Annotated in this window: 57 protein-coding genes and 1 pseudogene (2 of these 58 cut by a window edge); 17 read left to right on the forward strand and 41 right to left on the reverse strand. The window is 72.4% G+C overall.

Going from position 1 to position 55,589, the window contains the following annotated elements:
• From ABD811_RS19620 to ABD811_RS19665, 10 genes are all read right to left on the reverse strand, one after another.
• Positions 1-100, reverse strand: partial view of an RNA-binding S4 domain-containing protein gene (locus ABD811_RS19620; RefSeq protein ID WP_344949400.1) — the 5' end (the start) only. It extends 323 nt beyond the left edge of the window; the window shows 100 of its 423 coding nt (coding positions 1-100); the start codon lies at positions 98-100; its stop codon lies beyond the left edge, outside the window.
• A 36-nt stretch (positions 101-136) separates the two neighbouring features.
• Positions 137-880, reverse strand: a complete 744-nt coding sequence (locus tag ABD811_RS19625) for a putative hydro-lyase (RefSeq protein ID WP_344949403.1) — start codon at positions 878-880, stop codon at positions 137-139.
• A complete protein-coding gene (locus ABD811_RS19630) occupies positions 877-2,178 on the reverse strand; it encodes an MFS transporter (protein WP_344949405.1) in 1,302 nt (433 codons plus the stop codon). Before ABD811_RS19630 ends, ABD811_RS19625 begins: the two co-directional genes overlap by 4 nt.
• Positions 2,179-2,321: 143 nt before the next feature.
• Complete coding sequence (locus ABD811_RS19635; protein ID WP_344949408.1) at positions 2,322-2,765, reverse strand: VOC family protein; 444 nt, start codon at positions 2,763-2,765, stop codon at positions 2,322-2,324.
• Positions 2,766-2,780: 15 nt separating this feature from the next.
• Positions 2,781-3,665, reverse strand: coding sequence for a 5-oxoprolinase subunit C family protein (locus ABD811_RS19640; RefSeq protein ID WP_344949410.1), 885 nt, complete (start codon positions 3,663-3,665; stop codon positions 2,781-2,783).
• Positions 3,665-4,303, reverse strand: a complete 639-nt coding sequence (locus ABD811_RS19645; RefSeq protein WP_344949413.1) for a 5-oxoprolinase subunit B family protein — start codon at positions 4,301-4,303, stop codon at positions 3,665-3,667. The genes ABD811_RS19640 and ABD811_RS19645 overlap by 1 nt, the downstream gene beginning before the upstream one ends.
• The gene (locus ABD811_RS19650; protein WP_344949416.1) at positions 4,300-5,082 is read right to left on the reverse strand and encodes a LamB/YcsF family protein; all 783 of its coding nucleotides are present in this window, start codon (positions 5,080-5,082) and stop codon (positions 4,300-4,302) included. The genes ABD811_RS19645 and ABD811_RS19650 overlap by 4 nt, the downstream gene beginning before the upstream one ends.
• The gene (locus tag ABD811_RS19655; RefSeq protein WP_344949417.1) at positions 5,079-5,771 is read right to left on the reverse strand and encodes a GntR family transcriptional regulator; all 693 of its coding nucleotides are present in this window, start codon (positions 5,769-5,771) and stop codon (positions 5,079-5,081) included. Before ABD811_RS19655 ends, ABD811_RS19650 begins: the two co-directional genes overlap by 4 nt.
• 84 nt (positions 5,772-5,855) lie before the next feature.
• The gene (locus tag ABD811_RS19660) at positions 5,856-6,824 is read right to left on the reverse strand and encodes a 2-hydroxyacid dehydrogenase (RefSeq protein WP_344949420.1); all 969 of its coding nucleotides are present in this window, start codon (positions 6,822-6,824) and stop codon (positions 5,856-5,858) included.
• A complete protein-coding gene (locus ABD811_RS19665) occupies positions 6,821-9,625 on the reverse strand; it encodes an ATP-binding protein (RefSeq protein ID WP_344949422.1) in 2,805 nt (934 codons plus the stop codon). Before ABD811_RS19665 ends, ABD811_RS19660 begins: the two co-directional genes overlap by 4 nt.
• Positions 9,626-9,797: 172 nt before the next feature.
• On the opposite strand from ABD811_RS19665, the gene ABD811_RS19670 reads away from it, so the two are divergent.
• Both ABD811_RS19670 and ABD811_RS19675 read left to right on the forward strand, forming a co-directional pair.
• A complete protein-coding gene (locus tag ABD811_RS19670) occupies positions 9,798-10,250 on the forward strand; it encodes a pyridoxamine 5'-phosphate oxidase family protein (protein WP_344949424.1) in 453 nt (150 codons plus the stop codon).
• Positions 10,251-10,372: 122 nt separating this feature from the next.
• Positions 10,373-10,825 (forward strand): iron chaperone, encoded by a 453-nt coding sequence (locus tag ABD811_RS19675; RefSeq protein WP_344949426.1) that lies wholly within the window; start codon positions 10,373-10,375, stop codon positions 10,823-10,825.
• Positions 10,826-10,912: 87 nt separating this feature from the next.
• On the opposite strand, the gene ABD811_RS19680 is transcribed toward ABD811_RS19675, so the two are convergent.
• On the reverse strand, positions 10,913-11,401 hold the full coding sequence (locus ABD811_RS19680) for a YcxB family protein (protein WP_344949428.1): 489 nt from the start codon (positions 11,399-11,401) through the stop codon (positions 10,913-10,915).
• A gap of 231 nt (positions 11,402-11,632) precedes the next feature.
• Here ABD811_RS19680 and ABD811_RS19685 point away from each other — a divergent pair, with 231 nt between their 5' ends.
• Positions 11,633-12,001, forward strand: a complete 369-nt coding sequence (locus ABD811_RS19685) for a nuclear transport factor 2 family protein (protein WP_344949430.1) — start codon at positions 11,633-11,635, stop codon at positions 11,999-12,001.
• Between the two features lie 112 nt (positions 12,002-12,113).
• On the forward strand, positions 12,114-12,458 hold the full coding sequence (locus tag ABD811_RS19690) for a DUF1330 domain-containing protein (protein WP_344949432.1): 345 nt from the start codon (positions 12,114-12,116) through the stop codon (positions 12,456-12,458).
• 29 nt (positions 12,459-12,487) lie between these two features.
• On the opposite strand, the gene ABD811_RS19695 is transcribed toward ABD811_RS19690, so the two are convergent.
• The 3 genes from ABD811_RS19695 to ABD811_RS19705 all read right to left on the reverse strand — a co-directional run bounded on the left by ABD811_RS19695 (position 12,488) and on the right by ABD811_RS19705 (position 16,287).
• The gene (locus ABD811_RS19695; protein WP_344949435.1) at positions 12,488-12,787 is read right to left on the reverse strand and encodes a cupin domain-containing protein; all 300 of its coding nucleotides are present in this window, start codon (positions 12,785-12,787) and stop codon (positions 12,488-12,490) included.
• Positions 12,788-12,841: 54 nt separating this feature from the next.
• Complete coding sequence (locus ABD811_RS19700; protein WP_344949437.1) at positions 12,842-15,580, reverse strand: helix-turn-helix transcriptional regulator; 2,739 nt, start codon at positions 15,578-15,580, stop codon at positions 12,842-12,844.
• A 74-nt stretch (positions 15,581-15,654) separates the two neighbouring features.
• Positions 15,655-16,287, reverse strand: a complete 633-nt coding sequence (locus tag ABD811_RS19705) for a LysE family transporter (protein ID WP_344949440.1) — start codon at positions 16,285-16,287, stop codon at positions 15,655-15,657.
• A gap of 1,421 nt (positions 16,288-17,708) precedes the next feature.
• On the opposite strand from ABD811_RS19705, the gene ABD811_RS19710 reads away from it, so the two are divergent.
• Positions 17,709-19,328, forward strand: coding sequence for a glucuronyl esterase domain-containing protein (locus ABD811_RS19710; protein ID WP_344949442.1), 1,620 nt, complete (start codon positions 17,709-17,711; stop codon positions 19,326-19,328).
• A gap of 127 nt (positions 19,329-19,455) precedes the next feature.
• Here the strand turns inward: ABD811_RS19710 and ABD811_RS19715 are convergent, their stop codons facing one another.
• The 4 genes from ABD811_RS19715 to ABD811_RS19730 all read right to left on the reverse strand — a co-directional run bounded on the left by ABD811_RS19715 (position 19,456) and on the right by ABD811_RS19730 (position 22,183).
• Positions 19,456-20,328 (reverse strand): DUF2339 domain-containing protein, encoded by an 873-nt coding sequence (locus tag ABD811_RS19715; protein ID WP_344949444.1) that lies wholly within the window; start codon positions 20,326-20,328, stop codon positions 19,456-19,458.
• The gene (locus tag ABD811_RS19720) at positions 20,325-20,648 is read right to left on the reverse strand and encodes a PadR family transcriptional regulator (protein WP_344949447.1); all 324 of its coding nucleotides are present in this window, start codon (positions 20,646-20,648) and stop codon (positions 20,325-20,327) included. The genes ABD811_RS19715 and ABD811_RS19720 overlap by 4 nt, the downstream gene beginning before the upstream one ends.
• A 122-nt stretch (positions 20,649-20,770) precedes the next feature.
• Positions 20,771-21,724, reverse strand: coding sequence for a hypothetical protein (locus tag ABD811_RS19725; RefSeq protein ID WP_344949449.1), 954 nt, complete (start codon positions 21,722-21,724; stop codon positions 20,771-20,773).
• A gap of 33 nt (positions 21,725-21,757) precedes the next feature.
• Positions 21,758-22,183, reverse strand: coding sequence for an SWIM zinc finger family protein (locus tag ABD811_RS19730; RefSeq protein ID WP_344949452.1), 426 nt, complete (start codon positions 22,181-22,183; stop codon positions 21,758-21,760).
• A 140-nt stretch (positions 22,184-22,323) separates the two neighbouring features.
• On the opposite strand from ABD811_RS19730, the gene ABD811_RS19735 reads away from it, so the two are divergent.
• From ABD811_RS19735 to ABD811_RS19750, 4 genes are all read left to right on the forward strand, one after another.
• Positions 22,324-22,680 carry a hypothetical protein gene (locus ABD811_RS19735; RefSeq protein WP_344949454.1) on the forward strand — a complete coding sequence of 119 codons (357 nt, stop codon included), beginning with the start codon at positions 22,324-22,326 and terminating at the stop codon, positions 22,678-22,680.
• Between the two features lie 343 nt (positions 22,681-23,023).
• Positions 23,024-24,052: an adenosine deaminase gene (gene add / locus ABD811_RS19740; RefSeq protein WP_344949456.1), complete on the forward strand. Its 1,029-nt coding sequence runs from the start codon at positions 23,024-23,026 to the stop codon at positions 24,050-24,052.
• A complete protein-coding gene (locus ABD811_RS19745; protein WP_344949459.1) occupies positions 24,049-25,110 on the forward strand; it encodes a LacI family DNA-binding transcriptional regulator in 1,062 nt (353 codons plus the stop codon). The genes add and ABD811_RS19745 overlap by 4 nt, the downstream gene beginning before the upstream one ends.
• 166 nt (positions 25,111-25,276) lie before the next feature.
• Positions 25,277-26,233 (forward strand): nucleoside hydrolase, encoded by a 957-nt coding sequence (locus tag ABD811_RS19750; RefSeq protein WP_344949462.1) that lies wholly within the window; start codon positions 25,277-25,279, stop codon positions 26,231-26,233.
• Positions 26,234-26,276: 43 nt separating this feature from the next.
• Here the strand turns inward: ABD811_RS19750 and ABD811_RS19755 are convergent, their stop codons facing one another.
• The gene (locus tag ABD811_RS19755; RefSeq protein ID WP_344949464.1) at positions 26,277-26,891 is read right to left on the reverse strand and encodes a TetR/AcrR family transcriptional regulator; all 615 of its coding nucleotides are present in this window, start codon (positions 26,889-26,891) and stop codon (positions 26,277-26,279) included.
• A gap of 76 nt (positions 26,892-26,967) precedes the next feature.
• On the opposite strand from ABD811_RS19755, the gene ABD811_RS19760 reads away from it, so the two are divergent.
• A complete protein-coding gene (locus tag ABD811_RS19760) occupies positions 26,968-27,357 on the forward strand; it encodes a DUF6463 family protein (protein WP_344949467.1) in 390 nt (129 codons plus the stop codon).
• 65 nt (positions 27,358-27,422) lie between these two features.
• Here the strand turns inward: ABD811_RS19760 and ABD811_RS19765 are convergent, their stop codons facing one another.
• The 7 genes from ABD811_RS19765 to ABD811_RS19795 form a co-directional block, all read right to left on the reverse strand.
• Entirely contained in the window at positions 27,423-28,535 is a 1,113-nt protein-coding gene (locus tag ABD811_RS19765) for a sialidase family protein (protein WP_344949470.1), read from the reverse strand.
• Between the two features lie 3 nt (positions 28,536-28,538).
• On the reverse strand, positions 28,539-29,360 hold the full coding sequence (locus ABD811_RS19770) for an ATP-binding cassette domain-containing protein (RefSeq protein WP_344949473.1): 822 nt from the start codon (positions 29,358-29,360) through the stop codon (positions 28,539-28,541).
• Positions 29,357-30,184, reverse strand: coding sequence for an ABC transporter ATP-binding protein (locus ABD811_RS19775; protein WP_344949476.1), 828 nt, complete (start codon positions 30,182-30,184; stop codon positions 29,357-29,359). Before ABD811_RS19775 ends, ABD811_RS19770 begins: the two co-directional genes overlap by 4 nt.
• Complete coding sequence (locus ABD811_RS19780) at positions 30,181-31,113, reverse strand: ABC transporter permease (protein WP_344949479.1); 933 nt, start codon at positions 31,111-31,113, stop codon at positions 30,181-30,183. The genes ABD811_RS19775 and ABD811_RS19780 overlap by 4 nt, the downstream gene beginning before the upstream one ends.
• Before the next feature lie 3 nt (positions 31,114-31,116).
• The gene (locus ABD811_RS19785; protein WP_344949482.1) at positions 31,117-32,046 is read right to left on the reverse strand and encodes an ABC transporter permease; all 930 of its coding nucleotides are present in this window, start codon (positions 32,044-32,046) and stop codon (positions 31,117-31,119) included.
• Positions 32,047-32,049: 3 nt separating this feature from the next.
• Positions 32,050-33,627 carry an ABC transporter substrate-binding protein gene (locus ABD811_RS19790; protein ID WP_344949485.1) on the reverse strand — a complete coding sequence of 526 codons (1,578 nt, stop codon included), beginning with the start codon at positions 33,625-33,627 and terminating at the stop codon, positions 32,050-32,052.
• 517 nt (positions 33,628-34,144) lie between these two features.
• Positions 34,145-35,218, reverse strand: a complete 1,074-nt coding sequence (locus tag ABD811_RS19795) for an alkene reductase (RefSeq protein ID WP_344949488.1) — start codon at positions 35,216-35,218, stop codon at positions 34,145-34,147.
• Positions 35,219-35,331: 113 nt separating this feature from the next.
• Here ABD811_RS19795 and ABD811_RS19800 point away from each other — a divergent pair, with 113 nt between their 5' ends.
• The gene (locus tag ABD811_RS19800) at positions 35,332-35,706 is read left to right on the forward strand and encodes a MerR family transcriptional regulator (RefSeq protein ID WP_344949490.1); all 375 of its coding nucleotides are present in this window, start codon (positions 35,332-35,334) and stop codon (positions 35,704-35,706) included.
• Position 35,707: 1 nt separating this feature from the next.
• On the opposite strand, the gene ABD811_RS19805 is transcribed toward ABD811_RS19800, so the two are convergent.
• Entirely contained in the window at positions 35,708-36,529 is an 822-nt protein-coding gene (locus ABD811_RS19805; protein WP_344949492.1) for a hypothetical protein, read from the reverse strand.
• Positions 36,530-36,600: 71 nt separating this feature from the next.
• A pseudogene (locus tag ABD811_RS19810) lies at positions 36,601-37,251 on the reverse strand (ABC transporter ATP-binding protein); the annotation flags it as partial.
• A gap of 133 nt (positions 37,252-37,384) precedes the next feature.
• Between ABD811_RS19810 and ABD811_RS19815 the strand changes: the two are divergent.
• Together ABD811_RS19815 and ABD811_RS19820 are read left to right on the forward strand one after the other, a co-directional pair.
• Positions 37,385-38,566 carry a sensor histidine kinase gene (locus ABD811_RS19815; RefSeq protein WP_344949497.1) on the forward strand — a complete coding sequence of 394 codons (1,182 nt, stop codon included), beginning with the start codon at positions 37,385-37,387 and terminating at the stop codon, positions 38,564-38,566.
• Entirely contained in the window at positions 38,563-39,228 is a 666-nt protein-coding gene (locus ABD811_RS19820) for a response regulator (protein ID WP_344949499.1), read from the forward strand. The genes ABD811_RS19815 and ABD811_RS19820 overlap by 4 nt, the downstream gene beginning before the upstream one ends.
• Positions 39,229-39,402: 174 nt before the next feature.
• Here ABD811_RS19820 and ABD811_RS19825 read toward each other — a convergent pair whose 3' ends face one another.
• Entirely contained in the window at positions 39,403-40,068 is a 666-nt protein-coding gene (locus ABD811_RS19825; RefSeq protein WP_344949502.1) for a GntR family transcriptional regulator, read from the reverse strand.
• A complete protein-coding gene (locus tag ABD811_RS19830) occupies positions 40,065-41,180 on the reverse strand; it encodes a CaiB/BaiF CoA transferase family protein (RefSeq protein ID WP_344949504.1) in 1,116 nt (371 codons plus the stop codon). The genes ABD811_RS19825 and ABD811_RS19830 overlap by 4 nt, the downstream gene beginning before the upstream one ends.
• 162 nt (positions 41,181-41,342) lie before the next feature.
• Between ABD811_RS19830 and ABD811_RS19835 the strand changes: the two genes are divergently transcribed.
• Complete coding sequence (locus ABD811_RS19835) at positions 41,343-42,518, forward strand: acyl-CoA dehydrogenase family protein (RefSeq protein ID WP_344949506.1); 1,176 nt, start codon at positions 41,343-41,345, stop codon at positions 42,516-42,518.
• A 103-nt stretch (positions 42,519-42,621) separates the two neighbouring features.
• Here the strand turns inward: ABD811_RS19835 and ABD811_RS19840 are convergent, their stop codons facing one another.
• The 4 genes from ABD811_RS19840 to ABD811_RS19855 form a co-directional block, all read right to left on the reverse strand.
• On the reverse strand, positions 42,622-43,197 hold the full coding sequence (locus ABD811_RS19840) for a hypothetical protein (RefSeq protein ID WP_344949509.1): 576 nt from the start codon (positions 43,195-43,197) through the stop codon (positions 42,622-42,624).
• A 242-nt stretch (positions 43,198-43,439) separates the two neighbouring features.
• Positions 43,440-44,690: an alpha/beta hydrolase family protein gene (locus ABD811_RS19845; protein WP_344949512.1), complete on the reverse strand. Its 1,251-nt coding sequence runs from the start codon at positions 44,688-44,690 to the stop codon at positions 43,440-43,442.
• A gap of 222 nt (positions 44,691-44,912) precedes the next feature.
• Complete coding sequence (locus tag ABD811_RS19850; protein WP_344949515.1) at positions 44,913-45,515, reverse strand: hypothetical protein; 603 nt, start codon at positions 45,513-45,515, stop codon at positions 44,913-44,915.
• Positions 45,512-45,802 carry a helix-turn-helix transcriptional regulator gene (locus ABD811_RS19855; protein WP_344949518.1) on the reverse strand — a complete coding sequence of 97 codons (291 nt, stop codon included), beginning with the start codon at positions 45,800-45,802 and terminating at the stop codon, positions 45,512-45,514. Before ABD811_RS19855 ends, ABD811_RS19850 begins: the two co-directional genes overlap by 4 nt.
• Positions 45,803-45,999: 197 nt before the next feature.
• Here ABD811_RS19855 and ABD811_RS19860 point away from each other — a divergent pair, with 197 nt between their 5' ends.
• The 3 genes from ABD811_RS19860 to ABD811_RS19870 all read left to right on the forward strand — a co-directional run bounded on the left by ABD811_RS19860 (position 46,000) and on the right by ABD811_RS19870 (position 48,162).
• Positions 46,000-46,578 (forward strand): G5 domain-containing protein, encoded by a 579-nt coding sequence (locus ABD811_RS19860; protein WP_344949520.1) that lies wholly within the window; start codon positions 46,000-46,002, stop codon positions 46,576-46,578.
• A 363-nt stretch (positions 46,579-46,941) separates the two neighbouring features.
• Positions 46,942-47,397, forward strand: coding sequence for an Lrp/AsnC family transcriptional regulator (locus ABD811_RS19865; protein WP_344949523.1), 456 nt, complete (start codon positions 46,942-46,944; stop codon positions 47,395-47,397).
• A 111-nt stretch (positions 47,398-47,508) separates the two neighbouring features.
• Positions 47,509-48,162 (forward strand): LysE family translocator, encoded by a 654-nt coding sequence (locus ABD811_RS19870; protein WP_344949526.1) that lies wholly within the window; start codon positions 47,509-47,511, stop codon positions 48,160-48,162.
• A gap of 25 nt (positions 48,163-48,187) precedes the next feature.
• Here the strand turns inward: ABD811_RS19870 and ABD811_RS19875 are convergent, their stop codons facing one another.
• The 7 genes from ABD811_RS19875 to ABD811_RS19905 all read right to left on the reverse strand — a co-directional run.
• A complete protein-coding gene (locus ABD811_RS19875; protein WP_344949531.1) occupies positions 48,188-50,449 on the reverse strand; it encodes a terpene synthase family protein in 2,262 nt (753 codons plus the stop codon).
• Between the two features lie 202 nt (positions 50,450-50,651).
• Entirely contained in the window at positions 50,652-50,846 is a 195-nt protein-coding gene (locus tag ABD811_RS19880; RefSeq protein ID WP_344949534.1) for an acyl-CoA carboxylase subunit epsilon, read from the reverse strand.
• A complete protein-coding gene (locus ABD811_RS19885) occupies positions 50,843-52,387 on the reverse strand; it encodes an acyl-CoA carboxylase subunit beta (RefSeq protein WP_344949872.1) in 1,545 nt (514 codons plus the stop codon). The genes ABD811_RS19880 and ABD811_RS19885 overlap by 4 nt, the downstream gene beginning before the upstream one ends.
• Before the next feature lie 146 nt (positions 52,388-52,533).
• Positions 52,534-53,781, reverse strand: coding sequence for a ketosynthase chain-length factor (locus ABD811_RS19890; protein WP_344949537.1), 1,248 nt, complete (start codon positions 53,779-53,781; stop codon positions 52,534-52,536).
• Positions 53,778-55,046 (reverse strand): beta-ketoacyl-[acyl-carrier-protein] synthase family protein, encoded by a 1,269-nt coding sequence (locus ABD811_RS19895; protein ID WP_344949540.1) that lies wholly within the window; start codon positions 55,044-55,046, stop codon positions 53,778-53,780. Before ABD811_RS19895 ends, ABD811_RS19890 begins: the two co-directional genes overlap by 4 nt.
• The gene (locus ABD811_RS19900) at positions 55,043-55,369 is read right to left on the reverse strand and encodes a TcmI family type II polyketide cyclase (protein ID WP_344949543.1); all 327 of its coding nucleotides are present in this window, start codon (positions 55,367-55,369) and stop codon (positions 55,043-55,045) included. Before ABD811_RS19900 ends, ABD811_RS19895 begins: the two co-directional genes overlap by 4 nt.
• Positions 55,370-55,419: 50 nt before the next feature.
• A protein-coding gene (locus tag ABD811_RS19905) for an FAD-dependent monooxygenase (RefSeq protein ID WP_344949546.1) crosses the window boundary here: on the reverse strand, positions 55,420-55,589 show its final stretch. It continues 1,306 nt past the right edge of the window; only the last 170 of its 1,476 coding nucleotides appear in the window; the start codon falls outside the window, past its right edge; its stop codon occupies positions 55,420-55,422.

A 55,589-nucleotide genomic window follows, 5' to 3' on the forward strand; every position in this document is an offset into this window, starting at 1 on the left:
CGTGCCCGGCGCGGCAGGCGGTGGTGGCCATCGAGCGGGTCTTGAGCAGCCGCACCGCCCAGATCCACACGTCGATCCGCACAGAACCGTCGTCCGCCATGGCAACGACACTAACGCACGGTTTGGGCCTCTAGGACTAGGGCGTGTGGTCGAAGACGAACATGTGGCCCGGGTAGTGCGTTATCGCGTACGGGGTGTTGGAGATGGCGAGTTGGGGTGTCACTCCGCAGGCCCAGAACATGGGCGTGCTGTCCGGGGGGATCGCGGGTGGCGGGCCGAAGTCCGGGGCGGACAGCGACTCGATTCCTATGACGGACGGGTCGCCTATGTGGACGGGTGTTCCGTGGCCCGTGGGATAGCGGTACGTTATTTCCACGGCGGTGGCCGCCAAATGGCCGGGGACGGCGCGCATGGAGACGAGCAGGGGGCCGGAGAAGGGGCCCGCGGGGGTCGTCTCGATGTTCGTTATGTAGACGGGCGGGGCCGTGTGGGCGACGGGGATCCCGGCCGCCCGGAGGGGCCCTTCGAAAGTGTGGCTGCAGCCGAGGAGGAAGGCGACGGCGTCGTCCTGCCAGTAGGCGGTGATGTCGGTGGGTTCGGCGACCAGTTCGCCGTTCCGCCAGACGCGGTAACGGGGCAGGGTCGTGCGCAGGTCCGCTTCGGTCGTGCCGAAACGCAGCACCGGGTCGCCGGGGTCGGTGACGGCGATGACCGGGCACGGCTTGGGGTTGCGGGTGCAGTACAGCAGGAATTCGAAGGCCAGCGAACGCGGGACGATCACCAGGTTGGCCTGCTGGTGGCCGTCCAGGACTCCGGCGGTGGGGGCCGTCCACTCGCCGGCGGCGGCCAGGGCGCGCAGGTGCGCGGGTGAGGTGATCATGACAGTTCCTCGCGGCCGGTCTCGCGGACGGTCCGCAGCGTGAGCAGGGCGACGACCACGGCGAACATCAGCACGTAGCCGGGGACGAGCAGGTCGCCGGTGGTGGAGATCAGCCAGGTCACCAGGTAGGGGGTGAGTCCGCCGCCGACGATCGTGCCGATGTTGAAGGCGAACGACAGGCCCGTGTAGCGAACGCGGGTGGGGAACAGCTCGGCGTACGTCGGGTACGTCACGGACTGGACGATCGGCATCGGCAGCGCCAGCACGACCATCGCCGCGACCGCCAGCGGGAAGCTGCCCAGCCCCATGACGAGCATGGCCGGCACCACCAGCACCGCGTAGCCGAGGAACCCGATCGTGATCATCTTCTTGCGGCCGAAGCGGTCGGACAGCGCCCCGGCGACCGGCATCAGGAACGCCACGAACAGGCTGATCCCGCCCATGATCCAGAAGGTGGAGGACGTGGCGTAGCCGAGGTCGGAGGTGAGGTAGATGTTCATGTAGATCAGCCCCACCCAGTAGCCGCAGTTGGAGCCGACGGCCAGCAGCGTGACCTTGAGCACCGAGTCCCGGTGCCGGGTGAACACCTCGGTCAGCGGCGCCTTGGCGGGCGGCTCGGCGGAGGCGGTGAAGGCGTGCGAGTCCTCCAGGCTGCGGCGGGCCAGCAGCGCGACCACGATCAGCGGCAGGGCCAGCAGGAACGGGACGCGCCAGCCGAACGACTCCAGCTGGGCGTCGGTCAGCGCGGTGGCGGTGACGCCCGCGACCAGCGCCGCCGTCCCGCCGCCGACGGCCACGCCGACCGGGGTGAACGCCCCGTACAGGCCGCGTTTTCCGGGCGGGGCGGACTCGGCGAGGTAGGTGGCCGAGCCGGTCACCTCGCCGCCGGCGAAGAAGCCCTGCGCGAGGCGGACGACGAGCAGCGCCAGCGGCGCGGCCAGGCCGATGGTGCTCGCGCTGGGCAGCATGCCGACGGCGGCGGTGGCGGAGCCCATGCCGACGACGGTCAGGATGAGGACGGGCTTGCGGCCGACGCGGTCGCCGAGGCGGCCGAGGACGATGCCGCCGAGCGGCCGCATCAGGAAGGCGCTGCCGAACACCGCGAGGGTGGCCAGCAGGGAGGCGGTGGGGTCGTCGCCGGGGAAGAAGTGCGGCCCGATGACGACGGCCAGGTAGCCGTAGACACCGAACTCGTAGTACTCGATGGCGGTGCCCGCGGCCGCCGCGACGGCGGCCTTGCGGGGGCGCCGGTCGGCGGCCGGCGCTCTGACTCCGGTAACGATTGGTACGCTCGTCACGGGTTCCTCCGGATAAGGCACATGTCCTGTGGCGGGACTGGTCGTGGACGGGCCGCGTGGCGAGCGGACCGTGCGGAAGGGGCCCTTCGAACGGTCATCGGCAGGACTCGTCCTCCTGCCGGTGACCTTTTCCGCCGAATGGCTCAGGTGGCGAACAACTGGTCGAGGTCGGCGAACGCCTTGAACTCAAGGGCGTTGCCCGCGGGGTCGAGGAAGAACATCGTCCACTGCTCGCCCGGCTCGCCCTCGAAACGGACGTACGGCTCGATCACGAACTGCGTGTCGACGGCGCGCAGCCGGTCGGCGAGCCTGTGGAACTCCTCGATCGACAGCACCAGCCCGAAATGCGGGACGGGCACCTGGTGGCCGTCGACGGGATTGGTCCCGGCGATACCGTCGCGCGGCTCGTCCGAGGGCCCGTCGCCGACCTGGTGGGTGACCACCTGGTGGCCCATGAAGTTCCAGTCGATCCACTTGGTGTCGGACCGGCCCTGGCTGAATCCGAGCACCTTTCCGTAGAACTCGCGGGCGGCGTCGATGTCGTCGACGGGAATGGCGAGGTGGAACGGCGGCAGTTGCGTGCTCACGCGGTTTTCTCCTTCTCAGTGGACGGGTGCGAATCGGATCCGGTCGCCGGGGACGGCCTGGCCGAGCAGGTCGACGTCGGCGTCGGTGACCACGCCGATGACGGGGTATCCGCCCGTCACCGGATGGTCGGCGAGGAACACGATGGGTTCCCCGGACGGCGGCACCTGGACGGCGCCGAGCACGGTGCCCTCGCTGGGCAGGTCGACGGTGCCGATGGACAGCGGCGGGCCGGTCAGGCGGACGCCCACGCGGTCGGCCTGGGCGGACACCTGCCAGACGGTGCGGGTCAGGCGGCGGCGGTCGGCGGCGCCGAACAGCCCGTCCCGCGGCCCCCAGCGGAACCGGACGGTCGTCACGCCGCCGGACGGGACGACGCTGAACGCCAGTTCCAGCGGCACGTCCGGGACGGGACGCGCGGGGCCGAGGCGCAGGACTGTACCGGCGCGCACCGGTTCGGGGCCGAGCCCGGTCAGCGAGTCGCGGGACGCCGAGCCCAGCACCCGGTCGACCTCGAAGCCGCCTGACACGGCCACGTAGGTGCGGCATCCGGCGGACGGGCGTCCGAGCGTCAGCACCGACCCGGCCCGCAGGTAGAGGCGGGTCGCGTCCCCGGCGGGCGCGCCGTCCACCCGTACCGCTACGGGCGCCCCGGTGATCGCGACGTGCCGGGGCTGCGACAGCGTCAGGGCCAGCCCGCCGAACGTGGTCTCCAGGGCGGGGGTGTTCTCCGGGTTCCCGGCCAGCCGGTTGGCGAGGGTGAAGCTGCGCCGGTCGGCGGGGCCCGCCGAGGGAACGCCGAGGTGGGCGGTGCCGTGCCGGCCGAGGTCCTGAACAGTGGTGGCCGGGCCCGCCGCGACGACGGTGAGCGTCGCCGGCGCCACGCGCGCACCGCCGTCCATCACGTCACCGCCTGGAAGACGACGCGGTCGCCGATGGACAGGCGGTTGGGCGGGTGGGCGTCCGCGTTCCACAGCCGTTCGGCGGTGACGCCGATCTGGTGCCAGCCGCCCGGCGTCCCGCCCGGGTACACGACGGTCTGGTTGCCCGCGATCGCGACGACCCCGGCGGGGACGCGCGGACGCGGGCTCGGCAGCCGCGGCAGGCGCAGCGGTTCGGGCAGGCCGTCCATGTAGGCGAACCCCGGGGCGAAGCCGAAGAACGCCACCGAGTGCTCGCCGCCGGAGTGCAGGCGCGCCACGTCCTCCGGTTCGATCCCGGCGCGTTCGGCGACCGCCTCCAGGTCGGCGCCGCCGTAGCGGACGGGGATGACGATCGTCCGCGGCGCCTCGCCCGCGGCCTCCGCCCCGGCGTGCACGCCGGTCTGGTCGAGCACGCCGCGCAGCCGGACGGCGAGCCGTTCCATCTGCGCCGCGTCGTCCGCCACCACCAGCACGGTCGTCGCGGCGGGCACCACCTCGCGCAGCCCGCTCGCCCAGGGGCGCCGCCAGATGGAGGCGGCGACGTCGGCGGGTCGGCGTCCGGCGCACTCGATGAGCCAGCCCCGGTCGCCCGTTCGCAGCAGCCTCCCGTCGATCACGAAACCGCCCCGGGGACGGCGGTCGCGATCCCGGCGGCGGTCAGGGCCTCGCGGGTGGCGGCGGCAAGCGCGACGGCGCCGGGCGTGTCGCTGTGGACGCACAGTGCCGTGATGCGGCCCGGGTCGGGGGCGATGCGCACGACGCCTCCCGACACCGACACCACCGTGCCCGTCTCGGCCATCCACACGGCGCGTTCGGCCGCCACCGCCGGGTCGGTGATCAGGGCGCCGGGGGACGAACGCGGCACGAGCAGGCCCTCGTCGGTGTAGCCGCGGTCGATGAACGCCTCGGCCATCGGGCGCAGCCCGGCGGCCTCGGCCCGCTCCCACAGGACGGTGCGGGGCTGGCACAGCAGCGGAAGGTCCGGGTCGTACAGGGTGACGGCCTCGACGATCGCGGCCGCGTGCCCCTCGTGGCGGGCGGCGGTGTTGTAGAGCGCGCCGTGCGCCTTGACGTAGCCGATCCGGCCACCGGCGACGCGGGCGAAGACCTCCAGCGCGCCCAGCTGGTAGAGCAGGTCGTTCACCAGCGACGGCGTCGGCACGTCGATGAAGCGGCGCCCGAAACCGGCCAGGTCCCGGTAGGAGACCTGCGCGCCGATCGCCACGCCGCGGGCGACGCAGTCCGCGCAGGTGCGGCGCAGGATGTCGGGGTCGCCGGCGTGGAAGCCGCAGGCGACGTTGGCGGCCGTGACCTGGTCGAGGAGCTCCCCCTCGTCGGACGGCCCCCACACGCCGAAGCCCTCGCCGACGTCGGTGTTGATCGCGACCGACGTCATCGCGCGGGCTCCGCCCAGTACGACTGGAACGACGGGCTGCTGTTCTCCCAGGCCGCGTGCAGCCCCCGCTGCCCGCCGTCGATGTGCAGGACGATCTGGCGGGCCAGTTCCTCGACGTCGCCGTCGGCCAGGGCCTGCACCATGGCGCGGTGCTCGCACTGCACGCGCTCGTAGGCGCCGGTGCCGTGCACGTAGTAGCGCGAGTACGGCTCCAGCCGGTGGTACAGCCGCGAGATGGTCTCGTAGCGCAGCGGCAGCCGCGACAGCCGGTACATGTCCAGGTGGAACGCCAGGTTGGTGCGCGACCAGGCGACCGCGCCGGTCTCGGCGACGCGGTCCATGTCGTCGGCCATGGCGGCGAAGCGGGCGATGTCGCGGCGGGAGACGCGTTCGGTGACGTGCTCGGCGAAGCTGGGCTCGATCAGCCGGCGCAGGTCGTAGATCTCGTCGATCTCGGCCAGGTCCAGCACGGTGACGAAGGTGCCGCGGCCGGGCTCCGAGCGCAGCAGGCCCTCGCCGACCAGCGTGCGGATGGCCTCCCGCAGCGGGATCCGGCTGACCCCGAACCGGTCGGCGAGTTCCTCCTGGACCAGGCGGTGCCCCGGCGGGTAGACGCCGTCGACGACGGCCTGACGCAGTTCGGCGGTGATCGCGTCGGCGCCGCGCGGGCCGCGGGTGGATCCGGTCATGGCCAACTGTATACAGCAGATACAGTGCATACAGAAGAAGCCGGACAAGGTTTTTACAACGGGGAAACACCCGCCGCCCGGACGTCAGTTCACCGGGGTGGGGGGCTCCTTCCCGGCCAGCACGGCGGCCGCGTTCGCCACCGACAGGCGGCACATGCGTTCCCGGGTCGTCACGCCCGCGCTGCCCAGATGGGGAGTGAGCACGGTGTTGGGCAGCTCGGTCAGCCGGGGGTCGACGTTGGGCTCGTCCTCGAAGACGTCGAGCCCGGCCGCGGCGATCGTCCCCGAGCGCAGCGCCTCGACCAGCGCGTCCTCGTCCACGATCCCGCCGCGCGCGGTGTTGACGAGGATCGCCGACGGCTTCATCCGGCGCAGCGCGTCCGCGTCGATCAGGTGCCGGGTCCGCTCGGTCAGCGGGCAGTGCAGGGTGACGACGTCGCTGCGTTCGAGCAGTTCCGGCAGTTCGAGGAACTCCACGTCGTCGTCGGGCGGCGCCGACCGCGAGGGCGTCGCCACGATCTTCATGTCGAACGCGCGGGCGCGTCTGGCCACGGCGCGCCCGATCCGGCCGTAGCCGACGATGCCGAGGGTGGCGCCCGCGCTGAGGTCCAGGCCGAGCAGCATGCGCGGCCCCCACACCCACGGCGTGCGGTCGCGCAGCAGCCGGTCGCCGTCGAGCACGCGCCGGGCCGTGGCCAGGATGAGCCCCATGGTCAGGTCGGCGGTCGCGCCGTCCAGCACGCCCGGCGTGTTGGTGACCCGGACGCCGCGTTCGGTGGCGGCGGCCACGTCGATGTTGTCGTAGCCGACCGCCGTGTTCGCCACGACCTTGAGCCGCGGACCGGCCGCGTCCAGGAACTCGGCGTCGATCCGCTCGGTCAGCGTGCACACGACGGCGACGGCGCCCGCCGCGTCCCGCAGCAGCGTGTCCCGGTCCGGCGGGTCCTCCTCCCCCGCGACGACGGGGTGCCCGATCTGGCGCACCTCGCGCATCGCCGTGTCCGTCAGCAGCCGGGGGACGTAGACGTGCGGCTCCATACTCACCTTTCTCACGGGCGCGGCTGTCGGACGGCCATGGGCGCGAGGCCGAGATCGGCGAGCGCGGCGGCGCCAGCGGCGGCGTGCTCGCCCCCGGCGAGCAGCAGCGTGCGCGCCGACTGGTAGCGGCAGCCGGCCGCGTCGAACTCCTTGGCGGCGGCGAGCAGGCGCGGCAGGTCGCCGTCGAGCAGCGCCTCCGCCCGGTCCACCTGGGCGGAGGCGACCGGGTTGCCGGCGAGCACGGCACGGGCGGCGTCGATCCGGCCGCGGGCGTCCGGGTGCCCGGTGAGCACCGCCGCCTCCGCGCGGAGCGCCACGTACCAGTGCAGCCAGATCCAGCACACCCACTTCCACACCTGATCCGGCTCCGGCGCGACCCGTTCCAGCGCCGCCTTCGCGTCCCCGTGGTGGAGCAGGACCATGGTGTCGAAGACCGCGCCGTAGCCCAGGCGGTGGTCGGCTGCCGGGCCGGCCTCGTCGACGATCGCCAGCCAGTCGGCCCGTGCGTCGTGGTCGCCGCGCAGGCCGTGGAGCATCGCGACCGACGCGGCGGCGGGGCCGAGGGAGCGCGACCGCAGGCGGCCGCTCTGCTCCCACGCGTCGAGGAATCTCATGCTGACGGTGCGCATCTCGTCGACGTCGCCGGTGAACGCGTCCGCGACCAGGAGCCAGGACGTGGCGTGGTGGCCCGCCTCGGCCAGCAGCGGATGGTCGGCGAGCCGCCTGCCCCATCGGCGGGCCTGCTGCAGTTCACCGACACCGACGGCGGTTCCGGCGGCCATGGCGAGGGCGTCCATCAGCTCGTGCGTGCCGGCGGGCGTGGACGGTGCGGAGGCCAGGATGTCGATGCGGCGCCGGGCGGCGGCCGCGGCGGCGAAGGGATCACCGGCCCAGCTCTGGGCTCCGGACAGCGCGTCCAGCGCGGCGGACTCCGCCACCGGGTCGCCCGCGCGCCGGGCCAGCCCGACCGCGTGCTCGGCGCGCGCGACCGTCTCCTGCGCGGTGTTGTCCGGGTCTCCCTGGACCGCGCCGAACGCGTCGGCCTCCACCGCCGCCTCGGCCAGCGCGACGGCCGCCTCGGCGGCCGGGTCGTCGCCGCACAGCTCCCGCGCCTCCGCGAGCATGGCGGTCACCTCGTCCACGCGGGGAGTCCGCGCGAACGAGCTGGAGAAACGGTAGGCGACGGTCGCGGCGGCCGCCAGGTCGCGGCCGGCGCCGGCGAGGTCGCCGGCCCGGCGGGCGGCCTCGGCGGCGGCACGGTGCAGGCGATACGAGTCGCCGTCGAGGCTGCGGCACCCGGCCACCGCGGCGGCGTGCCGCAGCGCCTCGGCGCCGGCGGCCGCGTCGGCGAGCCGGGCCGCCTGCTCGAACCGCTGTTGGGCCTCGCCGAGCAGGTTGCGGGCGAAGGCCAGCTCGGCCATGGACAGGGCGAGCCGGTGGGCGTCCGCGCGCTGCTCCGGCTGGTCGGCGGCCCAGGTGAGGGCGGCCCGCATGTCCTCCGCCACGGCGTCGAACCGGACGCGCCAGTCCGCGCCCCCGGCCCCCATGAGCGCGGCGGCACTGGCCAGGCACCAGCCCAGATGCCGCGATCGGACGTCCGTCAGCTCGCCGACGGCGGTGAGCCGCTCCGTCCCGTACTGGCGGACGGTCTCCAGCGCCTGGTAGCGGGTGCCGGTCTCGGACGGTGTCACCGCGAGCAGGCTCTGCTCGGCGAGCCTGCCGAGCCCGTCGACGACCGCGGCCGGATCCAGCGGGGCGAACCCGGCGACATCGGCGGCCGCGTCGGGGGTGAACGGCGCGACGAACACCGACACCCGGCGCAGCAGCGCCTGGTCCTGCGGCTCCAGCAGGTCATGGCTCCAGTCCAGCACCGTCCGCACCGACCGGTGCCGGTCGTCGGCGCGGGGGCCGCCGGTGAGGATCCGCAGCTGGTCGGCGAGGCCGGTCATGAGGCCGTCCAGTCCGAGCGTGGCCCACCGCGCCGCCGCCAGCTCGATCGCCAGCGCCATGCCGCCGAGCCGTTCGCAGATGGCCACGACGCCCTCGCCCACCGCTGGCCCCGGCGGTGAGCCGACCGCCGTCGCCCGGTCCATGAACAGGGCCACCGCCTCGGACTCGTCGCCGCCGTCCCGCGACAGCGGCGGGAGCGGGAAGGCCCGCTCGAACGGCACCATCAGCCGGGCGCGGCTCGTCACGAGCACCCGCAATCGCGGACAGGCCGCGAGCAGCCGTTCCAGGAACGGCGCCACCCCGTCGCGCACATGCTCGCAGTTGTCCAGCACCAGGAGCGCCCGGCGATCCGCCAGCGCGGCCAGCACCGCGTCGTCGATGTCGCGCCCGGGCTGCTCTCCCACGCCCACGGCCGCCGCGACCGCCGCCCCCACCCGGGCCGGCTCGGTGACCGGCACCAGGTCGACGAACCACACCCCGTCGGCGAAGTCGCCGGCCACGTCCGCCGCCACCGCCAACGCCAGGCGCGTCTTGCCCACCCCGCCCGGTCCGACGACGGTCACCTGCCGGTGGGCCTTCACCGCGTCGGCCAGTTCGCCGCGTTCCCGCACCCGGCCGATGAACGCCGTCAGCGGTGCCGGCAGGGCGGGCGCCGGACGCGACCGCCCGGCTCGCGAGAACTCGGCCGCGTGCCGGGCGAGCGCCCGCCGATCCGGCAGCTGGAGCTTGCGCAGCAGCGAGGAGACGTGCGACTCGACGGTGCGTACTGAGATGACCAACCGCGCGGAGATCTCCGCGTTGCTGAGGTGCTCCCCGAGCAGCGCGAGCACTTCGCCTTCCCGAGCCGAGATCACTGGGCTGGACACCGACTCATTATCCGTGGTGCTTTCCGTGGTCGGCACGGAGGCGGCCCGCACCCCGGGCGGGAGAGGCTGTGACCACGGCGATCGGGCCCGGCGGGACGGACCGGGGCGATCGCGACCCGACGACCCCAGGAGTGACCATGACGACCGCCGCCCTCGGAATCCGCCAGGCCCGATGAGCGCCGACCCCCGCCCCCGCCCCCAGCGCCGTCGCGACACCGAGCACCGGCTCACCCACGACACGGACCTCTGGGTGGCCAGCGCCTCACCGGACGGTGCGCCGTACCTGGTGCCGCTGTCCTTCGACTGGGACGGCGAGGCCCTGCTGATGGCCACGCCGGCCGACAGCCCGACCGGCAGGAACCTCGCCGCGTCCCGGGCCGTCCGGCTGGGGCTGGGCCACACCCGCGACGTGTCGATGATCGACGGCCGGGTCGAGGTTCTCGAGATCGGCGCGCTGCCGCAGGAACGGGGCGACCGGTTCGCCGCGCGCACCGGCTTCGATCCGCGTGGGCGGGCCACGCCGTACCGGTGGTTCCGCGTCTCGCCGCGCCGCGTCCAGGCGTGGCGCGAGGAGAACGAACTGTCCGGCCGCGAGCTGATGCGCGGCGGCCACTGGCTGGGCTGACGCCCCCGCCGGGCGCGCCGCCCGGCATGACCGAAACCCCCACGGGCCGGTGTGACCAGCCCGAACGCAGGACCGTAAGGTCCCTTATCAACGCCCAAAAACACCCAAGAGGGAGACAGTCCATGAGCAGCACCGACAGCGGCACGTACGAGGGTTTCACCGCCGAGGAGCGGGCCGCGATGAAGGAGCACGCCCAGGAGCAGAAGAAGGCGGCGCGCCGCGCCTCGCGCGAGGAGAAGGCGGCGGAGGCGCTGCGGGACGTGCTCACGAAGATCTCCGAGATGCAGGACTCGGACCGGATCATGGCCGAGCGCGTCCACGCCGTCATCACGGCCAACGCCCCCGCCCTCGCGCCCAGGCTCTGGTACGGGATGCCCGCCTACGCGCTGGACGGCAAGGTCGTCTGCTTCTTCCAGAGCGCGGCGAAGTTCAAGGCGCGGTACGCCACGCTCGGGTTCAACGACCCGGCGAAGCTGGACGACGGGCCGATGTGGGCGACCGCGTTCGCCCTGACCGAGGTGACCCCCGAGGTGGAGGAGCGGATCGCCGCCCTCATCAAGCGCGCGGTGAGCTGACGCCCGCCCGGTGAACGGGCACTACGCGGGGCGGGGCCACGCGAGGCGGGGCCACGCGAGGCGGGGCCACGCGAACCGGGCCGCTCGTCAGCGCGCTCGGCCGGCGGTGGTCTCCTGGCGTGCGGCGAAGAGGCTTTCGAGCTCGCGTCGTTGGTCGTCGTCGAAGGCCCGCTTGGGGAGGAAGGCCGCGAACTGGCGGTTGATGAAGAGCAGCCAGAACTCCGGCGTGGAGTCGATCCGTCCGAACAGGGACCAGCGCATCGAGGTGGTGGACTGGTCGGTCCGGACCTCGTATCCGTCGCTCGTCACGTGGACCGTCGCGGGCAGGCACAGGTAGGCGACCTGCCGCCGGGCCATCCGGCGGATCGCCCAGCCCAACGCGAAAGGAGCCACGACGGCCCCGGCGAACATGCCGATGCCCAGGCTGACGCCGTCCACCAGCAGGCAGGCGACCCCCGCCAGGACCAGCACCGTCGGCAGCACCAGACGGAAGGCCCTGAGCTGCCGTTTGACTCCGAGACCGAGCGCTCGCGTCACTTCGTCGGGGCTGGGCTGGTAGTCGACAGTGAAGTCCACCGTGCCGCCTTCGTCGTCCTGGGAGGGCCCCGCCGAAAATGCCACCCGGGAGCGGGCCATCGACCCAGCACAACCGGACGATCGTGACACTCGGGGCGTGACCGCGATCGTACACGCGCGGCCGCGTACCTAAAGCGTCGGCGGAAGTACCTAAGCACGTCAGATTCCCCGCCCTCCCCGGCTCCCTAGTTTTGGTGTCACAAGAGAGCACGAGCACTGAGGAGAGAGCACATGAGCGACGTGAACGAGCTGGTCCAGCGCTACCTCGCCGCCTGGAACGAGACCGACGTCGCCGCGCGACGGGCGATTCTGGCGGAGGTCTTCGCCGAGGACGCGGTGTACACCGACCCGCTGGTCTCCGTCCAGGGCAGGGACGGCCTCGACGCCACCATCGCGGCGGTCCAGGCGCAGTTCGGCGGGCTGGTCTTCAGCCTCGGCGGCGCGGTCGACGCGCACCACGACATCGCGCGGTTCACCTGGCACCTGGGCCCCGAGGGCGCCGAACCGGTCGTCATCGGCTTCGACGTCGCGGTGATCGGGGAGGACGGGCGGATCACCCAGGTCCTCGGCTTCCTCGACAAGGTGCCGGCCGGAGCCTGAACCCGTTCGGGGCGGACGGCAGGGACGAACCGCCCGGCCGGTCCGCCCCGGCCCACCGCCCGAGCCCGTGCCCCCGGCCCGTCCCGGTCGGCCACGCGAATCAAGGAGAGCCATGAACGCCTACGTCATAGCGCACCTGCGGGATGCCGCGCCGCACCCGGAGATCGCCGAGTACATCGAGCGCCTCCCCGGCACGTTCGGGCCGTACGGCGGCCGGTACCTCGTGCACGCCAAGCGGCACGAGGTGAAGGAGGGCGACTGGCCCGGGTCGGTCGTGATGATCGGCTTCCCCGGGATCGCGCAGGCGCGGGCCTGGTGGGACTCGCCCGCCTACCGGGAGATCGCGCCGCTGCGCTCGCGGCACATCGAGGGCGACATCATCCTGGTCGAAGGCGTCCCCGAGGACTACGACCCGACGCCCGCCGCGCAGGCGGTGCGCAGGGCGGTCACCGGCTAGACCTCGGTCGACGCCGCCGCCGGCGTCCGTCAAGCGGGGACGTCGTAGTTGAAGCCGAAGGCCCGCGCCCCGGTCTCGGTACGGGGCCGGTGGCTGGTCTTCGGGCCGAAGGCGACGTACGTCCCCGGGCCGTGGGTGCGGTCGCCCTCGATGATCTCGCCGCTCACGACGAAGTACGCCTCGCCGTAGGTCTCGTGGACGTCGAGGTCCGGCCATTCGGCGCCGGGCGCGAGGTCGATCACCCAGGTCCTGATCCCGGGCATCCCCGGGAGCGTCCGTGCGTACACGCCGGGCCCCACCTCGACGGGCGGGACCTCATCGACGTCCACGGGGAGTACCTGGCCGGGCAGTACCTGTGCTGGAGTGGTCAACGGGAGAAAACCTCACAATCCGAGCCGGTCGGCGAAGTCCTTGAGCTCGCCCCGGGAGGCGATGCCGAGCTTGGGGTAGGCCTTGTAGAGGTGGTAGCCGACCGTCCGGTGGCTGAGGAAGAGCTGCGCGGCGATGTCGCGGTTGGACAGCCCCTGCGCGGCGAGCCGGACGATCTGCAGTTCCTGCGGGGTGAGAGCGGCGGCCGCGCCCCCCGCGGGCCTCGGGGCCCGGTCCGGGGCGCCGGTCGCGGTGAGCTCCCCGCGGGCGCGCTCGGCCCACGGCCGCATGCCGAGCCGTTCGAAGACCTCCAGCGCGTCCTGCAGCGACCCGCGCGCCTCGGCCTTCCGCCGGGCCCTGCGCAGCCACTCTCCGTAGAGCAGCGCGGTCCTGGCGTACTCCAGCGCGCGGCCGTCCCGGTCGTGCAGTTCGAGGGCGGCGGTGTAGAACGCCTCGGCCTGGTCGTCCGCGGCCAGCAGCCCGCGGCAGCGCAGCACGAGCGCGTCGGCCCAGGGTTGCCGGACGGACCCGGCCCACCGCTCGAAGCGCGCCAGAGGCTCGGCGGCGCGTTCCGGCGCCCCCACCCGCACGGCCGACTCCACCAGGTCGGGGGTGGAACGGGTGGCGCAGATGTGATGGCGCATCGGTTCGCGGGTCAGGCGCTCGAAGCGGGCGAGCGCCGCCTCGGCGCGGCCGAGGCCGAGGTCCAGCAGCCCGAGCGACCAGTGCGCCCACGGCGCGCCGGGGGACGCGGCCCCGGCGGTGGCGCCCGCCAGCCCCTCCTCGGCGTTGCGGCGGCACGCCGCCTCGTCCCCCTTGGCCGCGTCGAGGTAGGCGAGGACGCTGCCGAACTGGCTGGCCCACTGCCGCTGCCCGGTGTCGCGGGCGAGCCCCAGGGCCTCGGTCGCCGTGGCGAGCGCGTCCAGATGCCGTCCGGTGAACACCTCGGCCTCGGCCACGAAGAACAGCGCCGTCGGCAGCCGTCCGGCGCCGCCCCGGGCGCGGTGCCCGGCGGAGAGCGCGGTCGCCAGCTCATAGGCGTCGGCGTCCTGGCCCAGCGCGAGTGCGCTCCCGCAGAGGATCATCAGCACCTGGTCGGGGGCCCGGCCCCGCCGCCGCACCGCCGCCAGGACGTCGCCCAGCGGCGGTGGCGGCTCGGCCCGGTCCCGGACGAGGCGAGCGAGGTAGGGGCCCACCGGCGCGAGCGGGTCCGCATCGTCCAGCGGGAGCGCGGACAGCCGGTCCAGCGTCGCCGCGAGCTGCCGCTCACCGAGATACCAGGAGGTGTGAACGGCCTGGATCAGCAGCACGGCGGCCTGGCCCGGATCGGTGTCGCGGACGAGGCCGGCGCCGTCGAGCAGCGTCCGGTGGGCGGCGGGGTAGGAGCCCTGCCAGAAGTCCGCGAGCGCCCGCACCTGGGCGATCCGCGCCTGCACCGCCGGGGCGCCCTCCAGCCGTCCGGCCGCGCGGGCCCCCAAGGCTCTCGCACGCTCCAGATCGCCCGCCTCCAGCGCCGCCTCCGCCGCGAGGGCCTCGCGGTGCGCCCTGGCGGCGGGTTCGGCGCTCAGCCGCGCGGCCCGCTCGTACGCCGCCGCGGCCGCGTCGTGACCGCTGCGTTCGCGGGCGCGGGCGGCGGTGCGCTCCAGCGCGGCGGCGGCCTCCTCGTCGACCCCGGTGGCGGCGGCCGCCAGGTGCCAGGCCCGGCGGTCGGCGTGCTCGGGGGCGTCGAGGGCGGCGGCGAGCGCGCGGTGGACGGCGAGGCGTTGCGCGAGCGGCGCCCGCTGGTAGACGGAGGCGCGGACCAGCGGATGGCGGAAGCGGATCGTGGTGTCGTCCGCGTCGCCGCGGACCACCAGGCCGGCCCGCTCGGCGGGGATGAGGTCCTCGACGCCCGCGCCCAGCGCGGCGGCGGCACGCAGGATCACGGCGAGCTCGCCGGTCTCGTCGGCCGCCGCCACCAGGAGCAGGCTCTGGCACGGCTCCGGCAACCGGCTGACCTGCCCGTGGAAGGCCAGTTGCAGGCGGCCGGTGAGGGGGAGCGCCCCCGGAGCGAACGCGCTGCCGCCTTCGGCGGCCAGGGCGACCGGCAACTCCAGCAGGGCCAGCGGGTTGCCGCCGGCCTCGGCGAGCAGGCGATAGCGGACGGCGGGCGCGAGCGGATGCCGGTCGAGCAGGGCCGCAGCCGCCTCCGGAGCCAGCCCGGACAGCCGCAGCTCCGCGAGGCCCGGGGAGGGAAAGGACCCCTCGCCGTCGCGGGCGGCGAAGATGATGACCACCCCCTCGGCGTGCAGCCGCCGGGCGGCGAACAGCAGCGCGTCCCGCGACGCCCGGTCCAGCCACTGCGCGTCGTCGACCAGGCACAGCAGCCCCGTCTCCGCCGCGTGCTCCGCGAGCAGGGACAGCACCGCCAGCCCGACCAGCATCGGCTCGGAGCCGGTCGCGGGCCCGAGCCCGAACGCCGCCTCAAGGGCCTCGCGCTGCGGGACTGGCAGCGCGGCGCGGGATCCGAGCGCCGGACGCAGCAGCAGCTGCAGCCCCGAGAACGGCAGCTCCGCCTCGTACTCGACGCCCGTACCGCGGAGGAGCCGCATGTCCCCGGCCGCGGCGGCGGCGTGGTCGAGCAGCGCCGTCTTGCCGATGCCCGGGTCGCCGCGCAGCACCAGCGACGAACTGGTCCCGGCCCGGGCTCCCGCCAGCAGCTCGGCGATCGCGTCCTGTTCAGCCTTCCGCCCGTGCAGCTCCCCCGCGCCCATGCCCCCCATCCTGACATTCGTCCGGAAACGGACGTAGCGGTTGCCTCGTGGGGGTGTGAACATGGCCCTGCCGCTCAGTCGGCCGTGATGAGCAGATGCAGGGCGAGCGCGCAGATCACGGCGCTGGAGGCCGCGGCCGTGACCAGCCGCCCGCGGCTGCCGGTCAACGCCCGGCCGAGCAGTGCGCCACCGCCGGCCAGAAGCAGTTGCCAGCTGGCGGAGGCGGCGAAGGCGGCAAGAACGAACACCGCCTGCTCCAGATGATCAGGTGCGGCCGTGCCCTGGCCGCCGAGCACCAGCGCCGCGAAGTAGATCACGGTGACGGGATTCAGCATGGTCAGCCCCAGGAGCGCCAGGTAGGCCCGGACGGGACTGATCGGTGTCTCACCGGCCCCGGTCGTCGTCTGGGGCGTGCGGTACCGGCCGATCGCCCGGGCGGCGGCTCGGACCGCCAGTGCGATCAGCACCAGGGCCGAAACCCAGCGCAGGGGCGCCATGATCGGTTGGATCAGGGAGGCGACCGCTGAGCCCGCCACCACGGCGATCAGCGCGTAGAGACCGTCAGCGGTCGCGACGCCGAGTGCGGCGCAGGCACCGGTCCGCAGGGTCGTGCGAGCCGTCAGGGCCACCAGGTATGTCGCGACCGCTCCCACCGGCATGGCGATGCCATAGCCGGCGATGAGCCCCGCGACCAGGGCGGCGATCACGCTCGCGGGAGCGTCGGCCTCCACGGTCGCCCGGACTGCTGCCGGCCCCGCACCGATCGGACGGCGTGGGTCAACGGCAGCGAGGCAATGATTTCGATCACGGGCAGATACTGAGGGCGGCGAGGTCGCCCATGCAACTCGATTTGTAGAGCTGATCGTCACTGCACCGTGGCTGTCGCCCGGGCGCTGCGTGAAGCTCCGCGGCGATCATGCCCATCACGCCTACCCTGAGCACAACCTCGGCGCACGTACGGCTGGCAGCCCCCGGGTGGGGGTGGCCGAGCGGATGGTGTGGCGGCGGCTGGGCATCCGGGCGGCAAGCGCGGGCGGCGTCCGGGACCGGCGCCATACCGGCTGACCGAGGTCGGGAGACCTTTGCCTACTTCCACGGCAACCTGGCGGCGCTGCACCGGGCGCGCCAAGTGGTCATCGACGCGCACGCCGCGCTGGCCGGATGTGACGGCGGCAGCAGCGTCGGCGAGGTGCCTTTTGAAGGGCCACGCCGCATGGATGCGCCTGGACATCGCCATGATCGGCCTCTCCTAGACGCCCCGGGTCGTCCGCACGAGCCCCGATTGCGGGCGCTCGCGGTGCAGCAAGGCACGCGGGCTCTCGATACCGGGGACTCTGACGCCACCGACAGAAAGGCTTGACGAAGCACGGGAACTGACTGCCCGGGCCGCCGAGCATCCCGATGAGGAACCGCTGCGTATTTTATGAACGTACACCGCGCCGCATGCCATCACCCCGGACTGCCTCGCCTGCGGTGTCGCCCTTGAGGCCGTCGACTGCCTCCAACGCGACGCTCTTGTCACCGGCTCCGGCGCCATGGACTCCTCAGCACTAGCACAAGGGGCGGCAAACCTCCCCTGGCCGGCGCGCCAACAATGAATCTTCGCGGGCTACATTCTGCGACGCTCCCCTGGCGGATGAGACAGACCATTTCTTCACCCTTGCACCCCTCGCAGTTCGACAACGACCGAATCGACATGCGTCTTCCTGTTTGCCGTCCACGCCGCCACAGGTCAGGGCGACAAGCGCGCTGCCGAGCGGCCGTCTCTGGTTGCGAAGGACAGCGCCCTCATGGATATCTCCTCCTTCTCTCCTGCGGCGCCGCACGGCTGCCGGGTCCTGCCGCTCGGACACCGCACCGTGAAATCTCGGCATGAATGACTCGATTTCGGGCGCGTTTCGGCTGGTCACCACTCGATTACTACGGGGCGGCCTTTGGCACGGTACAAATCGTCAAGCCAGGGAGGGTGAGTCCGTGCGCTGATGTGGCGGCGCATGCAGGCCGTGAAAATCGCGGACGGCACCCCGAAAAGCATTGACTTATTTCGCCGTACCGCTTGAAACTCGGCGTGTCGACATTCGTGACCGGCGATCGCCGCGCAACGTCCCCACACCGAAGGAGAGCCCCAGTGATCAGCAGCTCGGGCCGCTCCGAGATCCGTGCGGCGATCGTCCTGCTGGCGATCGCGGCGCTCGCGGTCGCCGGAGCGGTAACCGTGATGACGAGAACCACGACCGCCCAGGCCGCCGCAGGCCGTCTCGTGGCGGCGGGGCCCGTCGAAGACGACGGTGCCGACTGTCCGTTGCCCGGCTCGGGCTCTTCGCCCGCCACCTCCAGGCTTCCCGACCCGTTCAGGAAGGCGGACGGGACGCGCATCACGACCAAGTCCGACTGGCGGTGCCGGCGGGCGGAGATCAAGGAGTTGGCGGAGCGGACCGTCTACGGGCAGAAGCCCATCAAGCCCGCGAGTGTCACGGGGACGGTCTCGACCACCGGCATCACGGTGAATGTGACGGACCAGGGCCGCAGCGCCAGTTTCTCGGCCTCGGTCCAGCTGCCGAGTGGTTCCGGGCCGTTCCCGGCCGTCATCGTCCTGGGCGGACTGGGCGCGGACACGTCCACCATCAGGGCGTCCGGTGCCGCGATCATCAACTACGACCCCCTCGCGGTCGGGCGAGAGGGCACGCAGCGGAACAACAAACAGGGCGCGTTCTACAGCGTTTACGGCTCCTCCAGCAGCACGGGGCTGCTGGCCGCCTGGGCCTGGGGGGCGAGCCGCATCATCGACGTGATCGAGCAGTCGGGCGGCAACGTTCTCAAGGCGGACGCGATGGGCGTCACGGGGTGCTCGCGATACGGCAAGGGCGCCTTCGTGACCGGCGCGTTCGACCAGCGCATCGCCCTGACCATGCCGATCGAGTCGGGCAGCGGTGGTCTTCCCATCCTGCGCGGCATTCCCGGGGAGAGCGGCGCCCAGCCGCTCAGCAGCGCCTACGGGGAACAGCCGTGGCTGGGCGACGCGTTCGGCCCCTTCACCGGCAACCCGAACACCCTGCCGGTGGACACGCACGAGACGGTGGCCATGATCGCGCCACGCGGACTGTTCGTCATGGACAACCCCCACATCGACTGGCTGGCCGCCCGGTCCGGCAGCGTGGCGGCGCTGGCCGGAGCCGAGGTCTACAAGGCGCTCGGCGCGGGCGACAACATCACCTACTGGTCCGACGTCCAGGACGGCAGCCACTGCGCCGTCCGGTCCGAATGGCGGACGCCGTTGCAGCAGAACATCCAGAAGTTCCTGCTGAAGTCCGGTAATGCCCCCGGCGCTTTCAGGATCTCCAGCAGGAAGGCCGGCAACCTGGCCGAGTGGCGGGACTGGCAGACCCCGACCCTCTCGGACGGCCCGACCACGCCGCCGACCGATCCCCCCACGGATCCGCCGACCGACCCGCCGACCGGTGGCTGCTCGGCGTCGGTGTCGGTCAACCAGTGGACGGGCGGATTCCTCGCCACGGTACGGGTCACCGCCGGTTCGTCGCCGGTCAACGGCTGGACGGTCACCGTCCCCCTGCCGTCGGGCGCCGGCGTCACCAGCGCCTGGAACGCCAACCGGAGCGGCAACACCGGCACGGTCCAGTTCACCAACGTCAGTTTCAACGGCTCCATCGCCCCGGGCCAGTCGACCGAGTTCGGCTTCCAGGGCACCGGCACCGGCACGGGAATGACCCCCACCTGCTCTGCCAGGTAGTCTCCCGCGCTCGGCGCGTATCCAGGGCCCGGTGTGAGGCGCCAAGCCTCGACACCGGGCCCTCCCCTCCCCGCGCACGGCAGCGGAGGGCGTCCCTGGACGTCCGCGGCCTGAAGCCCGGCGAAGCTCAGCGGCCGGGAGACGAGTCCAGGGTTCTGGTCGCGGATCTCGTCGCCGTCGCCGCCATGACCAGCAGGAGACCGGCGAGGGTCAGCCAGTAACCGGTGTCCTGCGCGCTCGTCGGCGGGTTGGTCAGCGCGGAGGCCACGCCTGGCAGGACGTAGGTCGCCGCCGCCAGCGCCCAACGGGGACTGCGCGCGACGGCCGTGGCCCACACCCCGGCCAGCAGGAGGACGCCCTCCGTACCCGCCCTGACCAGCTGCCAGATCGGGCCGTACTCCCGGACATCGGGCGTGTAGGCAAGAACAAGGGCGGCCGCCGGGATCGCCAGCCACCACCACGGCCGGGTGCGCAGGTTCCGCGACCGGCGAGCCGCGAGGATAACGGCCCCGGCCGCCAGCAGCCCGTACGGCGCCAGCGAGATCCAGTTGTAGTACGCCGGGCCGAAGAACGGCGCCCAGTACGTCGCCTCGAATCCGAAGATCATGGCCCGGCTCGTCGAGAACGCCACGACCAGGGCCAACGGCAGTGTCGCCAGGCTCCATCCGCGCATGAGCGCGATCACGAGCATCGCGGAAACGGCCAGCCACCAGGGGGACGCCTGGTCGGCTATGCCGTACGCCAGATTCGCGAGGGCCAGCGTCAGGAGACCGAGGTGCACGCCGTCGGCCCACCACGGTACGGGGCCCTCGGCGGCCTTACGGGCCCGGGTCGCGAAGCCCGCCGTGACGAGCCCGGTCGTCTCCCGCAGGGACGGGACGCGGCGGGGCGTGTCGTTCATCAGCGTGCCGAGGATCTCGGCGCCGTACTCCTCGCGGTGGGCGGCCGGGAAGACCCGCAGGAAGAGCCGGTACCAGGCTTCGGTGAACGTGCCGCTCATGCCTGTGCCGTCCCCGGCGCCGGTGCCGTCCGTCCGGTGACGACCCGGGCGGCCTGCTCCATGCGCGCCGCCTCACGGGTGAGCGCCAAGCGGCCGTCCTCGGTAAGCCGGTAGTAGCGGCGGGGACGGCCCTGAACGGTCTCCTCGCGATCCACGGCGACCAGCCCGTCGCCCGCGAGCCGGTCGAGCGCGCCGTAGAGGGTGCCGACGGCGAGCCGCACCCGCCCGCCGGACTGCTCCCCGGCCCGCTTGATGATCCCGTACCCGTGCAGCGGACCGTCGAGCAACGCCGCCAACACGAAGTACGTGGGCTCACTCATCACTGTCGATCGTCTGACCATACGCCCGGACGATACCTCGCCCCCCGATACATCGCCCAGCGATACATGAACGAGTGACCTGCATCACCTCCCGAGCGTCGCGCGCGCAGGGTCCGCCGGGGTCATTGCGGTGCGGTCAGGGTGTCCCGGTAGGCGGCGAGCGCCGCGTGCACCCGGGCGCGCTCCTCTTCGGTGAGGTCCATGGGCCGGTGGGCGAACGCCCCGTCGGTGGACGTGTGCATCTCCAGCCCCCTGCGCTGGGCCTGGGCGGAGAGCGCGCCGACCACGTCGAGCAGTGGGAACGCCGACCGGGTTCCCGAGTCCAGTTCCTGGTGGGACGCGAATTGCTCGGCCAGCCTGCACAACCCGTCGGCGAGGTCGGGCGCGGGCATGACGATCGCACCGCCGCCGGCCTCCTGGAGCTGCTTGACATATCGGTCGTGCCAGACCTGCCAGCGCCAGCCCGGCCACTGGGATCTGTCCAGGATCTGGTCCAGGGTGTCGGTCGCCGCCCACACCCCGCCCATGCGCGCGGCCACGTCCAGATGCACGCCGGACGTCGCCGGGCGCGGCCACGAGGTGACCGGCTCCCACGTCCGGAGGCGTTCCTGGAGTGCGGCACCGTGCTCAAGGACCGTCCACGCCGAGCCTTGCACCATGTGGGCGCGCACCCGGCCGTCCCGGGCGATCGTCACCAGGCAGGTGGGCTCGGCCGCCGACGGGTCGGCCTGCCGCAGCGCGATCGGCCCGAGGGGCAGCTCACGTGGCAGTTCCTTCCCGGGAGGCCAGACGTCGGGGTCGAAGTGGAACTGCGGCATGGCCGCCATGAATTCCTCGGGTGTGCGGATGTCGTCCGGCGCCGGCAGGGAGCGCGGCGCCCGCACCTGCCGCCGATCCTCCTCCAGCGCGTCGAGAACGTCGCCGAGCCCGTCGTACGCCCAGTCGATCTGCCAGCCCGGCCAGGTGTGCGCCATGACACCGAGGGCCGCCGCCCGGTACGCGATGTCACCGAGTCCTTTGGAGAGCCACAGCAACCGCCGCCGGTCCCGGTCGATGAGCGCCGCTGCGACGCACATGGCGAGACTCTGGAGAACGGATGGAGCCGGGTTTCAGGAACGCCGCCGCGATCGCGGGCTTGCCCGGTCCTCCAGACGGTGACGCAGCCGGCGGTCGGTCTGGGACGCCTCCAGCAGAAGTTCGACCAGCGCACCGTGGTCTAGCGTCTCCAGGTACGGACGCAGATCCGGGCGGCGCCTGATCTCCTCGCCGTGTTCCCGCGCGTAAAGGTAGGCGAGTGCGACGGCGACGCAGTGCTTGCAAAAGTTGCCGTCCTCGCCGTAGGGGCAATCGCACTCCCCGTCCAACCCGTCCCTGAGAGTCAGCCGTACGCGGTAGAGGTCACCACCCTGGACCTCCGCGTAGATTGCGACATCGTCGGCCTCCAACTCTTCGACCGAGTCGACGTACTGGACGCCCCGGCCATAAGACCTCTCACCCGCCAGCGCGAGCACGTCCTGCTTGGTGAAGTCAGCCACACGGCAGCGATACCAGACATGCCCGCACCAGTCAGCCGAGTCGACGGGCTTGGCGTGCTCGTGGGGCGGTTCGGTGGCCGGCCTCGGCGCGGATGGGACCTGCCTGGACGGCGGCAGGGCGTCCGGTTAGCGTGGCCGGCATGGCAGCCGTGCGCACCATGGCGACATGTCCCGCCTGGGGGTTCCTGGCCGCGACCGTCGACGCGCTGCTCATCGCCGGGTACCTCGCCGTGATCGGCTCGGAGGGGCCCGAGGCGACGCCGGGAATCGTGTGGCTCTTCGCCTCCTTCATGGCACTCCTGGCCGTCCTGTCAGCGGTCGCCGCGTCCACCGCCAGGACGAACCGGCGCCTCTCCGCCACCGCCTTCATCGCTGCGGGCGTCGGACACGCGGCACTCGGCATCGTCGGCCTCGCCTCGATCGGGCTGCCGTTCCTTCTTCTCGCGATCCCCCTGCTCGTCACCGGCATCGCCACGAGGAGAGCCGAGCCGAGCTGACCAACTTTCTCCCGCCGCACGGCGACCGGCTTGCGGAGCGTGTCGGCGGGTGGACGAGCGGCGCGTCGGCGAGCGGCCGACTCTGATCCTGCCGGAGGGGGCGGCGGGGGCGTGTCTCTCACAAAGACTGGGCGCCGGACTGGGGCATCGGGCTCGTCCGGGCCTGCTGCGCGGATAGCGCGCCGCCCGCTCGTCGCGATGATGTGGATGGAGGCTGCCGGTGCAGGACGGTTGACGGGAGTGTGGAAGTTAATCGTATGATGCGGCTTGATCAGGTGCTTTGGCCATGGACATCTTACGTTTGGCGTGAGCATCTCCCGATGCCCGGAAGGAGCCGTAGCCGGTGGAGGGCACGCCCCGTCTGCAACCGAAGGCCGAGTTGCATCTGCATCTGGACTGCTGCGTCAGCTACGCCTGCGTCGCGAAGCTGTGTCCGGGGACGACCCTGGCCGAGTACCTGCGTGACTACGTCGCCCCCGCCAAGTGCGCGGATCTGGTCGACTTCCTCAAGCGGCCCACCAGGGTCGTCCGGCTCATGCAGACACCCTCGGCGCTGCGGCTGGTCACCGATGACCTGTTCGCGCAACTGGCCGCCGACAACGTGGCCTACGCCGAGGTCCGGTTCGCGCCTCTGCTGCACACGGCGGACGGGATGCGGCCCGAACAGGTGGTCGAAGTGGTCGAGGCCGCGGTCGCCGAGGCTAGCGCCGCGACGGGAGTGCGGGCGAGTGTCATCCTGTGCACGCTGCGGCACTTCGACGCCGACGCGAGCATGGCGACCGCCCGGCTCGCCGCCGCGCGGGTCGGGGGCGGCGTGGTCACCGGGTTCGACATCGCCGGTGATGAGGCGGGGTTCGGGCTGGACGCCCACGTCGCGGCCTTCGATTTCGCGCGCGAGCACGGTGTGCGGATCACGGCGCACGCCGGCGAGGCGCGCGGCGCCGACGGCGTCAACGAGATCCTTGACCGCCTGCGCCCGGAGCGGATCGGGCATGGCGTGCGCAGCATCGAGGACGAGCGCACCCTCGAACGCCTCGTCGCCGAAGGCGTCCACCTGGAGGTCTGCCCGACCTCCAACGTACAGACGATGGGAAGCCTCGTGGCCTCCTACGCCGACCATCCGGTCGACAGGCTCAGACGGGCCGGAGTCTCCCTGTCCATCAGCACCGACGCGCGTACCGTCGCCAACGTGACCCTGGACCGGGAGTACGAACGCCTGCGGCACTTCTTCGGCTGGTCCACCGCGGACCTGGCCCGCTGCAACCTCGCCGCCGTCGAGGCCGGCTTCGCCGACGCGGCGGTCCGGCGCGAGCTGATGCCCTTGTTCGCGGCGGCCGTCGGTACCGAGCCCGCCCAGGGTTGCTCGTCATGACCGACGGCGCGGCCGACCGATCGCCCCGCCGCCCGTCCCGCGCGGGCACCGGTCACCGCCGTTCGACCGGGCGCGACGTCGCCGAACTGGCCGGCGTGTCCCAGGCGACGGTGTCCCTGGTCTTCTCGGGCAAGACGTCGGGCCGGGTCTCGGCCGAGGTGGAGGAACGCGTGCGGCACGCCGCCGCGCAACTCGGGTACCGGCCGCACGCCTCCGCCAGCACCCTGCGCGCCGGACGCGCCCGCACGGTCGGGCTGCTGGTACCCGACATCACCAACCCCTTCCTCGGCCATGTGCTGCGCGGCGCGCAGCGGGCCGGACGCGAACACGGGGTGACGGTCGCGCTCATCGAGCCCGGCTCCGAAAGGAACTGGCAGCTCACCGCCATGAACGCGCTCAATGCCGCCGCCATCGACGGGATGATGCTGTTCGCGATCGAACCGCCGCCGTCGGCCGCCCCCACCGACCTCGGGCCGACGGTTCTCGTCGAGGCCGTCGCCGAGGGGTTCCCGAGTGTGCTGCTCGACGTTCGCCAGGGCACCGCGGCGGCGGTCGGGTACCTGCTCGAACTCGGCCACCGCCGGATCGCTCACCTGGGAGCCGATCTCCCGCCGACGACCTTCAAGGCCCGAGCCTCCCAGTGGCGGCGTCTCCTCCGCCGAGCCGGCGTCGACGCCACCGAGGCCCCCGAGGTACTGGCGGCGTTCGACCTGCACGCCGCCCGTGGCGCCGCCCACCAGCTCCTGTCCATGACACCCAGACCGACCGCCCTGTTCTGCGACGACGACCTGCTCGCCGCCGGGGCGCTCATGGCCGCCCACGACCTTCGCATCCCGGTACCCGACCAGCTTTCGATCATGGGTTTCGCCGGCACGCTGCTCTCCGAGGCCGCCACGCCCCAGCTCTCCACCGTCCTCGCGCCCGCCGAAGAACTCGGCGCCCTCGGCCTCCGGACGCTGCTCCAGGCAATGGACGGCCAAGCCACCTCCCCCGAGCCCCTTCCCATGACCCTGGTCCCTCGCGCGTCAACCGCGCCACCCCGGCCACCCGACCGGTGAAGCACCGACCCCGCACGCGGGCCTCGAAGCCCGCGCTTCCAGGGCGGGCCGACTGTCCGCGTCGGTACGACACCCGCCGGAGCCACCCCGGAACGCTGGGCGAAGGCCGGGCCTGCCCTCCGACACTCCGCTACCCGCGTGCCATCACCACGGAAGGAACGCCGCCATGCCCGCCCTGCCTTTGCTCATCGACACCGACACCGGCTCCGACGATGCGGTCGCCCTCCTGCTGGCCGCCGCCAGTGGCCTGGGAGACATCCGCGCGGTGACCACCGTGGCGGGCAACGTGCCGGTGGAGACCGGCACCCGCAACGCGCTGATCTCGTTGCAGACCGCGGGACGCACCGACGTCCCGGTGCATCCCGGCTGTCAGCGTCCCATGACGCGCGTCCTGTCCAGCGCCCAGCACGTGCACGGCCAGGACGGCATGGGCGACATCGACCTGCCCGACCCCGTGGCGGCCCCCCAGGACACGCACGCGGTGGAGGTCCTGCTGTCCCTGCCGCGCCGGTACCCGGGGGAACTGACGCTGGTCACACTCGCCCCGCTGACCAACATCGCCGCCGCGCTGCTGAGCGACCCGCTGCTGCTGACACGGTTCCGGCACGTCTACTGCATGGCCGGCGCCGCCGATCTCGCGGGCAACGTCTCGCCCACCGCCGAGTTCAACGTCTGGGCGGACCCTGAGGCCGCCCGCATCGTCACGCAGGCCGCCACACCGGACAAGGTGACGTGGATCGGCTGGGACGTCTCCCGCAAGGACGCGGTGATGTCTCCGGCGGACCAGCGGCGCCTGGAGCAGATCGGCACGCCGATGGCGGACTTCGCCCATCGCATCAACCGCACCCTCGACGAATGGGCCCGCGACGTCACTGGCCTGGCCGGCTACGACCTGCCCGATCCGGTCGCCATGGCCGTCGCCCTCGACCCGGGCCTGATCACCGAACGGGAGCAGGCGCACGTCGACATCGCCGTGGGCGACCAGACCCGCGGGCAGATGATCATCGACCGGCGGAAGGCGGCTCCGGCCCCCAACCTGACGCTGGTCCGCCGCGTGTACGAGGCCGGGTTCAAGAAACTGCTGTTCGACACCCTCGCCAACCCCGTCCCCTCCCCTGCGTGACGCACTCCGCCGATCCGGCGCCACGGATGACGGTCGTCGTCCATCACTCGGCCGGGGACGGTTTGGGCGGGCGCGCGGTGAGGGTGGTGGTGACCAGGTCGGCGATGGCGGCGGCGAACTCGTCCAGGGTTCGCCGGTCGGTGCGGTGCAGCATGAGGATCCAGCTGAGCATCGAGCCGGTCAGCAGGGCGTGGACGGCCGTCAGGTCGGGGACGGCGGGCAACTCGCCGCGCCGCACCGCCCGTTCGAGCACCTCCGTCACGCAGGCGCGCTCGGTCTCCACGAACGCCTCCTGGATGCGGGCCGCCGACGCCGGATCGGCGGTGATGTCCGCGAGCAGACCCAGCAGGCTGGGCGCGGGGATGGTGGTCAGGCTGGCGGCGATGTCGGCGCACAGCGCGGTGAGGTCGGCGCGCAGCGATCCGGAGTCGGCGGGGGCGGTGATCGTCAGATCGTGCACGGCGGCGGCGAAGACCATCTCCTGCTTGCCGGCGTAGCGGCGGTAGATGGCCGCCTTCCCCACGCCCGCCCGGGCGGCGACCGTGTCCATGGTGATGCCGCCGTAGCCCGCCTCGGCCAGCAACTGCCGGCAGGCCGCCACGATCGCCGCGTCCACCCGTTCGTCCCGTCGCCGCCCCACTTGCCTCCGCGTCGTCATGGGGCCATGATACGAAACCGAGAGTTCCGGAACGGCGAGTTTCGGAACTGATGGTTCCACATACGGGGGGATCGCCGTGATCACATGGGCGGGACGCGTCATCGCGCTCCTGGGCACGCTGCACCTGCTGACCAGCGCCTTCTACAGCCGCGAGCACGTCCCGGGCTGGGCCACGGGAGACCTGTGGTTCCCGGGCAAGGGACCGGAGGACCTCTCCCCCTCGGCCGGGGCCTTCTGGCTCACCGTGGGCAGCTTCGGGCTCCCTCTCCTGCTGCTGGGGCTCCTGATCATCTGGATGGACCGGCACCGCATCGTCCCTCCCGCCTTCCTCGCCTGGACGATCGGCGCCTGGTGCACCCTGGGCGGGCTCCTCCTCATGCCCTCGCCCTTCCTGCTCGCCTGGGTTCCGGCGGCGATGCTCCTGATCGCGGCCCGCCGCCGAGCACGAGCGGAGACCACGCCCTGACCATCGGAGTCGATGCTGGCTGATCGCTGGCCTGCCCGTTCGGGCTGCCCCGGGACGCCGCCCGCTCACCCGCGTGAATCGTCCGGCGGCAACTGGAGGTATTTGATGGCCTTGCGGTGGTGGGTGTAGGCGATGTGGAGCCTGCCGTCGGGGGTCTGCTGGATGGACGGGTAGGACAGTTCGCGGTTCAGGCCGTCGCGGGAGTTGTTGGTCAGGCAGTAGCCGTCGCCCACCTCCAGGTCGTGCCGGTCCGGCCAGGTGCGGCCGCCGTCCGAGGAGAAGGCCAGGGTCATGGGGGCTCGGGGGGCGCCCCAGAAGGCACGGCCGGGGGGCTGCGCGGCCGTGTCGCCGCCGTCGTCGATCTCGTCGTAGAGGGAGTCGCGGCGGTCGGTCGCGTCCGCCGCGCTGCTGTGGTTGTAGACGAGGGCGAGGCGGCCGTCCCGCAGCGGGACGTACTGGATGGACGAGTTGTTGTTCGGCAGTTCCGTGGGGACGGGCGCGCTCCACGTCTCGCCTTCGTCCAGGGAACAGGACGAGTGGATCCAGTCGGCCCGGCGGCTGCGGAAAAGCGCCAGCAGACGGCCGTCCGGCAACCGGTGGACGTTCATGTGGACGAGCCCGGTGCTGGACGGGACGGGCCGCTCGCGCCACGAACCGCCCTCGTCGTCGCTGATCATCACGGCGCTGGTGTCGTGGTCGCCGACCCACCTGGCGCCCGGCGTGCGGGGGCAGCGGAAGATCGGCAGCAGCCAGCGGCCGGACGGCAGCACCTCGACGGGCTGCCGGATGAACACGCCGCCGGCGTCGCTCGACGGGAACAGCGTGCGCGGGGGCGACCAGGTGACGCCGCCGTCCGCGGAGACGCGCAGGCGCACCTCGGCGGTGTCCTGGTTGCCGAAGTGCTGCGCCGTGTAGAGCAGCCACAGGTCGCCGGACGGCGTGGGGAACAGGAGCGGGTTCTGCTCCGAGCGCGCCGGGTCGTCGGAGAGCCGGACGGGCTCGCTCCAGGCGGAGCCGGACAGCCGGGAGAACCAGACGGAGATGTCCGACATGCCCTCCTGGGTGCCGCCGAACCACACGCACCCCACCTCGCCGGACGGCAGGACGGTCAGGTTGGCGGCGTGGTTCTGCACGGCCGGGACGGGCAGGAACGTCTCCCACCGCTCGTCGACAGGCATGGCTCAGCTCCCCAGGGACGAGACGATCGCGCGGGGCTTGCGGCCCTTCATCGTCGCCGGGTCGAGGGCGGCCCGGCGCAGCGCGCGCGTGTACGGGTCGGACGGGGCGGACAGCACGGCGTCGGTCGGGCCCGCCTCCACGATCCTTCCTTCCTTCATCACCACGACCCGCGAGCTGATCTCGCGGACGACGCCGAGGTTGTGGGAGATGACGATGAAGGTCAGGCCGGTCTCCGCCTGCAGGCCGCGCAGCAGGTCCAGCACCTGGGCCTGCACCGAGACGTCCAGCGCGGAGGTGGCCTCGTCGCACACCAGCAGCTCGGGGCCGCCGGCCAGGGCGCGGGCGATGCCGATGCGCTGGCGCTGCCCGCCGGAGAACTCGGCGGGACGCCGGTGCAGCGCGCTGGACGGCAGCCCCACCCGGTCGAGCAGCTCGGCGGCCCGCCGCGACCGTTCGGCCCTGGCGCGCACCCCGGCCAGCCGCAGCGGCTCGGCGACGATCTGCTCGGCGGTCAGGTGCGGGTCGAGCGACCCGTACGGGTCCTGGAAGATCATCTGGACGCGGCGGCGCAGCGGGCGCAGCCGTTTCTCCGGCAGCGCGGCCAGGTCGACGCCGTCCAGCAGGATCCGCCCGGACGTCGGCCTGAGCAGCCGGACGATCGCGCGGGCCGTCGTCGACTTGCCGCAGCCGGACTCGCCCACGATCGCCAGCGACCCGCCGCGCGGCACGTCGAAGCCGATCCCGTCGACCGCGCGGAACGTCCCGCCGCGCACCGGGTACTCGACGACCAGGTCCTGGACGGACAGCAGCGGCTCCCCGCTCATGCGCTCTCCTCGGTGACGGTCTCGTCCCACGGACCCAGCGCGGGCACGGCGGCCAGCAGGTCCCGGGTGTACTGCTCGGACGGCGCGTCCACGATCCGCTCCACCGGCCCGGACTCGACGAACCGGCCGCCGCGCATCACGTGGATGCGGTCGGACACCAGGCGGGCCACGCCCAGGTCGTGCGTGATCATCAGGATGCCGACGCCGGTGCGTTCCTGCAGCTCCAGCAGCAGGTCCAGGATGCCCGCCTGGACGGTGACGTCCAGCGCCGAGGTGGGCTCGTCGGCCACCAGCAGGCCCGGTTCGGCGGCCAGCGCGATCGCGATGAGGACGCGTTGCAGCATGCCGCCCGACATCTGGTGCGGGTAGGCCTTCCACCGCTTCTCGGGGTCGCGGATCCGCACCTGCCGCAGCAGCCCGACGCCGCGTTCGCGCACCTCGGCCTTGGACAGCCCGGGGTGGCGCAGCCGGATCGCCTCGCCGAGCTGGTCGGCGACGGTGTGGACGGGGCTGAGCGCGGTCATCGGGTCCTGCGGGATCAGCGAGACGCTGCGGCCCCGCACCTTCGCCGCCGCCTTCGGGTCGGCCACCACGTCCACGCCGGAGATCCGGGCGCTTCCGGACAGCACGGCCAGGCCGTCGGGCAGCAGCCGCAGGATGCCCATCGCGGTGGTGGACTTGCCCGACCCGGACTCCCCGATGATCGTCACGGTCTCGCCGCGGTCGATGGTGAAGGAGACGCCGTCCACCGCACGCACGACGCCGTGGTCGGTGATCAGCTCGATCCGCAGGTCCTCGACCTCCAGCAGCTTGGCGCGGCTCATCGGGCGGCCTCCGTCCGGGTGCGGCGGCGGGTGCGGTCGCGCAGGCCGTCGCCCACCAGGTTGACGCCGATGACCAGCAGCGCGATCACCAGTCCGGGCAGCGTGACCAGCCACCACGAGGTGGTGATGTAGTCCTGGCCGTCGGAGATGATCCGTCCCCAGGTGGCGAACGGACGCTGCGGCCCGGCGCCCAGGTAGCTGAGCGCGCTCTCCAGCAGCACCGCCTGCGCGAGCAGCAGCAGCACCACGAGCGTGGCCTGCCGGACGATGTTGGGGATGACGTGCCGGAGCAGGATGGCGAACTTGTGCAGGCCGAGCACCTGCGCGGCCGCCACGTACGGTTTCTCCCGTTCGACGAGCACCAGAGAGCGCGTCAGCCGGGCCACCTCGGGCCACTGCGCGACCGCGATCACGCAGGTGATGACGGTGACGGACGGCCCGAACAGCGCGACCACGAGCAGCAGCATCATCAGCAGCGGCAGCGACAGCTGCGCCTCCAGCAGCCGGGAGACGACCGTGTCGACCCAGCGCCCGTAGTATCCGGCCGCGGCGCCCGCGACGACCCCGATGATCCCGGACACCAGCACGGCCAGCAGCCCGATCGACAGCGACACCTGCCCGCCGTGCAGCACCCGCGACAGCAGGTCCCGGCCGAGCTGGTCGGTGCCGAACAGGTGGCCGTCGGTCAGCGGGGCGAGCCGCCGCCGCGACAGGTCCTGCTCGTCCGGGCCGGGCAGCGGCAGGACGCCGGCCAGCGCGATCGGCACCACCACGACCAGCGTGCAGACCGAGCCGATCCACAGCTTGAGCCGCGCGGCGCGGCGCCGCCGGGTCGCGGTGGCCGCCGCCAGCAGCCTGGGCGTGACGGCGCTGGGCCGCGGCTCCGGTCTGGACGCGGCGCCCTGGGCGCCTTCAGCAGCGATGCTCATGGCTCAGGCCGCCTTTCCGAGTCGCACCCGCGGATCGAGCAGCGGGTAGCACAGGTCGATCAGGAGCTGGACGAGGATCGCCAGGCTGGCGGTGACCAGCACGGTCGCCTGGATGAGGGGGTAGTCGCGGGTCTCCAGGGCCCGCACGACCAGCGACCCGACCCCGGGCCAGCCGAACACCACCTCGACGACGACCACGCCGTTCAGCAGCGCGGCGAACCGCGTGCCGAGCGCCGTCAGCACCGGGATGGCCGAGTTTCGCATCGCGTACCGCCAGGTCAGCGCCCGTTCGGACACGCCGCGCGACCGCGCCACGGTGACGTAGGGAGACGCCAGCGCCGCCGCCATCTCGCGCCGCACCAGCCGGGAGATGAGCGCCAGCTGCAGCGTCGCGACCGTCACCGTCGGCAGCACCAGCCCGCCCCAGGTGGTGAAGCCGGACGCGGGCAGCACCGGCACCACCACGGCGAACATCGTCAGCAGCATCACGCCGATCCAGAAGTCCGGCATGGACTGCCCGGCGATCGTCATGATGTTGGCGCCCAGTTCCCGCTTGGTGTCGGCGCGGCGGGCCATCCACACGCCGAGCGGCACCGCCAGCACCGTCGTCACCGCGATCGCCGAGACCGCCAGGGTGATCGTGTACGGGACCCGGTCGAGCACCACGTCCAGCGCCGGCGCCCGGAAGGCGTAGCTGGTGCCGAGGTCCCCGCCGAACAGGTCCCTGATGAAGATCCAGTACTGGGCGGGCAGCGACTCGGTCAGCCCGAGCTGCTCGCGGATCCTGTCGAGGTCGTCCGTGGACGGGTTGGGCCCGGCCATCGCCGCCGCCGGGTCGCCGGGCGCCAGCCGGATCAGCACGAACACCGTGGAGACCGTCAGGAAGATCGTCAGAATGCTCTGCCCGGCGCGGCGCGCCAGATATCGCACCATCGCTCAGCCCTCCAGCCGCACGGAGGCGAGGTCGTAGGAGTTGGTCGGCGCCAGGGCCAGGTCACGCACCCGGACCCGCCGGGCCAGCACCGCGTTCGGCACGAACGCCCACAGGCACGGCCAGGTCGCCCAGATGGCCTTCTGCGCGTCGGCGAGCTTCTGGTCGCGCTGCTCCGGATCGGTCTCGCCGGACGCGTCGGCCAGCTTCGCCGCGATCTCGGGGAAGACGTAGCCCTGGTAGGTGTCGCGGGTGCGCTCCTTGTCGGGCGTCCCGCCGAACATGCCCTGCAGCGACGTCAGCGCGAGCCCGGTCTGGTTGCCGAAGCCGTTGCCGAGCACGTCCCAGTCGCCCCGCCTGCCCTGCCGCCACTGCAGGATGTCGCCGCCGGGCTCGAACTGCCGCAGGCTCGGGCGGACGCCGACGTCGCGCAGCATCTCCACGACCGCCTCCATCACCGAGGTGTCGGCGGCGAACTCCCCCGACTCCCAGATGATCTTGACGGGCAGGTCGCGGACGCCCAGCTCGTCCAGCATCCGCCGGGCCCGCGCCGGGTCATGGACGTACCGGCCGACCCGGACCGCCCCCCGCAGCGCGGGCGGGACGACGCCCTCGGCCTGCTCGGCCGACCCCGTCAGCACATCGTCGACCAGCGCCTTCCCGTCGATGGCGTAGGTGAGGGCCTCGCGCACCCGCGCGTCGGCCAGCGGGTGCCCGCGCGGCTTGCGGAAGTTGTAGAAGAGCTGGTTGATGCGGGTGCCGGTGATCCGCTCGATGCGCACGCCGGGCAGGCCCGCGAGTTGCTCGGCCGAGTCGGGGGTGATCGAGTCGATGACGTCCAGCTCGCCCGACCGGATCGCCACCACCCGGCCGGCCTCCTCGGGCACGAACCGCACCCGCACCCGGTCGATCCGCGGCCGCGGCCCCCAGTACGCGCGGTTGGCGGCCAGCGAGTACTCCCCGGAGCCGCCGTCCGCCTCGGTGACCACGTACGGCCCCGACCCGACCCCGCCGCTCAGCTCCTGCGGACGGTTGGCCGCCGCGGGGCTGATCAGGATGTTGGCCATCAGGTAGTCCAGCGTGGACACGGGCCGCTCGGTGTGCAGCCGGAACGTCCGGTCGTCGATCTTCTCCACCGACGGCACCTCGGGGAAGAGCCCCATGATGTACGAGCCGTTGACCTGCTCGTACATCGTCAGCGCGGTGGCGACGTCCGCGACCGTGACCGGCGTGCCGTCCGAGTAGCGCACGCCCTGCCGCAGCCGCACCGTCCACTCGGTGGGCCCGGTCAGCTCGAACCGGTCGGCCAGCACCAGCCGCGGCTTGAGGTCGGTGCCGATGCTGGTCAGCGCCTGCCGGACGGCCCGCTGCACGGTGACCGCCGCGTCGAACTGGTTGAGCTTGTTGTCCAGGCTGACCAGCGACCGGTTCAGCCCGAGCGAGACGGTGCCGGGCCCGGGCGCCCCGGTCGGCCCCGCGCAGGCGGCCGTGAGCGGACCGAGGGCAAGGCCCGCGCCCGCGCCGGCTCCGAGACGAAGCAGCGCGCGACGGCTGAGCGCCGGGCTGGGAGGAAGTCGGCTCATCGAAGACCTCGCGACGTTGAGGGCAGACCGGTCGACGGGGCCCCGGCTCTGCCACCAGGCGTTTAACGCCCTGGGGAGTGGGATGTGGCTGTGGTGTCGGTCACGATGGCACGATTGCGTGATTCACGCAATACCCCTCGCGCGTTTCGCGCAGCCCGGATCCCGCCCGCTGAACGCGCGTCCTTCCCCCGCAGCTCACCTCGGAGCCCCCACCCCAGGCCCCTCCACCCCGGCCCACCCCACCGGCCGCCCGCTCCTCCCGACGCGCGCAACACGCAACCCCGCCGCCCAAACCACGCACCCGGGAGATCCCGCCGCCCCTCACGCCGACGGCCCGCCGGCCTCGGTGAGCCCGGCTCAACGCACCGTGTCCCGGCGTGCTGATCTTCCGTCGCGTGCGGCGTCGGGCGGGCGGCCCCGCCAGCTTGGTGTGCCGCCCGCCGCCGCACGGCCCGGCCCGTGTCATGCGCTGAGCAGTTGGGCACTCCCCCCGTCGCCAGTGCCGACCTCTGGGTCGTCAGGCGGCGTGCTGGTAGGTGGGGTAGGTGAGGTAGCCGGTGTCGCCGCCCTGGTAGTAGGTGGTTTCGTCGACGGGGGCGAGCGGGAGGCCGATGCGCAGGCGTTCGACCAGGTCGGGGTTGGCGATGAAGGCGCGGCCGAAGCTGATGAGGTCGGCGCCCAGGGCGAGCCAGCGGTCGGCCTCGGCACGGTCCGTCTGCTTCGGGCCCATGGGCAGCGTCGGGTTCATGATGAGGGTGCCCGGCCATGCGCGGCGCAGGGCGATTAGCACCTCCTCGGGCGCGGTGGCCTCCAGGTGCACATAGGCCAGGCCCAGACGGGACAGCTCGGTCAGCAGGGCGGTGTACAGCGCGAGGACGTCGGTCTCCTCCACGCCCCAGAAGGTGCCGCCGGGAGACAGGCGGATGCCGGTACGGGAGGCACCGATGGCCTCCACGGTCGCGGAGGCAGCTTCGACGGCGAACCGGATCCGGTTGGTCAGCGAGCCGCCGTAGCGGTCCGTGCGCAGGTTGGCGTTGGACGAGAGGAACTGCGAGATCAGGTAGCCGTTCGCGCCGTGCAGCTCCACGCCGTCGAAGCCCGCGTCGATGGCGCGGCGCGCGGCGGCGGCGTACGACTCGGCGTGCTCGGGGACTTCGGCGGTGTCCAGCGCGCGGGGCGTCGGGGCGGGCTTGGGGCCGGTCGGGGTGAACACGTCGCCGACGGCGGGGACGGCGGAGGGGCCGACCGGCTGCATGCCGGTGGTGTCGGGATGCGAGACGCGGCCGCCGTGCATGATCTGGGCGAAGATGCGTCCGCCGTTGGTGTGCACGGCGGCGGTGACGGGCCGCCACGCGGCGACCTGCTCGTCGGTGTGCAGTCCCGGCGTGCCCGGGTTGGACTGTCCGATCAGGCTGGGCTGCACGCCTTCGGAAATGATCAGGCCGGCGGTCGCGCGCTGGGCATAGTAGGTCGCCATCGACGGTGTGGCCAGGCCGCCGGCGGCCGCCCGGACCCGTGTCATCGGGGCCATCACCACCCGGTTGGGCAGTGTCAGGTCGCCGAGCCGGTAGCTGTCGAAAAGGGGTGTCATGTCAGGTCCTTCGCGGTCCCGTGGTACCCGGATCTCGGATACGCGGTTACGCTAAAACCTCACATCCATGTCAGAGGCAAGGGTTGTGCCGCGGATCACAGCAGGGGGACGGCATGCGCATCGGAGAGCTTTCGGCACGCACGGGGGTCAGCGTCCGGTCCCTGCGCTACTACGAGGAGCAGGGACTGCTCAGGAGCACACGCAGTGCCAGCGGCCAGCGGCATTACACGGACCAGGACGTCGAGCGGGTCGAGTTCCTCCAGCGCTTGTACGCCGCCGGTCTGTCCAGCCGCGTCATCGCGGATCTGCTGCCATGCGTCGACTCGCCCAGCGCGGAGCACTCCGACGCAGCGCTGGAGCGGATGACGCAGGAACGCGACCGGCTCTCCCGGCACATCGCCGACCTGATCGGCACCCGGGACGCGCTCGACGGGCTGATCGACCTGACGCGGGCGTACCGGGAGAGCATGCGGGCGGCCGCCCGCTGAGTCACAGGTCGCGGCGGTGCACGACGGTCACGGCGACGGCCAGCGCCGCCACGGCCCAGGCCGCCAAGACGATCCACGCCTCGGTCGCCGACACCGGGTACCTGGGCGGGACGAACGGGGGCCTGGCCGGGTTCTGCACGAGGGCCTGCCAGGCGCTGACGGGCATCGCGTTGCCGATCTCCTTGACCCACCGGTACGTCTCGCCCTGGAACAGCCGGGGCAGCAGGGCCAGCACGCCGACGACCGCGACGACGCTGCCGGCGGTGTGCCGGACGAGCGCGCCCAACGCCATGCCCACCAGGCCGCACACCGGCGCGAGCAGCGCGGACGCCGTCACCGCCCGCAGCGCCCCGGGGTCGGTGATCGACAGGCCGATGCGCTGCTGCTGGTAGACGGCCTGGGTGAGGCCGAACGAGCACCCCGCCACGACCGCGCCGAAGGCGAGCAGGACGACGGACACCACGGCGGCCTTGGCGGCGACGACCGCCCGGCGGGCGGGCACGGCGGCGAACGTGGTGCGCGCCAGGCCGGTGGCGTACTCGCCGTAGACGGTCGCCGCGCCGACGACACCGGCGATGATCACGAAGATGTGGAAGGCGTCCACGACGAACGCGGCGTGCAGCGGGTCGATCGCCAGGCGCTGCTCGGGGTTGCCGCTGCGCTCGATGAGGGCGACGTTGGAGCGGGCGGAGTTCACGCAGATCCCGACGACGAGCAGCGCTCCGCCCGCCAGCACGCCGTAGGTCGAGCGCAGCGACCACAGCTTGGTCCACTCGGCGGCGAACAGATCGCGGAACCGGGCCTTCGGCTCGACGTCGCTCATCGCGTGCCTCCCGCGCGGTACTGGGCGCTGTCGGCGGTGACGTCCATGAACGCGTCCTCCAGGGTGGCGGCGCGGGCGGCGAAGTCGGCCAGGGGCTCGTCGGCCAGCAGGCGGCCGCGGCCGATGACGAGCAGGTGGTCGGCGGTGTGCGCCATCTCGTTCATCAGATGGCTGGAGACCAGCACGGTGCGGCCCTCGGCGGCCAGGCGGCGGAACAGGCCGCGCGCCCAGCGCACGCCCTGCGGGTCCAGGCCGTTGAGCGGTTCGTCGAACAGCAGCACCGGCGGGTCGCCGAGCAGCGCGGCGGCGATGCCGAGCCGCTGCTTCATGCCGAGGGAGAACGTGCCGATGCGGCGGCGTGCCGCGTCGGCGAGCCCGACCTCGTCCAGCACCTGCTCGACGCGGCGTCGCGGGATGCGGTTGCCGCGGGCCAGCGCGGACAGGTGCGCGGCGGCGGTGCGGCCGCCGTGCACGTCGGCGGCGTCCAGCAGGGCGCCGACGTCACGCAGGCCGCGCGGCAGGTCGCGGACGGGGCGGCCGTCGACGGTGACGCCGCCGCCGGTGGGCTTCTGCAACCCCAGGATCATGCGCAGGGTGGTGCTCTTGCCCGCGCCGTTCGGCCCGAGGAACCCGGTGACGCGCCCGGGCCGGACGGTGACGGTCAGCGCGTCGACGGCCGTGATCCGCCCGTAGCGCTTGGTCAGTTCGGTGGCTTCGATCACCCCGTCCACGCTGCCGGGCGCGGACGTCGTCCCACATCGGACCGCCGTTCACATTCGCCGGTACGCCGATCGACCACGGGTGTACGACCGTGGGCCAATGTGCGCGCCATGGCGGCGCCTCTACGATCGCGGCATGGACGTGCCGCCGCCTCCGCCGCTCCTCAAGCGCCTGCCGCCGGGGTTCTGGACGGCGCTGGCCTGGTGCGCCGGGCTGGCGTACACGGGCGTGGCGAGCCTGCGGCTGCCGGGCGAGGTCCCGGACCCCTTCCCGCACGGGTTCCTCCACCTGGACGCCGGGCACTGGCGGCTGATGCTCGCGGGCACCGTCGCGACGGCGGCGGGCAGCGTCCTGCTGCGCCGCGCACCGCTGCCGTCGATGCTGTTCCTGCTCGCCGGTTCCGTGTTCGCCGGAATGGCGCTGAACTCCACGGAGATCGCGTTCCCGCAGTTCCTGGCGGTGGACGTCGCCCTGTGCGTCGTCGCGGCCACCCTGCCGGCCCGCGTCTCGCTCGGCGCCGCCGCCATGGCGCTCGCCGCGCCCGCCGGTTACGCGACCGTCCGGGTGCTGCTCGGCTTCCCCATCGGCACCGCGACGCTGCTGGCCGTGGCGCTGACGGCCGTCGTCGCCTGGCTGGTGGGCAACTCCCTGCGGCAGAGCCGCGACCACGCCCGGACGCTGCACGCCCAGGCGGTCACGGCCGAACGGCTGCGCATCGCCCGCGAACTGCACGACATGGTGGCGCACAGCATCGGCATCATCGCCATCCAGGCGGGCGCGGCGAGCATGGTGATCGACACCCGTCCGGCGCAGGCCCGCGACGCCCTGCGCTCCGTCGAGCTCGCCAGCCGCGAGACGCTGTCGGGGCTGCGGCGCATGCTCGGCGCCCTCCGCCAAGCCGAACCGGCCGTCGCCCCCGGCCTCGTCCCCGCGTCGGGACTGGCGGACCTGGACCGGCTGGCCGCGGCGACCGCCGCCGCGGGCGTACGCGTCGACCTGCGCCGGCTCGGCGAACGAACGGACCTGCCGGCCGAGATCGACCTGTCGGCCTTCCGGATCGTCCAGGAGTCGCTCACCAACGTCGTCCGCCACGCCGGCACCGACTCCTGCCAGGTCACCATCGACCACCGCGACGGGGAACTGGCCATCGAGATCGTCGACTCCGGACGCGGCCCGCACCACCGCGCCCCGGGGTACGGCCTCATCGGCATGCGCGAACGGGTCGCCCTGCTCGACGGCGACCTCACCGCCGGGCCGCGTCCCGAGGGCGGGTTCCGCGTGGCCGCCCGCCTGCCCCTGCCGGAACGGGTCCGATGACCGTCCGCGTGCTGCTCGCCGACGACCAGCCCCTCGTCCGCGCCGGCCTCGGCATGGTCATCGCCGACACGCCCGACCTGCGCGTCGCGGGCGAGGCCGCGACCGGCGCCGGGGCCGTGCGGATGGCCGACGACCTGCGGCCGGACGTCGTGGTGATGGACATCCGCATGCCCGGCATGGACGGCATCGAGGCCACCCGCCTCATCACCGCCCGGACCGACCGCACGCGCGTGCTCGTGCTGACGACGTTCGACGACGACGAGTACGTCTACGGCGCCCTGCGCGCGGGCGCCTCCGGGTTCCTGGTCAAGGACATGGCGCTCCCCGACATCCTGGCGGCGATCCGCGTGGTCGCCGCGGGCGAGGCGCTGCTCGCACCCGGCGTCACCCGCCGCCTGATCGCCGAGTTCCTCGCGGCCCGCCCCGCCCCCGGCCCGGCGGCGGGGCGGCGTCCCGCCCCCGGCGTCACCGACCGGGAGCTCCAGGTGCTCACTCTGATCGGACGCGGCCTGACCAACACCGAGATCGCCGCCGACCTCCACATCAGCGTCGCCACCGTCAAGGCGTACGTGACCCGCCTACTGACCAAACTCAACGCCCGCGACCGAGTCCACCTGGTCATCCTCGCCTACGAACTCCACCTGGTAACCCCGGACGCCTGACCCCCGCGTCCCCTGCCTGAGGTGCTCGGGCAATGGACGCCAGCGTCGTCGCGACCTCGCGTTCGACGTGACCCCTGAGCACGTCGAGCGCGGCTCCGCGTACCGGTCCCAGCGCGAAAAGCCGATCGGCTCTGCGAGCGATGGCACGTTGGCCGATCGTGGCGGCCTCGAACGTCAGTGCGGCATGAGGGATTCGAGGGTGGTGACGGCGTGGGCGCGGTGGACGTCGAGGATGTCGATGGCGCGGTCGGGGTCGCGGGCGCGCAGGGCGTCGAGGGCGGCGCGGTGCTCGTCGATGACGCGGCGCCGGTTGTGGTCGTCGCCGTAGTAGATCGAGCGGTACGCGTCGGTGGCGTCCCACAGGGAGGCGATCATGCGGGTGAGGCGGGGCATGCGGGCGCACTCGTAGAGGGTCATGTGGAACGTGCGGTTGGCCGCGGCCATGTCGAGGACGTCGGCGGCGGCACTGGCGCGTTCGACCTCCCGCTGGGCCTTCTCCAGCACGTCGAGGTCGTCGTCGGTGAGGTGGGCGACGGCCTGGCGCACGGCCTCGGCTTCGAGGAGTTCGCGGATGCGGTAGACCTCGCGCAGGTCGTCCAGCGACAGTTCCTCGACGAAGTAGCCGCGGTGGGCGCGGTAGCTGACCAGGCCTTCGCCCTGGAGCGTCTTGAGCGCCTCGCGCAGCGGGACGCGGCTGACGCCCAGTTCCTCGGCGAGGGCGTCCTGCCGGATGGGGGCGCCCGGGCGCAGGCGGCCGGTGGTGATGGCGCGGCGGAGCTCCCCCAGAACGAACTGCTGGGCCGTCGGCGGCCTGCCCCGTCCCGTGTCCACCGTGCTCACCGCCCCAATATCTCACGGACCCAGGCGTCGTCCTGTCCGAGCGCGGGCGGCCGCAGCCGGTATTCGGCGGGGGTCGCGTCGAGGCGGACGGGGTTGGCGATCTGGCCGACGCCGTCCACGTCGACGGCCGGGGACAGTCCCAGGGCGGCGGCGAGGTCGAAGGCGGCGGCGAGGTCGTTGATGGGGCCGCAGGGCACGCCCGCCTCGGTGAGGGCGGTGAACCACTCGTCGGCCGTCCGGCGGGCCAGCGCGTCCGACAGTTCGGCGACGAGGGTCTCGCGGGCGGCGACGCGGCCGGCGTTGGTGGCGTAGCGGTCGTCCTCGGCGAGGTCGGGCCGGCCCAGGACGGCGCACAGCGTGCGGAACTGGCGGTCGTTCCCGGCGGCGATCACCATCGGGCGGTCGGCGGTGCCGAACACCTCGTACGGGACGATGCTGGGGTGCCGGTTGCCCATGGCCTTCGGCACCACACCGGCCGCCACGTACGCCGAGGACTGGTTGACCAGCGCGGACAGCAGCGAGCCGAGCAGCGTGACCTCGACGCGCTGGCCCTCGCCCGAGGTCTCGCGGTGGCGCAGCGCGGCGAGGACGCCGAGGGCCGCGTGCAGGCCGGTGACGACGTCGACGAGCGCGACGCCGGCCTTGGTGGCGCCGTCGCCGGTGACGCTCATCAGGCCGCCGACGGCCTGCGCGATGAGGTCGTAGCCGGGCAGGTCGGCGCCCTCACCCGTGCCGAATCCGGTGATGGAGCAGTACACCAGGCCGGGGTTGAGCTCGCGGGCCGCGTCGTAGCCGAGGCCGAGGCGGTCCATGGTGCCGGGACGGAAGTTCTCCACCAGGACGTCCGCGCGGGCCACGAGGGCGCGGGCCGTCTCCCGGTCGGCGGGGTCCTGGAGGTCCAGGGCGATGGAGCGCTTGTTGCGGTTGACGGCCAGGAAGTAGGTGGCCTCGCCGTCGGCGTACGGCGGGCCCCACGAGCGGGTGTCGTCGCCGACGTCCGGGCGTTCGACCTTGACGACGTCGGCGCCCAGGTCGGCGAGCAGCATCGTCGCGTACGGCCCGGCCAGGACCCGGCTGAAGTCGGCGATCAGCAGACCGGACAACGCGCTCACGCCGGCGTCCCCGGGCAGTCGTTGGCGGTGCGGGTGAAGCGCGCGCCCGAGCCCATGGCGCCGTCCACCAGGTTCAGGGTGTCCACCCGGGGCACGCTAGCCAGCGAAGATCGGACAATCAATACTGGATCCAAAATCCAATCTGTGGTGAAGTGGGACGCCGTGACGAAGACACCGATCCACCCCGAGGCGCTGTTCGCCGTCGACGGGCTGCTGACCGACGAGGAACGCGAGATCAGGTCGACCGTGCGGAAGCTGTGCGACAAGGAGCTGCGCCCGCACCTGGCCGACTGGTTCGAGGACGGCCGGATCCCCGCGCGCGAGCTGGCCCGGCGGTTCGGATCGCTCGGCGTCCTCGGCATGCACCTGAAGGGGTACGGCTGCGCGGGGCTCGGCGCCGTCTCCTACGGACTGGCCTGCCTGGAGCTGGAGGCCGCCGACTCGGGCCTGCGCAGCCTGGTGTCGGTGCAGGGCTCACTGGCCATGTACGCGATCTGGAAGTACGGCTCCGAGGAGCAGAAGAACGAGTGGCTGCCCGCGATGGCGGCGGGCGAGCGCATCGGCTGCTTCGGCCTGACCGAGCCCGACTTCGGCTCCGATCCGGCGCGGATGCGCACCCGCGCCCGCCGCGACGGCGCCGACTGGGTGCTCGACGGCACCAAGATGTGGATCACCAACGGGACCGTCGCCGACGTCGCCGTGGTGTGGGCGCAGACCGACGAGGGCGTCCGCGGCTTCCTCGTCCCGGCCGGGACGCCCGGGTTCTCCGCCCGGGACATCAAGCGCAAGCTGTCCCTGCGCGCCAGCGTCACCAGCGAACTGGTGCTGGACGGAGTACGGCTGCCGGCGAGCGCGCTGCTGCCCGGCGCGCGCGGCCTGTCGGGCCCGCTGGGCTGCCTGAACGAGGCCCGCTTCGGCATCGTCTTCGGCGCGATGGGCGCCGCGCTGGACTGCCTGGAGACCACGATCTCCTACGCGGCCGACCGCGAGGTGTTCGCCCGTCCGCTGTCGTCCTTCCAGCTCACCCAGCAGAAGCTGGCGGACATGGCGCTGGAGCTGGGCAAGGGCCTGCTGCTGGCGATCCACCTCGGACGCCTCAAGGAGGCGGGCACGCTGACGCCCGAGCAGGTCAGCGTCGGCAAGCTCAACAACGTCCGCGAGGCCCTGGAGATCGCCCGTACCTGCCGTACCGTGCTGGGCGCCAACGGCGTGACGCTCGAGTATCCGGTGATCCGGCACGCGGTCAACCTGGAGTCGGTGCTCACCTACGAGGGCACCTCCGAAATCCACTCCCTGGTCGTCGGCCGCGCCCTGACCGGCGAGAACGCCTTCGCCTGACGGCTCCCGGCGGGCCCGTGCACGGGAGCGCTCGACATGCGCGAGTCCGGGGACTGAAATCCCCGGACTCGCATTGGTCAAGTCACGCTGACGTCAGAAAGGATCAGCCGCCGGCCTTCCACCTGTAGCCGCCGTTCTTGTAGCCCCGGATGATGACGTACGGCTTGTAGGTCTTACGGTTCCCCGTGTAGTAGAACTTGCCCTGCGCCGTGGACGTCACGTAGCTCCAGTCACTGGGGTGGGTCACCTTCTTCTGGGCCCAGCCGCGCCACACCCACCTGTTCTTGTTGTAGGTGTAGGCGGTGAAGTTCGCCCGGTAGGAGCGGACGTAACGACCGTCCCAGCACCAGTTCAGACGGTTCTTGACGTAGAACAGCCAACGGGTTTTCGCGGAGTTCTTGTAGCCCTGGGTGCGCTCGTACCATCCGCACCGCTCGGCGGCCTTGATGGCCGCGGTCTCCTTGGCGCTGTACGGCTGCCCGGCGCGCTTGGCGTCGGCGAGGAGCCGCTCCTTGGAGATCGACCCCTGACGCGTGACGGTCACCTCCTTGCCGAGGTCGTCCTGAGCCGCGGCCGGCTGGGCCTTCGGCGTGGTCTGTGCCTGCGCGGCCGGACCCGCGGCCAGCAGCCCGGCGGTCAGGGCGCCGGAGACGATCGTCAGCGTGGCGACACGCCGCATGCGTTTCCTCCATGCTCGGAGATAGGGGGGAAGAGTGCGAGGTACCACCGTAGAGCGTTATCGGTACCGCTTCACTCGTTTTTCGCCTTGTCTGATGCACGTGGCGGACGGCCGGTTCCCCGCCGATGGAACTTTCTTTGTCCCGATCCGGACATATCAAAAGTTTGAGGCAAAGGAGATCATATGCATCTCACCGACTTCCCCCCGCGAACCGAATTCGGTTCGTTGGCCGCCGGAGGGCGTCAGCTCAGGCCGCGGAACCACCGCACGATCATCGTCGTCCCGGCGAGATTGGAGCCGAGGTGCCGGGAGCCTTCGTAGGTGCGCTCGCCCACGTCCACGACCGGGGCGTCCACCCCGCGGGCGCGCAGGGACGTGCGGCACCGGTCGGTGTTGGCGGTGACGGCCTGCTCGTCGCCGTCCATCTTGTAGAGGCGGATGGGGACGTGCGGAGTCCAGGCCGTGCAGACCTCGGCGTCCACGTCCAGCGCACGGGCGAACGCGCCGCTCGGCCTGCGCAGCATCGCCCAGCCCCGCGTGGTGAGCAGCTCGTCCAGTGACCCTGGCAGCGCCTCCAGCATCTGGGGGCCGGGGGTGGTGCCGTCGAACAACTTCTCCACGCGGTCGGCGTACGGCTGCCGGAAGACCTCGGCCGGGGTGCGGTAGAGCCCGTGCAACCGCCCCCAGGAGGTCAGCAGGTACGCGGTATAGGCGACGCTGAGCTTGGGCGGCAGTTCGCCGTCGCGCAGCGCGGGCAGCTCGGCGTTCTCGAAGTCGTAGGCGCCGCTGATGGGGGCGACGGCACGCAGCCGGAACCACCGGTCGCCGCCCTCCTGCAAGGCACGCGCAAGGCCCAACGCCGCCGACGCCCCCTGGGAGAAACCCGTGACGAGCACGTCCCGCTCCAGCATCCGGCCCTTGTCCGCGGCGGCGTGGCGGGCGGCGCGGAGCATGTCCAGCGACGCCGTCGTCTCCGAGGGCACGTCCTTCCACGGATGCACGCCCGGCCCCTCGCCCAACCCTAGGTAGTCGGGGGCGACGGCGGCGAACCCTGCCGACGCGTAGGTGACGACAGGACCGGGACCCCACACACCGTCGGTCGTGGACGGGGCGTCCTTCTTGTAGCTCATGGTGCCGTGGGTGTACGAGACCGTCCGGAGCCTGCGCTTCCCATCGCGGGGCAGCACCAGCAGGCCGCTCGCCACGGTGGGACGCTGCCGGACGTCCACGGTTCGGTAGACCAAACGGTAGAGGTCCACGCCGTGACGAACGCCGTCGACGTCGAACTCGTCGGACGCCAGCCACGTCCTGACCTCGCCGGCCGTCATCGCGCGCAGCCGCTGCGGCTCGCCGACCAGCGCACCACGCCCCGAATCCCGCCCTGTCCCGGCCGTCGCCGCGCCGGCGGCGCTCACCGGAACCGCGGCGAGCGCCGCCGCACACGCGGTCGTCACAGCGACCCCGAACACCGCAACCGCTCTGATGGACGCCATGGGGCACTCCTGTCTGCTGGGGAGGGCACCCACTCTCCGCGAACGGCGACCGCTCGCGCATCGGCCTCGCAGGTCGACTGCGGCTGATACCTCAGAGGGCCTCACCACGGCCGGACTCGCCCCTGGGGCCCGACCACCACCGGCGGCCCACCCGCCCTTGGAGAGCACTGCTCCGCGATGCCCGTCACGCACCACCGGCTCAGCGGATCGGACAGGCGTCTCCTACTGGACGCCGCTTTCCGGCCAGTGCTCCTCGTCGACGTCGTCCCACGTCCATGCGGCGGCGGCCGAAGGGAGCAGGATGGCGGTGCCGACCAGACCGAAGATCAGCGGCTTCCAGCCGGCGACGTCGAGCAGCGGCCCGTCGGCGATGGCGAGCAGGGCGACGACGAACATGCAGACCAGCAGCGTCACGTAGGCGGCGCCGAGCGCCCGGTTGCGCTCCTGCAGTTCGCGTTCGTCGAGTTCGGCCGCGGCGAGTTCGGTCAGTTCCCTGGTCGCCCTCCTGAGGAGGAGGATCCCGGTCAGCAGGCCCACCGCACCGGCCGCCTGGACGGCGAGGGTGGCGCCGGAGTCGGGGCTCATGAAGGCACTGGCCGCTCCGGCCGCGAAGGGAACGGCGGCGAGCAGGGCGAGCGCGCGGCGGTTCGTGCCGTTCGCGAGCCATCGGGGCACGGGCCTGGTCCGTCGCCGGTCCTGTGCCTCCTGGCGGACGGTCTCCAGGATCCGCTGACGCTCTTCGGGGGTGGCGTCCTTGGCGGCCGCGAGGTTGTCGAGGTGCCGTCTGATGCTGCTTCGGGGGGTGCTGCCGGTCGAGGAAGTCATGTCGGTCCTCCGGAGTCGGCGGAACGGTAGAGCTGCTGGGACATCGGGGTGAAGGGACGAAGCGAGAAGACGGCTTCGAAGGGCAGCTCGAAGAACTCGCAGATCTTCAGCGCGAGTTCGGCGGACGGTCCGTAGTCGCCGCGCTCCAGAAACCCGATGGTCTGCGGATTCACACCGACGGCCGTCGCCAGCTCGGCACGGGAGACCCCGCGTTCGGCACGCAGCACCGCGAGCCGGTTGTGGAGGGCCGTGCCCTTGCGTCCCTTCCTGGATCCCTTACCTGTCATACATGCAGTGTTGCGTATACACAACGAACAGACAACCCCTATAACGACACGTCCGCGAACCGGCCACTACGGTCGCGGCCGTCCGGCCCACGACCGCGACCTGTTCCGGGCCTGTCCCGGCGGACATCGGGACCGATGTCCCTGTCGCCCCTCCAGAACGCCCACGTAGCGTGATCTCGCTCTACGGAGGGAAATCAATGAGACGTACCGTTACAGCCGTAGTGGCGTTCGGTGCCCTGCTCAGCCTCGGCGCCAAGTGCGAGCCGGCCGCGGAACCGTCGCCCACCGCGTCGGCCACCACGTCGGCGACCGCGTCGGCAGAGGCGGCGGGCGCCGAGCCTTCCGCGACCGCGAGCACGGCGTCGCCGAAGGTCGAGAAGCGCACCGTCACCGAGACCAAGGTGATTCCCTTCAGGACCCGGAGGGTGACGGACCCCGGCCTGGCGAAGGGCACCACCAAGGTCAGAACCCGTGGCCGCACAGGCATCAAGACCCTCACCTACGAGGTCACCTTCACCAACGGCAGGAAGACGCGCAAGAAGTTGATCCGTCAGGTGGTCACCAAGGCGGCGGTCACCCGGATCATCGCCGTCGGCACCAAGCAGTCCTCACGGTGCGACCCCAACTACAGTCCCTGCGTGCCGATCGCCAGTGATGTCGACTGCGCGGGCGGCAGCGGCAACGGCCCCGCCTACGTGCAGGGCCCCGTCCGCGTCATCGACACGGACATCTACGACCTGGACCGCGACGGCGACGGCGTCGGCTGCGACGACTGATCCTGTCCGCCGACGACATGTCTACCCGGTGCTACCGCACCGCCGTCTGGACTGCCCGTGGACGAGGGTGTTGTGCCGGTAGGTGCGCCTCGCCGCTGGCGGGTGGCCAGGCGGAGGCCGGCGGCCACCGGCCGGGCAGAACGGGGAAGGTCATGGGCGGTCACTCGCTCTGGGGTCGACCCGGCGCATGAGGTCGGCCAGGGCGGGATCGGTGTCGGCGTCCCGAAGCCCGCCGGTTCGCCCCCACCAGATCTACCTTGTCGGTGGTCAGCGCGAACAGGGGCAGCTCGAATAGGGGCAGCGGGGACAGGACGTCGCCGTCCCGTCCGGTGCGGGACGGCCGGGGCCTGGCAGCATGGCCACATGGACCGGATCGATCGCAGGATCCTCCGTGAGCTGCAGAATGACGGGCGGCTCAGCAACACCGAACTGGCCGACAAGGTGGGGCTGACTCCGTCGCCGTGCCTGCGCCGCGTGCGGCAGCTCGAACGCGACGGGGTGATCCGCGGTTACCGGGCGCTCGTGGACGGCGCGGCGCTGGGACGCGGCTTCCAGTCGTTCGTCACCATCGTGATGCGGCAGGAGGACCAGAGCACGGTGGCCGAGTTCGAACGCAGGGTCGCCGAGTTGCCCGAGGTGGTGGAGGCGCACCGGCTGTTCGGCGACCCGGACTACCTGCTACGCGTCGCCGTGGCCGACATCACCGCCTACGAACGCTTCTACACCGACGTGCTCTCGGGCCTGCCCGGCATCGCCCAGCTGACCTCGCACCTGGCGATGAAGGTGGTCAAGCCCGACCGCGGCCTGCCGATCACGTGACGGCATCTGCGACGGTGGGCGCCGCTTTGCGCAACTTCCTGCCAAGGGAGCGATGAAAGGCGGCATAACCGGTCATCGCATGCCAAGCGTTCCCGGTTAGCTTCGGGGGCCATGGACACGCACGAGCTGCTGCTGTTCCTCGGCGTGGACCTGCTGCTGGTCTGCACGCCGGGCCCCGACTGGCTCTACGTCATCGCCCGGAGCCTCAGGCAGGGGTACCGGACGGGTCTGGCCGCCGTCGCGGGCATCTGCGCGGGCTACGCCGTCCACACCGCGGTCGCCGCCGCCGGGCTGGCCTCCGCGCTGCGTAGCGTGCCGGCCGCCCTGCCGGTGCTGCGCTACGCGGGCGCCGCCTACCTGGTCGTGCTCGCCGTGCGCACGTTACTGGCACTGCGCCGGCACGGCCCGGGCGGAGCGGACGGCTCGGCGGCCCCGGACCCACGGCACCCGCCGGCGGAGCCGACGCGCGTCGTCCTGCGGCAGAGCCTGGTCATCGCCCTGCTCAACCCGAAGGGACTGCTGCTGTACCTGTCGCTCATGCCGCAGTTCGTCTCGCCGGACGCGGCCGTCCCGATCGGCGTGCAGTTCGCCGTGCTCGGCTGCCTGCACGTCGCGCAGTGCGCCTGCGTCTACGGGGCGGTCGCCGTCACGGCGGGACGCGCCGGCGCCTCGCTCACCGCCGACGCCAGAGCGTCCCGGCGCATGACCGCCGTCTCGGCGACGCTTCTGCTGCTGGTGGCCGCCTTCTCCCTCGGCGCCCAGTGAAGCGGGGTGTCGGGGAGAACTTCGGCTACGGGTGGTCGGGGTAGCGGCGGCGCAGGTCGGATTCGGTGTAGCGGCGGCAGTTGCGGTGCCAGTTGAGGATTCCGGCGAGCCAGTTCTGCAGGTCCAGGACGTAGCCGTCGAGGAGGGCGCGGGCCTCGCCGTCGAGGTCGAAGTCGTCGTACAGCACCGGAAGTTCGAGGTTGGCGGCGCGCTGGAACTGCCGCAGGCGCGCGTTCAGCAGGTCGTGGACGATGCGCACCGCGGTCGGGTAGTCGCAGCCGAAGAAGTTCCCCACCACCAGGTTGGCGTTGTGCAGGTCGCCCTCGAACTCGATCTCCTTCTGGTAGGAGAACAGGTCGTTGAGCAGGCACGCGACGTCCATGGCGGCGTTCTCCAGGGACCGCATGGGGCTGGTGTCGTAGATCTCCGGGGGCACGTGGTACCAGCGGGCCAGCCTGCTGAGCGAGATGGTCAGCTCGGAACCGAAGGTGCGGCGCCGCATCTCGACGTAGTCGACCGGGTCGGGGATGTGGTTCTGCGCCTGGTTGTCCAGCTCCCACAGCCAGCTGTCGATCATGGTGTCGACGGTGGCGCGGAACTGGTGGCGGGCCTCGACGGCCATCGGGCCCGCGGTGCGCGCCCACAGGTCGGCCAGCGACCGTTCCAGCGCGTTCACCGCCGGTGGCGTGGCCTGCGGGTCCTCCACCGGCATGAACAGGCGCAGGCGCTCGTTGCAGGCCTTGGCCCCGGCCAGGTCGCGGAACCGGCCGAACACGACGGGGTAGTAGTCGTCGCCGTAGGTGCCCCAGGTCAGCCAGCAGGACGCCAGGGTCAGCTCGTCGGGGGCGGCCTGGGGCTGCAGCCCGGCCGCGCACAACGGGAAGTCGAAGTCGCGCAGGTCGCCCTCGTTCCAGACGCCGGAGAACGGGACGCCCGGCTGGGCGTGCAGCATGCCCATCCGGCCCGCCCACTCCATGACGTCTTCGCGCGCCCGCTCCAGGTGGGGGCTCAGCGAGAGGGGGAACGGGATGTCGATGTCGGGGACCAGCGACGGCCCCACCTTCTGCGGGACGTGGGTGTACGAGTTGGCGCGGCGCAGCAGCGTCCTGAGGTCCAGCCCCGACGTGCCGAGGCCGCGCAGCGCCCCGGGACGGCCGACGTCCAGGTCCTTGTTCATGTAGCGGCTGGAGCGCATGTGCCACTCGTGCCCGCCCGCCTGCCAGTCCTGCAGGCCCTTGGCGTAGGCCAGGACGCGCGCGCAGCCCTCCGGGTCGAGGCCCGTGTCGGCGAACAGCGGCAGCAGCTCGGTGGCGGCGGTGTGCTCGAACTGCTGCAGCCGCGATGTCAGCACGTCGTTGACGGCGTCGGCGGCCTCCTGCGTGGAGCATTCGAAGAAGGTCTCCAGCACCAGCACGCCGTTGTTGAGCTCGCCCTCCTGCTCGGTCTCGCGCTGGTAGGAGAACAGGTCGTTGCGCAGGTGCACGCCGTCGGAGAAGGTGTCGCGCAGCACCCGCAGCGGCCGCGAGTACGCCACCAGCGCGGGGACCTCGGCGTTCACGGCGTGCTCCACCAGGCACGCCGACCAGGGCGCCCCGCCGACGCGGCGGCGCATCTCGATGTACTCGACCGGGTTCGGGACGCGGTTCTGGTCGATGTTGGCCAGTTCCCACAGCGACTCGTTGAGCAGGTGGTCGGTGTGCTCGCGGAACCGCACCCGCCAGTCGCGGGACATGGCGGGGATGGTGCGCGCCCACAGGTCGGCGAGGCCCGCCTCGACGGGGTTGCGCGGCTCGGGCGTCGGGCCGCCGTCCGGCGGCATGAACAGCGGCAGCCGTTCGAGGTGGGCCTTGCCGCCCTCGCGGTCGCGGGTGCGCTTGTACTTCTCCAGGAAGTGGTCGTCGAAGAAGAACACCCACACGTACCAGTCGGTGATGAGTCCGAGCTCGTCGGCGTCGCAGTCGGGGTGGGTGTAGGCGCACAGCAGCGCGTAGTCGTGGTTCTCCAGGTCCTGGCTGCTCCAGACGCCCGAGCCCTCCAGCATCTCCATGTCGCGGGCCCACTGGCGGGTGTGGACGCGCGCGGAGTCGACATGCGGGTTCAGCCGGGCCGGGTACGGCATGTAGAAGTCCGGCAGTTCGAACGGCTTGCCGCCGCCGGGCTCGCTCGTCCCCGCCTCCCGCCCCCGCGTGGTGAGGCGCGCGGCGGAGGTGCCCAGCCCGGTCGGCCCCGCCGACCAGCCGTTCCGGACCGCCGTCTCCTCACCTGAGGTCGTCTGGAACACGCTCATTGCCACATCCCTGCCGAATCGGGCCGCCGGACGAGTGATTCGCCTCAAGTATTGGCACGTGCGCACTCTGTGACCAGACGCGGGAGGGAGGGTGACGGTAACAATGCGCTGCCGCCCGCTAACGGACGTGTCACGCCGAAGTGATTGCGTGCCCGAACGGTGCAGGTGAGGCCGCTGTTACAGCGGTGGCGGGGAGCCGGGCCTACAGCTGGGGCCGCCAGGCGACCTGGGGCCGGCCCGTCCACGTCACCGCGTCCCGACCCTGGCCCCACGCGGCGGGCTCGGGACGCGGCGGCGGGCCGGGGGCGGTACGGCCCGCCAGGGCGAACAGCACGGCGACGACGGCCGCCAGCTCCTCCTCGTCCGGGTGGCCGCGCACCACCTTCAGGGCGGTCACTGCGGCTGGTTCCCGTGCTTGCGGCTGGGCAGCTGCGCGTACTTGGCGCTCAGCATGTCCAGCGCTCGGATCAGGGTCCTGCGGGTGTCGGCCGGGTCGATGACGTCGTCCACCAGGCCGCGCTCGGCGGCGTAGTAGGGATGCATCAGCGCGGCCTTGTACTCCTTGACCATCCGGGCGCGCATGGCGTCGGGGTCGTCGGCGGCGGCGATCTGCTTGCGGAAGATGACGCCCGCCGCGCCCTCCGCCCCCATCACCGCGATCTCGTTGGTCGGCCAGGCGTAGGTGAGGTCGGCGCCGATGGACTGCGAGTCCATCACGATGTACGCGCCGCCGTACGCCTTGCGCAGCACGACCGAGACGCGCGGCACGGTGGCGTTGCAGTACGCGTACAGCAGCTTGGCCCCGTGCCGGATGATGCCGCCGTGCTCCTGGTCGACGCCGGGCAGGAACCCCGGCACGTCCAGCAGCGTCACCAGCGGGATGTTGAACGCGTCGCACATCTGGACGAACCGCGCGGCCTTCTCCGACGCGTGGATGTCCAGCACGCCCGCCAGCGTCATCGGCTGGTTGGCGATGACGCCGACGAGACGGCCGCCCAGGTGCGCCAGCGTGCAGATGACGTTGGTCGCCCAGCGTTCGTGCACCTCCAGGTGCTCGCCGTCGTCGACGATCTCCTCGATGACCGCGCGCATGTCGTACGGGCGGTTGCCGTCCACCGGCACCAGGTCCAGCAGCGGCGTGCCGTCCCGGTCCGCCGGGTCGGACGTGGGGCGGACCGGCGGGCTCTGCCGGTTGTTGCTCGGCAGCAGCGACAGCAGGTACCGCACCTCCTCCAGGCAGGTCTCCTCGTCCTCGTAGACGAAGTGGCACACCCCGGAGGTCTCGGCGTGCACGTCCGCCCCGCCGAGCCCGTTGTGGGTGATCTCCTCCCCGGTCACCGCCTGGACGACGTCCGGGCCGGTGATGAACATCTGCGCGGTGCCCCGCACCATGAACACGAAGTCGGTCAGCGCCGGGGAGTAGGCGGCGCCCCCGGCGCACGGTCCGAGCATCACGCTGATCTGCGGGATCACCCCGGACGCCCGGGTGTTGCGCTGGAAGATGCCGCCGTACCCGGCCAGCGCCGTGACGCCCTCCTGGATGCGCGCCCCGGCGCCGTCGTTCAGCGACACCAGCGGCGCCCCGGCGGCGATCGCCATGTCCATGATCTTGTGGATCTTGCGTGCGTGCGCCTCGCCGAGCGCCCCGCCGAAGATGCGGAAGTCGTGCGCGTAGACGAACACCTGCCGGCCGTGCACGGTGCCCCAGCCGGTGACCACCCCGTCGGTGAAGGGCTTCTTGTCCTCCAGCCCGAAGCCGGTGGCCTGGTGCCGCCGCAGCGGCTCGACCTCGTTGAACGACCCCTCGTCCAGCAGCAGGGCGATCCGCTCGCGGACGGTGAGCTTGCCCTTGGCGCGCTGCGCCTCGGTGGCCCGCTCGCTCGGCCCCTTGACCGCCTCGGCCTTCAGCCGGGCGAGTTCGGCCACCCGGTTGCGCATCTGCGGCTCGGCCGATGCCGGCGCCGCCGGCGCGGGCGGCGGGGAGGGCTGCGGGGAGGTGGTCTCCGGAAGGGTCTGTGTCGCGGTGCCGTCGGTCACTGAGATGGTCACCTGGCTCACACCTTTCGAGTGCTCTGGTCGAGTCGTCAGGCGGCGGCCGCCGTCCGGGCGGCGGCCGAGGGCGCGCGCACCACCGCGGCCGAGTTGAACCCGCCCTGGCCCCGGGCGAGCACCAGCGCCACCCGCACCGCGGCGGCGCGCGACCGCCCCGTCACCAGGTCGAGTTCGTACTCGGCGGCCGGGGAGACGTTGGTGGTGGGCGGGATCAGGCCGTCCCGGATGGACAGCAGCGCGGCCGCCACGTCCAGCGAGGCGGCCCCGGAGTAGAGCCGTCCGGTCATCGTCTTGGGCGCGGTGACCGGCACTCCGCCCGGACCGAAGACCGCGTTGATCGCGTCCGCCTCGATCCGGTCGAGTTCGGGGACGGCCGCGGCGTCGGCGAACACCACGTCGACCTCTTCCGGGTCCGCGCCGGCGTCGGCCAGGGCGAGCCGGATGGCGCGCTCCAGGCCGGGCGGACGCCCGCTGCCCGGCGCCGGGTCGAACGTGGCGCCGTACCCGGCGATCTCCCCGTAGATCGTCGCGGCGCCGCGTTCGTGCGCCGCGTCGGCGTCCTCCAGGACGAGCAGCGCCCCGCCCTCGCCCGCGACGTGCCCGCACGCGTCGGGGTCGAACGGCAGGTAGGCGCGGTCGGGGTCGTCGCGGAGGCTGAGCCGCCCGCCGGCGAGCTGGGCCACCCAGCCCCACGGGCAGATCGACCCGTCGACCCCGCCGGACATGATGAGCCTGCTGCCCTTGCGGATCTGCCGCCGCGCCTGCGCGATCGCGTCCAGTCCGCCGGCCTGGTCGCTGACGACCACGCCGCTGGGGCCGCGCATCCCGTGCCGGATGGAGATCTGGCCGGTGTTGACCGCGTAGAACCAGGCGAACGACTGGAACGCGCTGACGTACTGGCCGCCCTTGCTCCACAGGTTCTGCAGCTCACGCTGCCCGAACTCGAACCCGCCCGCGGAGCTGGCCGTGGTCACGCCCATGTCGAACTCGGGCACGTCGCCGGGGCGCACCCCGGCGTCCTCCAGCGCCCAGTCCGCCGCGACCAGCGCGAGCCGGGTCATGTGGTCGGTCTGCGGCAGCAGCCGCGCGGGCAGCAGGTCCTCGGCGACGAAGCCGGGCACCTCCCCCGCCAGCCGCGCCGGATACCGCTCCGGGTCGAACCGCCGGACCCGGCCGATGCCGCCGCGTCCCGCGCGCGTCGCGTCCCAGAAAGCCTCGGTGCCCAGTCCGTTGGGGGCCGTGACCCCGAGGCCGGTCACCACCACGGAAGCGCTGCTCACGCCGCCTCCCTCTCCTTCGCGGTCAGCACCATCGCGCTCTGGAAGCCACCGAATCCGCTGCCCACGGTGAGCACCGTGTCGGTCCTCCACTCGCGGGCGGTGATCGGCACGTAGTCCAGGTCGCATTCGGGGTCGGGGGTGCGCAGGTTGGCCGTCGGCGGGACGACGTCGTTCTCGATCGCCAGCACGGAGGCGGCGATCTCGATCGAGCCGATGGCGCCCAGCGAGTGACCGATCATCGACTTGATGGAGCTGACCGGGGTCGCGTAGGCGTGGTCGCCCAGGCTGCGCTTGAACGCGGCGGTCTCGTGCCGGTCGTTCTGCTTGGTGCCCGAGCCGTGCGCGTTGATGTAGTCCACGTCCTCGGGGTTCATCCGCGCCTCGTGCAGCGCCATGCGGATGGCCTCGGCCATCTCCCGGCCGTCGGGCCGCAGCCCGGTCATGTGGAAGGCGTTGCAGCGGGTGGCGAACCCGGCGATCTCGGCGTACACGTGCGCCCGCCGGGCCTTCGCGTGCTCCAGCTCCTCCAGCACGAACACCGCCGAGCCCTCGCCGAGGACGAAGCCGTTGCGGGTGCCGTCGAACGGCCGGGAGGCGTGCTCGGCGTCGTCGTTGCGCGGCGTGGTCGCCTTGATCGCGTCGAAGCAGGCCACCGTGATCGGCGAGATCGGCGCGTCGGTCGCACCCGCGATCATCACGTCGGCGGCGCCCTCCCGGATCAGCTCGGTGGCGTAGCCCACCGAGTCCAGCCCGGACGTGCAGCCGGTGGACACCACCGTGGTCGGGCCCTCGGCGCCCACCGCCCAGGCGACCTCGGCGGCGAACGAGCTGGGCACGAAGTAGTCGTACAGGTGCGGCACCGCGTACCGGTGGTCCACCAGGTCCAGGCGGCCGCCGTCGCTGACGACGTTGTACTCGCGGTCCAGGCCCATGGTGGCGCCGACCGCGCTGCCGATGGTGACACCGGTGCGGTACGGGTCCAGCTCGGCCGGTTCCAGCCCGCTGTCGGTCACCGCCTCCCGCGCGGTCACCACGGCGAGCTGCGCGGCCCGGTCCATGCGGCGGATCTCCTGCGGGCCGAGGCCGTGCGCCTCCGGATCGAAGTCGATCTCCGCCGCGACCCGCGACCGGAACTGCGACGGGTCGAAGAAGGTGATCCCCCGGGTCGCGGTGCGGCCCTCGCTGAGCAGGTTCCAGAAGTTCTTGACACCGATTCCGCCGGGGGCGGTGACACCGACCCCGGTGATCGCGACCCGCCTCGTCATCGTGCCTCCCAGTGGTAGAAGCGCTGCGCCATCGCGTCCTTCGGCGACCGCCACGTCTCCGGGTCGTACGCCTGGATGAAGGGCTTGAGGTTCTCGCTGATGTTCACGAACAGCGGGTGCGTCTTGGCCTCCTCGATGGCCTCGCCGCCGTGCTCGTCGTCGAAGTCCTGCAGGTGGAAGTACAGGTCGTGGAAGGTGAACAGCTGCCGCCGCCGGGTGCCCATCCGGTGCGGCATCTCCGTCCCGTCGAACTCGGCGAACAACTTGGCGACGTCGTCGCTCGTGCCGGGACGAATACGCGCGACGATCAACGTGCTGTGCATCCTGTGCTCCTTGTCGGTAGAGGACGGGCGGCGGGGCTGTGTGAAGTGGGTCAGGTGGTGGCCGGGCCGAACCAGCGGGTGAGGGCGTCGGGCAGCTCGCCGGCCCCGGGAGAGGTCCAGGCGACGTAGCCGTCGGGGCGGATCAGGACCGCGTCGGCGGGCGGGTCGAGGTCGGTGCCGGCGGGCTCGGCGGTGACCACGTCCACCCGGTCGGACCAGC

The organism is Actinomadura miaoliensis (assembly GCF_039536785.1).
Taxonomy (GTDB): Bacteria; Actinomycetota; Actinomycetes; order Streptosporangiales; family Streptosporangiaceae; genus Spirillospora; species Spirillospora miaoliensis.

Bases quoted from the DNA above. Each gene is read 5' to 3' on its own strand.
- ABD811_RS19625 (WP_344949403.1), bottom strand. From the start codon at position 880: ATGATCACCTCACCCGCGCACCTGCGCGCCCTGGCCGCCGCCGGCGAG.
- ABD811_RS19640 (WP_344949410.1), bottom strand. From the start codon at position 3,665: ATGGACGGCGGTGCGCGCGTGGCGCCGGCGACGCTCACCGTCGTCGCG.
- ABD811_RS19650 (WP_344949416.1), bottom strand. From the start codon at position 5,082: ATGACGTCGGTCGCGATCAACACCGACGTCGGCGAGGGCTTCGGCGTG.
- ABD811_RS19655 (WP_344949417.1), bottom strand. From the start codon at position 5,771: ATGACCGGATCCACCCGCGGCCCGCGCGGCGCCGACGCGATCACCGCC.
- ABD811_RS19670 (WP_344949424.1), top strand. From the start codon at position 9,798: ATGAGCGCCGACCCCCGCCCCCGCCCCCAGCGCCGTCGCGACACCGAG.
- ABD811_RS19675 (WP_344949426.1), top strand. From the start codon at position 10,373: ATGAGCAGCACCGACAGCGGCACGTACGAGGGTTTCACCGCCGAGGAG.
- ABD811_RS19685 (WP_344949430.1), top strand. From the start codon at position 11,633: ATGAGCGACGTGAACGAGCTGGTCCAGCGCTACCTCGCCGCCTGGAAC.
- ABD811_RS19690 (WP_344949432.1), top strand. From the start codon at position 12,114: ATGAACGCCTACGTCATAGCGCACCTGCGGGATGCCGCGCCGCACCCG.
- ABD811_RS19700 (WP_344949437.1), bottom strand. From the start codon at position 15,580: ATGGGCGCGGGGGAGCTGCACGGGCGGAAGGCTGAACAGGACGCGATC.
- ABD811_RS19715 (WP_344949444.1), bottom strand. From the start codon at position 20,328: ATGAGCGGCACGTTCACCGAAGCCTGGTACCGGCTCTTCCTGCGGGTC.
- ABD811_RS19720 (WP_344949447.1), bottom strand. From the start codon at position 20,648: ATGAGTGAGCCCACGTACTTCGTGTTGGCGGCGTTGCTCGACGGTCCG.
- ABD811_RS19725 (WP_344949449.1), bottom strand. From the start codon at position 21,724: ATGTGCGTCGCAGCGGCGCTCATCGACCGGGACCGGCGGCGGTTGCTG.
- ABD811_RS19735 (WP_344949454.1), top strand. From the start codon at position 22,324: ATGGCAGCCGTGCGCACCATGGCGACATGTCCCGCCTGGGGGTTCCTG.
- ABD811_RS19745 (WP_344949459.1), top strand. From the start codon at position 24,049: ATGACCGACGGCGCGGCCGACCGATCGCCCCGCCGCCCGTCCCGCGCG.
- ABD811_RS19750 (WP_344949462.1), top strand. From the start codon at position 25,277: ATGCCCGCCCTGCCTTTGCTCATCGACACCGACACCGGCTCCGACGAT.
- ABD811_RS19755 (WP_344949464.1), bottom strand. From the start codon at position 26,891: ATGACGACGCGGAGGCAAGTGGGGCGGCGACGGGACGAACGGGTGGAC.
- ABD811_RS19765 (WP_344949470.1), bottom strand. From the start codon at position 28,535: ATGCCTGTCGACGAGCGGTGGGAGACGTTCCTGCCCGTCCCGGCCGTG.
- ABD811_RS19770 (WP_344949473.1), bottom strand. From the start codon at position 29,360: ATGAGCGGGGAGCCGCTGCTGTCCGTCCAGGACCTGGTCGTCGAGTAC.
- ABD811_RS19775 (WP_344949476.1), bottom strand. From the start codon at position 30,184: ATGAGCCGCGCCAAGCTGCTGGAGGTCGAGGACCTGCGGATCGAGCTG.
- ABD811_RS19780 (WP_344949479.1), bottom strand. From the start codon at position 31,113: ATGAGCATCGCTGCTGAAGGCGCCCAGGGCGCCGCGTCCAGACCGGAG.
- ABD811_RS19785 (WP_344949482.1), bottom strand. From the start codon at position 32,046: ATGGTGCGATATCTGGCGCGCCGCGCCGGGCAGAGCATTCTGACGATC.
- ABD811_RS19790 (WP_344949485.1), bottom strand. From the start codon at position 33,627: ATGAGCCGACTTCCTCCCAGCCCGGCGCTCAGCCGTCGCGCGCTGCTT.
- ABD811_RS19795 (WP_344949488.1), bottom strand. From the start codon at position 35,218: ATGACACCCCTTTTCGACAGCTACCGGCTCGGCGACCTGACACTGCCC.
- ABD811_RS19800 (WP_344949490.1), top strand. From the start codon at position 35,332: ATGCGCATCGGAGAGCTTTCGGCACGCACGGGGGTCAGCGTCCGGTCC.
- ABD811_RS19805 (WP_344949492.1), bottom strand. From the start codon at position 36,529: ATGAGCGACGTCGAGCCGAAGGCCCGGTTCCGCGATCTGTTCGCCGCC.
- ABD811_RS19815 (WP_344949497.1), top strand. From the start codon at position 37,385: ATGGACGTGCCGCCGCCTCCGCCGCTCCTCAAGCGCCTGCCGCCGGGG.
- ABD811_RS19820 (WP_344949499.1), top strand. From the start codon at position 38,563: ATGACCGTCCGCGTGCTGCTCGCCGACGACCAGCCCCTCGTCCGCGCC.
- ABD811_RS19840 (WP_344949509.1), bottom strand. From the start codon at position 43,197: ATGCGGCGTGTCGCCACGCTGACGATCGTCTCCGGCGCCCTGACCGCC.
- ABD811_RS19845 (WP_344949512.1), bottom strand. From the start codon at position 44,690: ATGGCGTCCATCAGAGCGGTTGCGGTGTTCGGGGTCGCTGTGACGACC.
- ABD811_RS19850 (WP_344949515.1), bottom strand. From the start codon at position 45,515: ATGACTTCCTCGACCGGCAGCACCCCCCGAAGCAGCATCAGACGGCAC.
- ABD811_RS19855 (WP_344949518.1), bottom strand. From the start codon at position 45,802: ATGACAGGTAAGGGATCCAGGAAGGGACGCAAGGGCACGGCCCTCCAC.
- ABD811_RS19860 (WP_344949520.1), top strand. From the start codon at position 46,000: ATGAGACGTACCGTTACAGCCGTAGTGGCGTTCGGTGCCCTGCTCAGC.
- ABD811_RS19865 (WP_344949523.1), top strand. From the start codon at position 46,942: ATGGACCGGATCGATCGCAGGATCCTCCGTGAGCTGCAGAATGACGGG.
- ABD811_RS19870 (WP_344949526.1), top strand. From the start codon at position 47,509: ATGGACACGCACGAGCTGCTGCTGTTCCTCGGCGTGGACCTGCTGCTG.
- ABD811_RS19875 (WP_344949531.1), bottom strand. From the start codon at position 50,449: ATGAGCGTGTTCCAGACGACCTCAGGTGAGGAGACGGCGGTCCGGAAC.
- ABD811_RS19885 (WP_344949872.1), bottom strand. From the start codon at position 52,387: ATGCGCAACCGGGTGGCCGAACTCGCCCGGCTGAAGGCCGAGGCGGTC.
- ABD811_RS19895 (WP_344949540.1), bottom strand. From the start codon at position 55,046: ATGACGAGGCGGGTCGCGATCACCGGGGTCGGTGTCACCGCCCCCGGC.
- ABD811_RS19900 (WP_344949543.1), bottom strand. From the start codon at position 55,369: ATGCACAGCACGTTGATCGTCGCGCGTATTCGTCCCGGCACGAGCGAC.